The sequence below is a fragment of the Pseudoxanthomonas sp. SL93 genome (genome assembly GCF_026625825.1).
GTDB lineage: Bacteria > Pseudomonadota > Gammaproteobacteria > Xanthomonadales > Xanthomonadaceae > Pseudoxanthomonas_A.
Genome location: NZ_CP113065.1, coordinates 2,427,709 through 2,484,131 on the forward strand (window position 1 = coordinate 2,427,709; position 56,423 = coordinate 2,484,131).

The 56,423-nt window shown below is 64.3% G+C and carries 56 protein-coding genes, 1 tRNA gene and 1 riboswitch (1 of these 58 running past the window's edge); of the genes, 35 read left to right on the forward strand and 22 right to left on the reverse strand.

Translation table 11 applies throughout. The annotated features are described in order from the left end of the window. The 4 genes from OVA13_RS11535 to OVA13_RS11550 all read right to left on the reverse strand — a co-directional run. On the reverse strand, window positions 1–49 hold the 5' end (the start) of the coding sequence (locus OVA13_RS11535) for a DUF2141 domain-containing protein (RefSeq protein ID WP_267790624.1). 383 nt of this gene lie to the left of the window's left edge; the window shows 49 of its 432 coding nt (coding positions 1–49); it begins with the start codon at window positions 47–49; its stop codon lies off the left edge, out of view. Between the two features lie 123 nt (window positions 50–172). Next, the gene (locus tag OVA13_RS11540; RefSeq protein ID WP_267790625.1) at window positions 173–2,524 is read right to left on the reverse strand and encodes an EAL domain-containing protein; all 2,352 of its coding nucleotides are present in this window, start codon (window positions 2,522–2,524) and stop codon (window positions 173–175) included. Between the two features lie 121 nt (window positions 2,525–2,645). Then, the gene (locus tag OVA13_RS11545; RefSeq protein WP_267790626.1) at window positions 2,646–3,719 is read right to left on the reverse strand and encodes a 3-deoxy-7-phosphoheptulonate synthase; all 1,074 of its coding nucleotides are present in this window, start codon (window positions 3,717–3,719) and stop codon (window positions 2,646–2,648) included. Window positions 3,720–3,941: 222 nt separating this feature from the next. Then, a complete protein-coding gene (locus OVA13_RS11550; RefSeq protein WP_267790627.1) occupies window positions 3,942–4,550 on the reverse strand; it encodes a DUF6445 family protein in 609 nt (202 codons plus the stop codon). Window positions 4,551–4,674: 124 nt separating this feature from the next. Here OVA13_RS11550 and OVA13_RS11555 point away from each other — a divergent pair, with 124 nt between their 5' ends. Continuing rightward, window positions 4,675–5,988, forward strand: a complete 1,314-nt coding sequence (locus OVA13_RS11555; RefSeq protein ID WP_267790628.1) for an aminotransferase class V-fold PLP-dependent enzyme — start codon at window positions 4,675–4,677, stop codon at window positions 5,986–5,988. A 66-nt stretch (window positions 5,989–6,054) separates the two neighbouring features. On the opposite strand, the gene groL is transcribed toward OVA13_RS11555, so the two are convergent. Together groL and groES are read right to left on the reverse strand one after the other, a co-directional pair. Next, window positions 6,055–7,695, reverse strand: coding sequence for a chaperonin GroEL (groL, locus tag OVA13_RS11560; protein ID WP_267790629.1), 1,641 nt, complete (start codon window positions 7,693–7,695; stop codon window positions 6,055–6,057). Between the two features lie 61 nt (window positions 7,696–7,756). Then, window positions 7,757–8,047, reverse strand: coding sequence for a co-chaperone GroES (gene groES, locus OVA13_RS11565; protein WP_267790630.1), 291 nt, complete (start codon window positions 8,045–8,047; stop codon window positions 7,757–7,759). Between the two features lie 205 nt (window positions 8,048–8,252). Here groES and cutA point away from each other — a divergent pair, with 205 nt between their 5' ends. The 8 genes from cutA to OVA13_RS11605 all read left to right on the forward strand — a co-directional run bounded on the left by cutA (window position 8,253) and on the right by OVA13_RS11605 (window position 15,924). Next, window positions 8,253–8,573, forward strand: a complete 321-nt coding sequence (cutA, locus tag OVA13_RS11570) for a divalent-cation tolerance protein CutA (protein WP_267790631.1) — start codon at window positions 8,253–8,255, stop codon at window positions 8,571–8,573. An 18-nt stretch (window positions 8,574–8,591) separates the two neighbouring features. Continuing rightward, the gene (locus tag OVA13_RS11575) at window positions 8,592–10,898 is read left to right on the forward strand and encodes a protein-disulfide reductase DsbD family protein (RefSeq protein WP_267790632.1); all 2,307 of its coding nucleotides are present in this window, start codon (window positions 8,592–8,594) and stop codon (window positions 10,896–10,898) included. Further along, entirely contained in the window at window positions 10,895–11,488 is a 594-nt protein-coding gene (locus OVA13_RS11580; RefSeq protein ID WP_267790633.1) for a TlpA family protein disulfide reductase, read from the forward strand. Before OVA13_RS11575 ends, OVA13_RS11580 begins: the two co-directional genes overlap by 4 nt. Window positions 11,489–11,711: 223 nt before the next feature. Then, window positions 11,712–12,155: a type II 3-dehydroquinate dehydratase gene (aroQ, locus tag OVA13_RS11585; RefSeq protein ID WP_267790634.1), complete on the forward strand. Its 444-nt coding sequence runs from the start codon at window positions 11,712–11,714 to the stop codon at window positions 12,153–12,155. A gap of 112 nt (window positions 12,156–12,267) precedes the next feature. Beyond that, the gene (accB, locus tag OVA13_RS11590) at window positions 12,268–12,744 is read left to right on the forward strand and encodes an acetyl-CoA carboxylase biotin carboxyl carrier protein (protein WP_267790635.1); all 477 of its coding nucleotides are present in this window, start codon (window positions 12,268–12,270) and stop codon (window positions 12,742–12,744) included. A gap of 10 nt (window positions 12,745–12,754) precedes the next feature. Further along, window positions 12,755–13,174 carry a four helix bundle protein gene (locus OVA13_RS11595; protein WP_267790636.1) on the forward strand — a complete coding sequence of 140 codons (420 nt, stop codon included), beginning with the start codon at window positions 12,755–12,757 and terminating at the stop codon, window positions 13,172–13,174. Further along, window positions 13,164–14,531 (forward strand): acetyl-CoA carboxylase biotin carboxylase subunit, encoded by a 1,368-nt coding sequence (accC, locus tag OVA13_RS11600; protein ID WP_267790637.1) that lies wholly within the window; start codon window positions 13,164–13,166, stop codon window positions 14,529–14,531. The genes OVA13_RS11595 and accC overlap by 11 nt, the downstream gene beginning before the upstream one ends. 166 nt (window positions 14,532–14,697) lie before the next feature. Then, window positions 14,698–15,924, forward strand: coding sequence for a hypothetical protein (locus OVA13_RS11605; protein ID WP_267790638.1), 1,227 nt, complete (start codon window positions 14,698–14,700; stop codon window positions 15,922–15,924). An 86-nt stretch (window positions 15,925–16,010) separates the two neighbouring features. Here the strand turns inward: OVA13_RS11605 and OVA13_RS11610 are convergent, their stop codons facing one another. Further along, the gene (locus OVA13_RS11610) at window positions 16,011–16,367 is read right to left on the reverse strand and encodes a hypothetical protein (RefSeq protein WP_267790639.1); all 357 of its coding nucleotides are present in this window, start codon (window positions 16,365–16,367) and stop codon (window positions 16,011–16,013) included. Then, window positions 16,364–17,296 (reverse strand): hypothetical protein, encoded by a 933-nt coding sequence (locus OVA13_RS11615; RefSeq protein ID WP_267790640.1) that lies wholly within the window; start codon window positions 17,294–17,296, stop codon window positions 16,364–16,366. Before OVA13_RS11615 ends, OVA13_RS11610 begins: the two co-directional genes overlap by 4 nt. Window positions 17,297–17,444: 148 nt before the next feature. Between OVA13_RS11615 and prmA the strand changes: the two genes are divergently transcribed. The 11 genes from prmA (at window position 17,445) to OVA13_RS11670 (ending at window position 26,896) form a co-directional block, all read left to right on the forward strand. Then, window positions 17,445–18,362 (forward strand): 50S ribosomal protein L11 methyltransferase, encoded by a 918-nt coding sequence (gene prmA, locus OVA13_RS11620; protein ID WP_267790641.1) that lies wholly within the window; start codon window positions 17,445–17,447, stop codon window positions 18,360–18,362. A 60-nt stretch (window positions 18,363–18,422) separates the two neighbouring features. After that, window positions 18,423–19,373: a DUF3426 domain-containing protein gene (locus tag OVA13_RS11625; protein WP_267790642.1), complete on the forward strand. Its 951-nt coding sequence runs from the start codon at window positions 18,423–18,425 to the stop codon at window positions 19,371–19,373. A gap of 119 nt (window positions 19,374–19,492) precedes the next feature. Continuing rightward, window positions 19,493–19,768 carry a DNA-binding transcriptional regulator Fis gene (gene fis, locus OVA13_RS11630; protein WP_267790643.1) on the forward strand — a complete coding sequence of 92 codons (276 nt, stop codon included), beginning with the start codon at window positions 19,493–19,495 and terminating at the stop codon, window positions 19,766–19,768. A 115-nt stretch (window positions 19,769–19,883) separates the two neighbouring features. Continuing rightward, the gene (gene purH, locus OVA13_RS11635; protein ID WP_267790644.1) at window positions 19,884–21,470 is read left to right on the forward strand and encodes a bifunctional phosphoribosylaminoimidazolecarboxamide formyltransferase/IMP cyclohydrolase; all 1,587 of its coding nucleotides are present in this window, start codon (window positions 19,884–19,886) and stop codon (window positions 21,468–21,470) included. Between the two features lie 8 nt (window positions 21,471–21,478). After that, on the forward strand, window positions 21,479–21,991 hold the full coding sequence (locus OVA13_RS11640; RefSeq protein WP_267790645.1) for a GNAT family N-acetyltransferase: 513 nt from the start codon (window positions 21,479–21,481) through the stop codon (window positions 21,989–21,991). A gap of 79 nt (window positions 21,992–22,070) precedes the next feature. Continuing rightward, complete coding sequence (gene purD, locus OVA13_RS11645; RefSeq protein ID WP_267790646.1) at window positions 22,071–23,357, forward strand: phosphoribosylamine--glycine ligase; 1,287 nt, start codon at window positions 22,071–22,073, stop codon at window positions 23,355–23,357. A 54-nt stretch (window positions 23,358–23,411) separates the two neighbouring features. Continuing rightward, entirely contained in the window at window positions 23,412–25,307 is a 1,896-nt protein-coding gene (locus OVA13_RS11650) for an MFS transporter (protein ID WP_267790647.1), read from the forward strand. 111 nt (window positions 25,308–25,418) lie between these two features. Continuing rightward, window positions 25,419–25,718, forward strand: coding sequence for a CD225/dispanin family protein (locus tag OVA13_RS11655; protein ID WP_267790648.1), 300 nt, complete (start codon window positions 25,419–25,421; stop codon window positions 25,716–25,718). Window positions 25,719–25,801: 83 nt separating this feature from the next. Next, a complete protein-coding gene (locus OVA13_RS11660) occupies window positions 25,802–26,131 on the forward strand; it encodes a CD225/dispanin family protein (RefSeq protein ID WP_267790649.1) in 330 nt (109 codons plus the stop codon). A 44-nt stretch (window positions 26,132–26,175) separates the two neighbouring features. After that, complete coding sequence (locus tag OVA13_RS11665; protein WP_267793517.1) at window positions 26,176–26,541, forward strand: DUF2752 domain-containing protein; 366 nt, start codon at window positions 26,176–26,178, stop codon at window positions 26,539–26,541. An 85-nt stretch (window positions 26,542–26,626) separates the two neighbouring features. Continuing rightward, complete coding sequence (locus OVA13_RS11670; RefSeq protein WP_267790650.1) at window positions 26,627–26,896, forward strand: CD225/dispanin family protein; 270 nt, start codon at window positions 26,627–26,629, stop codon at window positions 26,894–26,896. 62 nt (window positions 26,897–26,958) lie between these two features. Here OVA13_RS11670 and OVA13_RS11675 read toward each other — a convergent pair whose 3' ends face one another. From OVA13_RS11675 to OVA13_RS11700, 6 genes are all read right to left on the reverse strand, one after another. After that, window positions 26,959–27,849 (reverse strand): hypothetical protein, encoded by an 891-nt coding sequence (locus OVA13_RS11675; protein ID WP_267790651.1) that lies wholly within the window; start codon window positions 27,847–27,849, stop codon window positions 26,959–26,961. Window positions 27,850–27,921: 72 nt separating this feature from the next. Then, entirely contained in the window at window positions 27,922–28,845 is a 924-nt protein-coding gene (gene nudC / locus OVA13_RS11680) for an NAD(+) diphosphatase (protein WP_267790652.1), read from the reverse strand. 20 nt (window positions 28,846–28,865) lie between these two features. Then, entirely contained in the window at window positions 28,866–29,252 is a 387-nt protein-coding gene (erpA, locus tag OVA13_RS11685) for an iron-sulfur cluster insertion protein ErpA (protein ID WP_267790653.1), read from the reverse strand. A 49-nt stretch (window positions 29,253–29,301) separates the two neighbouring features. Next, on the reverse strand, window positions 29,302–30,027 hold the full coding sequence (locus tag OVA13_RS11690) for a DUF6776 family protein (protein ID WP_267790654.1): 726 nt from the start codon (window positions 30,025–30,027) through the stop codon (window positions 29,302–29,304). Between the two features lie 60 nt (window positions 30,028–30,087). Then, entirely contained in the window at window positions 30,088–30,507 is a 420-nt protein-coding gene (locus OVA13_RS11695; RefSeq protein WP_267790655.1) for a bactofilin family protein, read from the reverse strand. Between the two features lies 1 nt (window position 30,508). Next, on the reverse strand, window positions 30,509–31,240 hold the full coding sequence (locus OVA13_RS11700) for a DUF6776 family protein (RefSeq protein ID WP_267790656.1): 732 nt from the start codon (window positions 31,238–31,240) through the stop codon (window positions 30,509–30,511). A gap of 99 nt (window positions 31,241–31,339) precedes the next feature. Here OVA13_RS11700 and OVA13_RS11705 point away from each other — a divergent pair, with 99 nt between their 5' ends. The 3 genes from OVA13_RS11705 (at window position 31,340) to OVA13_RS11715 (ending at window position 36,440) form a co-directional block, all read left to right on the forward strand. Further along, a complete protein-coding gene (locus OVA13_RS11705) occupies window positions 31,340–31,948 on the forward strand; it encodes a DUF4126 domain-containing protein (RefSeq protein WP_267790657.1) in 609 nt (202 codons plus the stop codon). An 83-nt stretch (window positions 31,949–32,031) separates the two neighbouring features. Further along, entirely contained in the window at window positions 32,032–33,936 is a 1,905-nt protein-coding gene (locus OVA13_RS11710; protein ID WP_267790658.1) for an EAL domain-containing protein, read from the forward strand. A gap of 29 nt (window positions 33,937–33,965) precedes the next feature. Further along, the gene (locus OVA13_RS11715; RefSeq protein WP_267790659.1) at window positions 33,966–36,440 is read left to right on the forward strand and encodes an ATP-binding protein; all 2,475 of its coding nucleotides are present in this window, start codon (window positions 33,966–33,968) and stop codon (window positions 36,438–36,440) included. On the opposite strand, the gene bfr is transcribed toward OVA13_RS11715, so the two are convergent. The 3 genes from bfr to OVA13_RS11730 all read right to left on the reverse strand — a co-directional run bounded on the left by bfr (window position 36,404) and on the right by OVA13_RS11730 (window position 37,874). Then, window positions 36,404–36,883, reverse strand: coding sequence for a bacterioferritin (bfr, locus tag OVA13_RS11720; protein ID WP_267790660.1), 480 nt, complete (start codon window positions 36,881–36,883; stop codon window positions 36,404–36,406). The genes OVA13_RS11715 and bfr overlap by 37 nt on opposite strands. A gap of 114 nt (window positions 36,884–36,997) precedes the next feature. Beyond that, window positions 36,998–37,207, reverse strand: coding sequence for a (2Fe-2S)-binding protein (locus OVA13_RS11725; RefSeq protein WP_267790661.1), 210 nt, complete (start codon window positions 37,205–37,207; stop codon window positions 36,998–37,000). Between the two features lie 67 nt (window positions 37,208–37,274). Further along, on the reverse strand, window positions 37,275–37,874 hold the full coding sequence (locus tag OVA13_RS11730) for an RNA pyrophosphohydrolase (RefSeq protein WP_324288206.1): 600 nt from the start codon (window positions 37,872–37,874) through the stop codon (window positions 37,275–37,277). Window positions 37,875–37,990: 116 nt separating this feature from the next. Here OVA13_RS11730 and OVA13_RS11735 point away from each other — a divergent pair. After that, window positions 37,991–38,067 (forward strand) — tRNA-Met (locus OVA13_RS11735). Window positions 38,068–38,258: 191 nt separating this feature from the next. Here the strand turns inward: OVA13_RS11735 and OVA13_RS11740 are convergent. After that, complete coding sequence (locus OVA13_RS11740) at window positions 38,259–39,350, reverse strand: hypothetical protein (RefSeq protein WP_267790662.1); 1,092 nt, start codon at window positions 39,348–39,350, stop codon at window positions 38,259–38,261. Between the two features lie 177 nt (window positions 39,351–39,527). Continuing rightward, window positions 39,528–40,403 carry a restriction endonuclease gene (locus OVA13_RS11745; RefSeq protein WP_267790663.1) on the reverse strand — a complete coding sequence of 292 codons (876 nt, stop codon included), beginning with the start codon at window positions 40,401–40,403 and terminating at the stop codon, window positions 39,528–39,530. 260 nt (window positions 40,404–40,663) lie between these two features. Then, a riboswitch (cobalamin riboswitch) is annotated at window positions 40,664–40,884 on the forward strand. A gap of 130 nt (window positions 40,885–41,014) precedes the next feature. Here OVA13_RS11745 and OVA13_RS11750 point away from each other — a divergent pair. Next, complete coding sequence (locus tag OVA13_RS11750; protein WP_267790664.1) at window positions 41,015–41,170, forward strand: hypothetical protein; 156 nt, start codon at window positions 41,015–41,017, stop codon at window positions 41,168–41,170. A 448-nt stretch (window positions 41,171–41,618) separates the two neighbouring features. After that, on the forward strand, window positions 41,619–42,377 hold the full coding sequence (locus OVA13_RS11755; RefSeq protein WP_267790665.1) for a ScaI family restriction endonuclease: 759 nt from the start codon (window positions 41,619–41,621) through the stop codon (window positions 42,375–42,377). Here OVA13_RS11755 and OVA13_RS11760 read toward each other — a convergent pair. Then, entirely contained in the window at window positions 42,366–43,109 is a 744-nt protein-coding gene (locus OVA13_RS11760) for a DNA-methyltransferase (protein WP_267790666.1), read from the reverse strand. The two genes, OVA13_RS11755 and OVA13_RS11760, sit on opposite strands and share 12 nt — an antisense overlap. A 383-nt stretch (window positions 43,110–43,492) precedes the next feature. Between OVA13_RS11760 and OVA13_RS11765 the strand changes: the two genes are divergently transcribed. After that, window positions 43,493–44,710, forward strand: a complete 1,218-nt coding sequence (locus OVA13_RS11765; RefSeq protein ID WP_267790667.1) for a site-specific integrase — start codon at window positions 43,493–43,495, stop codon at window positions 44,708–44,710. A 7-nt stretch (window positions 44,711–44,717) separates the two neighbouring features. On the opposite strand, the gene OVA13_RS11770 is transcribed toward OVA13_RS11765, so the two are convergent. Beyond that, on the reverse strand, window positions 44,718–46,298 hold the full coding sequence (locus OVA13_RS11770; protein ID WP_267790668.1) for a hypothetical protein: 1,581 nt from the start codon (window positions 46,296–46,298) through the stop codon (window positions 44,718–44,720). A 92-nt stretch (window positions 46,299–46,390) separates the two neighbouring features. Further along, the gene (locus OVA13_RS11775) at window positions 46,391–46,717 is read right to left on the reverse strand and encodes a helix-turn-helix domain-containing protein (RefSeq protein WP_267790669.1); all 327 of its coding nucleotides are present in this window, start codon (window positions 46,715–46,717) and stop codon (window positions 46,391–46,393) included. 164 nt (window positions 46,718–46,881) lie between these two features. On the opposite strand from OVA13_RS11775, the gene OVA13_RS11780 reads away from it, so the two are divergent. The 8 genes from OVA13_RS11780 to OVA13_RS11815 all read left to right on the forward strand — a co-directional run bounded on the left by OVA13_RS11780 (window position 46,882) and on the right by OVA13_RS11815 (window position 55,794). Further along, window positions 46,882–47,316 carry a hypothetical protein gene (locus tag OVA13_RS11780; RefSeq protein WP_267790670.1) on the forward strand — a complete coding sequence of 145 codons (435 nt, stop codon included), beginning with the start codon at window positions 46,882–46,884 and terminating at the stop codon, window positions 47,314–47,316. Window positions 47,317–47,327: 11 nt separating this feature from the next. After that, window positions 47,328–47,837 carry a hypothetical protein gene (locus OVA13_RS11785; protein ID WP_267790671.1) on the forward strand — a complete coding sequence of 170 codons (510 nt, stop codon included), beginning with the start codon at window positions 47,328–47,330 and terminating at the stop codon, window positions 47,835–47,837. 157 nt (window positions 47,838–47,994) lie between these two features. After that, window positions 47,995–48,210 (forward strand): hypothetical protein, encoded by a 216-nt coding sequence (locus OVA13_RS11790; protein WP_267790672.1) that lies wholly within the window; start codon window positions 47,995–47,997, stop codon window positions 48,208–48,210. A 164-nt stretch (window positions 48,211–48,374) separates the two neighbouring features. Next, window positions 48,375–49,577 carry a hypothetical protein gene (locus OVA13_RS11795; RefSeq protein ID WP_267790673.1) on the forward strand — a complete coding sequence of 401 codons (1,203 nt, stop codon included), beginning with the start codon at window positions 48,375–48,377 and terminating at the stop codon, window positions 49,575–49,577. 1,031 nt (window positions 49,578–50,608) lie between these two features. Then, window positions 50,609–50,842: a hypothetical protein gene (locus OVA13_RS11800; RefSeq protein WP_267790674.1), complete on the forward strand. Its 234-nt coding sequence runs from the start codon at window positions 50,609–50,611 to the stop codon at window positions 50,840–50,842. Between the two features lie 47 nt (window positions 50,843–50,889). After that, a complete protein-coding gene (locus OVA13_RS11805) occupies window positions 50,890–51,855 on the forward strand; it encodes an SOS response-associated peptidase family protein (RefSeq protein WP_267790675.1) in 966 nt (321 codons plus the stop codon). 546 nt (window positions 51,856–52,401) lie between these two features. Then, window positions 52,402–53,637 (forward strand): HNH endonuclease, encoded by a 1,236-nt coding sequence (locus OVA13_RS11810; protein WP_267790676.1) that lies wholly within the window; start codon window positions 52,402–52,404, stop codon window positions 53,635–53,637. Between the two features lie 1,218 nt (window positions 53,638–54,855). Continuing rightward, window positions 54,856–55,794 (forward strand): hypothetical protein, encoded by a 939-nt coding sequence (locus OVA13_RS11815; protein ID WP_267790677.1) that lies wholly within the window; start codon window positions 54,856–54,858, stop codon window positions 55,792–55,794. The last annotated feature ends 629 nt before the right edge of the window (window positions 55,795–56,423 follow it).

Genomic DNA, 56,423 nt, shown 5'->3' on the forward strand with positions numbered 1-56,423 from the left:
TGGCGATCAGGACAACCAGGGCGACGGTACGGCGGGCGGTGCGGTTCATGGCGGGATCTCGGGTGGTGGGCAGTGGAACCAGTCTGCGCACCCGCCCGCGCGGCGTCAGATGCCGGGCGTCATCATTTCGACCTGCCGGAAGTCACACGGGCCAGGGCCAACCCGGGGCGGCTCAGGCGGTTTCCAGCAGCCGGGCCGGCACGGGACCGCCCAGGATGAAGCCCTGCACGGATGGACAACCCAGGGCGCGCAGGATTTCCAGCTGCTCCCTGTCCTCGACGCCCTCGGCGGTAACCGTCATGTCCAGCGAGCGCGCCAGGCTGATCACCGAGGCGATGATCGAACGCGACATGCCGGCCGCGTCTTCCTTGCGCAAGCCGGCCGCGAAGGACTGGTCAAGCTTGATCCGGTCGAACGGCAGTTCACGCAGCTGCGCCATCGACGAATACCCCACGCCGAAGTCGTCGATGGCGATCTGGATGCCGTAATGGCGCAGGCGCCCCAGCATGGCGCGTGCACTGACGGGATCGCGTGCGATCGCCGATTCGGTGATCTCCAGCTCGAGCCGTTGGGGCGGAAACCCGACCCGGTGCAGCACGGCCACTACCGACTCCACGAAGTTCGACGTCGTCAACTGCAGGGGCGACACGTTGACGGACACGCTGATGTCCCAGCGCCAGGCCAGTGCATCGCGACAGGCCTGCTCCAGCACCCACAACCCGATCGGCACGATCAGGCCGCACTCCTCCGCCACCGGGATGAAGGTGGCCGGCGACAGGAATCCATACAGGGGATGGCGCCAGCGCAGCAGGGCTTCGTAGCCGTGCACGCGAAGCTCGTCCGACGTACGCAGCGCAAGATAGTGCAGCTCCAGCTGGCCGGCGCCGGCGGCCAGGGACAGGTCGCTCACCATCGCCAGCCGCTCCTCCAGCCGCTCGCTCATCGCCGGCACATGGAGGCGCGCCGTGTCGCGCCCTTCCTTCTTGGCCACATTGAGCGCGGTGTCGGCGCGCCGCAGCAGCTCTTCCAAGCGCTGGTCGGGCGCCTCGACGAGTGCGCAGCCGATGCTCGCACGTACGTCGACGCGGAAACTGTTGACTTCCTCGGGAACCCGCAGCGCTTCCAGCACGCGTTCAAGGCGGGCCAGCACGGCGGCACCCCGGTCCGGCGCGCGCCCTTCCGAGAGCAGCAGCGCGAATTCGTCACCTCCCAGCCGGGCAAGATAGTCTCCCGGCTGGCACATCGCCTGCAGGCGCGCCGCCACGACGCGCAGGATGTCGTCACCCACGGAGTGACCCAGGCTGTCGTTGACCATCTTGAAGTTGTCCAGGTCGACCAGTGCGATGGCCTGGTAGCCCGTGCCCCGGCCATCGCCTGGCAGCACGGAAAGGAAGGCCCGACGATTGGGCAGGCCCGTCAGGGCATCGTGGTTGGCCAGGTGATGCAGGCGCTGTTCGCGCAGGATGTCTTCCGCTTCGCGTGCGCGTGCATCGGTGACATCGCAGCCCACGCCACGCCATCCTGTCCACTCGCCGGCCTCGGACTTCAGCGGCTTGGCGCTCACCGCCCAACTGCGGACGGTATCCGCGTGCTTCACCTCCACCACGACCCGGCTGAAAGAAACGCCGCTGGCCAACCTTGCACGCAAGGCGTCGGGGCCGACGTCCTGGTCGCTGCGCAGCGAAAGCAGCCGCCGTTGCGAGAACAACCCCGCGATCTCGGCACCGACGATGGTGTCCTCGCTCTTTTCCAGCACCTGCGACAAGCGGACGCTGGCCCGCGTCAGGTGCCCCTGGCAATCGCTTTCCCACAGCCAGTCGTTCGCATTCTGTTCGAAGTCGCGCAACAACAGGCCGATGATCTGCTGCTGGCGCTCGGCCGCCATCTCGGCTTCGATCCGCCGCACCAGCGTGCGTGAAACGAACAACAACGTGATCGTCAGCATCGTCGCGTAACAGCAGAGTTGCGCGATGGTCATGCCCTGCGCCATGAAATCCAGCCGGCCGACGACCAGGCAGGCTGCGACCGTCAGGATGACCAGCCAGAGGAATGCCACCAGTGGCGCGGTGACGCCCACCAGCACGCCGGTCGCGATCAGCGCGGGCGTATATGCCGCCAGCAACAGACGACTGCCATCACTGGCGGCGAGCGGCGCGGCGAGATACAGGCCGACCCCACCGGTGCACGCGCACAGCACGCACCAGAACGCGGACTGTCTGAGATCACTGATCGTGAATGCGCCCTTGTCGCCGCGCTCCATCTGCCGGAGACGGCGCGTGGCCTGGGCGACCCATCCGAGATGCGTGGCCAGCAGGCACAGTGCCCACGCCTGCCAAGCATGACCGGCAAGGAAGGGCGCCATGACATACGCCACGCCGGCACCGGTCAACAACGTGGAGGCGACATGCCACGGCACCATCCGGAACAGGTGGCGCAGCTGTCGATCCAGCAGCACCGCCCGCGCTTCCTCATCCGCATCGGGCAGCGCCCAGCACCTGCGCAACGAACTCCAGAACGACCACATGCGCCATCTCCTGGGCGCCGCCGCCTTCAATGTGAGTAAGTCACATTGATCCCTGCATGCGCTACCGATATTACCCTCTCGTGGTCGGCCCAGGACAACCAACGCATCCTTCGCGGATTTCTCACGCGGCCCGCACCGCACGCGCGGTGCGGCGACGGCGCACCGCGTCGGCCAGCCGGTTCAGTGCCTGCACCGAACGTTCCCAGTCCAGGCAACCGTCGGTGATGCTCTGTCCATAGACCAGCGGCTGCCCCGGCACCAGGTCCTGTCGGCCCCCGACAATGTGACTCTCGACCATCACGCCGACCACCCGTCGTTCGCCTGCTTCCAACTGCGTTGCGATGTCATCGATCACTTGTGGCTGATTGTCGGGATTCTTGCCACTGTTGGCATGGCTCGCATCCACCATCAGGCGCGAGGGCAATCCGGCCTTGACCAGCACCTGGCTGGCGGCGTCGATGCTGGCGGCGTCGTAGTTGGGTGTCATGCCGCCGCGCAGGATCACATGGCAATCGGGATTGCCGGCCGTCGCGGCGATGGCCGATCGTCCGTCCTTGGTCACCGCCAGGAAATGGTGCGGATGCGAGGCCGCGCCCACCGCGTCCACCGCGATCCTGACGTTGCCGTCGGTGCCGTTCTTGAAACCCACCGGGCACGAAAGACCACTGGCCATCTCGCGATGGACCTGGCTTTCGGTGGTACGCGCGCCGATCGCCCCCCACGCCACCAGATCGCTGATGTACTGCGGCGAGATGGTGTCCAGGTACTCGCAACCCGCGGGCAGGCCCAGCGCATTGATGTCGCGCAGCAGGCGGCGCGCCAACCGCAGCCCCTGGTTGATGTTGAAGCTGCCGTCCAGCGCGGGATCATTGATCAGGCCCTTCCAGCCGACCGTCGTGCGCGGCTTTTCGAAGTAGACGCGCATGATGATCTCCAGTTCCGCGCCCAGTGCATCGCGCAGCGGGCGAAGGCGCGTTGCGTATTCGATCGCCGAGGAAGGGTCGTGGATGGAGCACGGGCCGATCACCACGATCAGGCGGTCATCCTGGCCATGCAGGATGCGGTGCACGGCGTCGCGCGCCTCGGACACGGTCTGCGATACGCGCTCGTCGCAGGAAATCTCGGCGATGACGTCGGCGGGGGTGACCAGCGTGTCCAGTGTGCGGATGCGCAGGTCGTCGGTATGGGGGGGCATGGGGTTCTCCGGATCAATAAAAAAGCCGCCAGGTTCGCTGGCGGCTTCAAGGGGATTCTTCTGGTGTGGTACCTAGAATGAATGCTGCCCTTACTCCGCCTGCGGCATCGGATAGCCGTGATACCAGAAATAAAAGCGGGCGAGGGTCAGGTTCATTCCGCGGGCAGTGATAACACGGCTTTCGGGCGATGGCGAATGTTTCATCCGCAACATTGAAGCGGGTCAGCCCGCGGCGAAGAACATCAGGTAGACCAGCCGTCCGTTCTCTGGCGAGGTGCCGAACGCAGGCCCCGCGGTATGCCACAGCCACGGCCGCAGCAGCACCAGCCGGTTGAAGCGCATCGGCACCTGCATGGTCGGCTCCCAAGCGGCATCGTCGTTGCTGTGCTTCTCGATGATTTCCTGGTGCATCTGCGCGTGCGTGGCGAAGCCCATCGCAGCCAGTTCGCCATCCGTGATCGGGGCGCGGTCGGAGTTGCTGGCACGGTGGCGGAAGAATTCGGTGCCGCCGCGGCAGTCTTCCGGCCGACTGAGATACAGGATGCCGGACCAGTAGGCCTGATCGATGTGCACCTTGGCATGGCCGACATCGTCGGCCAGCGTGATGCGGAATTTCGCATGCGACTGCAACGGCGAAATCGGCTTCAGTCGTTCGCCGGTCAACCTTGAAGCCGCGTCGGCCAGGCCGTCGATCTCGATGCGCTCCAGTGAATTTCGCCCGGGAAAAGGGCCCTTCACGTCCGGATACGTCAGGCGCAGGGCAGCGTCGCGCAGGGCGTGGGCGTCCTGGGTGCCCAGGAAATCATCGACAACGATCAGGGAGGTCGGCATGCGGGGAGGCTAGTCGCATGCGTGCCGCAGGACAAGCCACACGCAGCCCGATGGGTGGCCGCATGACGGGCGCCACTGCGTTGGCTTCATGTCTGCGCATCGCGGACGCCACCGAGGGTGTGCCATGTCCCTGAGTCGTCGCCAGCTGCTGGCTGCCCCCGTCGCGCTTGCGGCCACGTCACTGCTGCCGGGTCCGCTGCTGGCGGCCGTGGCTGCGCAAACGCCGCCCTTGCCCGACCTGTCGGACTGGGACGCGGTGCGCGCGCAGTTCGCGCTGGACCCCGCGTATCGCCATTTCGCCTCGTTCTTCATCGCCAGCCATCCCGTACCGGTGCGGGAGGCACTGGAGGGCTATCGGCGGGCGGTGGACGCCAATCCATTCCTGTTCGTCGAACGCGCGATGTTCGAGGATGACGCGCACAATCTTCCCCTGCAGGTCTGCGCGGAAGTCGCCGACTACCTGGGAGGGCGCGGCCAGGACGTCTGCCTGACGCGGAGCACCACCGAAGGCCTGGCACTGGTCTACCACGGGCTGCCACTGCAGCGCGGCGACGAAGTGCTGACCACCGTGCATGACCACTATTCGCACCACGAGTCGATCCGCCTGGCAACGCTGCGCAGCGGTGCGTCGGTGCGGAAGATCGCGCTGTTCAAGGCATCGCACGACGCCAGCACCGACGAGATCGTCGGCACCCTGAAAGCCGCCATCCGCCCGCAGACGAAGGTGGTGGGCGTGACGTGGGTGCATTCCAGCACCGGCATCCGCCTGCCGGTCCGCGAGATCAGCGCGATGCTGCGCGGCCTGCCGCAGCCCCCACTGCTGGTCGTCGATGGCGTGCATGGATTGGGCGCGGCGGACGAGACCATCGCGACGATGGGGGCGGACTACTTCTGCGCCGGCACGCACAAGTGGATGTTCGGTCCGCGTGGCACCGGCATCGTCTGGGCCGATGCGGCGAACTGGGCACGGCTGCGGCCGCTGATCCCCAACTTCTCGGAATTGGAGAGCTACACGGCGTGGACGCAGGACCGCCTGCCCGCCGGCGCCAGCAACGCCGCGCGCATGTCGCCCGGCGGCTTCCATGCGTTCGAGCACCAGTGGGCGCTGGCGGCCGCGTTCCGCATGCACAGGCAGATGGGGCGTGCCCGCGTGGCGACGCGGATCGCCGCGCTCAACGAACAGCTGAAGGCGGGCCTGGCCACGCTGCCGAAGGTAACGGTGCACACACCGCGCAGCGCGGCCCTGTCGGCAGGACTGGTGTCATTCGAAGTGGAGGGCGTCACGCCGCAGGAGGTGGTCAAGCAGTTGCTCGCACGTCGCGTCATCGCCAGCACCAGTCCGTATGCGGTCCCCCATGCACGGCTGGCGCCCAGCCTGGTCAACACGGCCGCGGAGGTGGATGAAGCGCTGGCCGCGGTACGCGCCATCGCGGCCTGACGCGCAAAGAAAAACCCCGCCTCGCGGCGGGGTTCTCCGTGGTGCGGATGGAACGGGAAGCCGGACTCAGAAGTCCATGCCACCCATGCCGCCCATGCCACCGCCGCCCGGCATGGCCGGCTCTTCCTTCTTCGGCGCTTCAGCCACCATCGCTTCGGTGGTGATCATCAGGCCGGCGATGGACGCCGCGTTCTGCAGGGCCGAACGGGTGACCTTGGTCGGGTCCAGGATGCCGAACTCGATCATGTCGCCGAACTCGCCGTTGGCCGCGTTGTAGCCGAAGTTGCCCGAACCGTCCTTGACCTTGTTGACGATCACGGAGGGCTCTTCGCCGGCGTTGGTGACGATTTCGCGCAGCGGGGCTTCCATCGCGCGCAGGGCGATCTGGATGCCGTGGTTCTGGTCTTCGTTGATGCCCTTCAGGCCGGTGATGGCCTGCAGTGCACGGATCAGGGCCACGCCGCCGCCCGGGACCACACCTTCTTCCACCGCCGCACGCGTGGCGTGCAGGGCGTCTTCGACGCGGGCCTTCTTTTCCTTCATTTCGATTTCGGTCGAGGCACCGACCTTGATCACGGCAACGCCGCCGGCCAGCTTGGCCACGCGTTCCTGCAGCTTCTCGCGGTCGTAGTCCGAAGAGGTTTCTTCGATCTGCGCCTTGATCTGGCCGATGCGCGACTGGATGCGCTCGGCATCGCCGGCGCCGTCGATGATGGTGGTGTTCTCCTTCGAGATCACGACCTTCTTCGCACGACCCAGGTCGTTGATGGTGGCCTTCTCCAGCTGCAGGCCGACTTCCTCGGAGATCACCGTGCCGTTGGTCAGCGTGGCGATGTCTTCCAGGATGGCCTTGCGGCGGTCACCGAAGCCCGGCGCCTTGACGGCGGCGACCTTCACGATGCCACGGATGGTGTTGACCACCAGGGTGGCCAGCGCTTCGCCTTCCACTTCCTCGGCCACGATCAGCAGCGGCTTGCCGGCCTTGGCGACGCCTTCCAGCACCGGCAGCAGTTCGCGGACGTTGGAGACCTTCTTGTCGTGGATCAGGATGAAGGGGTCGTCGAATTCGACCTGCTGCGACTGCTGGTTGTTGATGAAGTACGGCGACAGGTAGCCGCGGTCGAACTGCATGCCCTCGACCACGTCCAGCTCGTTCTCAAGGCCCGAACCTTCCTCAACCGTGATCACGCCTTCCTTGCCGACCTTCTTCATGGCTTCGGCGATGATGTCGCCGATGTTGCTGTCGGAGTTGGCGGAGATGGTGCCGACCTGGGCGATGGCCTTGTCGTCGGCGGTGGGCTTGCTGATCTTCTTCAGCTCGGCCACGGCGGCGACCACGGCCTTGTCGATGCCGCGCTTCAGATCCATCGGGTTCATGCCGGCGGCGACCGCCTTGGAACCTTCACGGATCAGCGCCTGCGCCAGCACGGTGGCGGTGGTGGTGCCGTCGCCGGCGTTGTCGGAGGTCTTGGAAGCGACTTCCTTCACCATCTGCGCGCCCATGTTCTCGAACTTGTCAGCCAGTTCGATTTCCTTGGCGACGGACACGCCGTCCTTGGTGATGGTGGGGGCGCCGAAGCTCTTCTCGAGCACGACGTTGCGGCCCTTCGGGCCCAGGGTGGCCTTGACGGCATTGGCGAGAATGTTCACGCCGCGCACCATGCGCGTACGAGCGTCTTCGCCGAAACGAATGTCCTTGGCAGCCATTGCGATTACCTCAGTTCTGAAAAAGGTTCAGTGATGAAAAGGGGTGCGGAATCCGCGGCGATCAGCCGAGGATCGCGAAGATGTCGTCTTCCTTGACCACCAGGAAGTCGGTGCCGTCCAGCTTCACTTCGGTGCCGCTGTACTTGCCGAACAGCACCTTGTCGCCGACCTTGACGAGCGGGGCACGCACGCTGCCGTTGTCCAGCACCTTGCCGGCGCCCACGGCGATGACTTCGCCCTTGATCGGCTTCTCGGTGGCCGAGTCGGGGATCACGATGCCACCGGCGGACACCTTCTCTTCTTCCATACGCTTGATGACCACGCGGTCGTACAGCGGCTTGATATTGCTCATTTCAATCCTCTTAAGTGATTGATTGCACTGGGAAAGGGGTGGCGATGTTAGCACTCTCCACGGGAGACTGCCAACGCCACGGGCACAAAAACCCGGCCAGGCCGGGATGCAGCAGATGTTGGGATGGGCCGGCGCGATTCAAGGGCCGCCTGCAAAGAAATCGCAGGGCCGGTCCGGCGGGCCGGTCTGCGATAATCGCCGGCCCATGCCTGTACTCCTCGTCCTGTCCACCTGCCCCGATGCCGAGACCGCCGACCGGATGGCGCGCGCCCTGGTGGACGAACGACTGGCCGCCTGCGTCAGCGCCCTGCCCGGCGTCGTGTCGACCTACCGCTGGGAAGGCAAGGTGGAGCAGGCCACCGAGGTCCAGTTGCTGATCAAGACCAGCCCGGACCGGCTGGAGGCACTGACCAGCCGACTTGTCGAGCTGCACCCCTATGAACTGCCGGAGGTGCTGGTGGTCGAAACCGCCAGCGGCCTGGCCGCCTACGCGGACTGGGTGGCCGACCAGACCCGTGCCGACTGACCCTGCCCGAGCGACCCGATGACCCTGATCCGCACCCTGCTCGCCTTCCTGCTGCTGCCGCTGGCCGCGCTGACCGCCCAACCGGCGGCGGCGATCACCCAGGACGACCTGCTGCCGGTGGACGAGGCCTTCGTGCTGACGGCCAGTGCGCCCAGCCGGGACCGCATCGAGATCCGCTGGAAGATCACCGAGGGCTACTACCTCTATCGCCACCGCACCAGCGTGGAAGCGGGGACCGGCTTTGCCGCGCAGCCGCTGCAGATGCCCAAGGGCAAGGCGTACCGCGATGAATTCTTCGGCGACGTGGAAACCTACCGCGGCGACCTGCTCGCCATCCTTCCCGGCCAGGCCGCGGCGGGCGCCGACAGCGTCAGCCTGAAGATCAGGTACCAGGGCTGCGCCGACGCCGGCATCTGCTATCCGCCGCAGACCCGCACGCTGACCGTGGCATTGCCCGTGGAAGGCGGCGGCAGGGACGCGGGCTTCACGCCCCTGACCGGGCCGGGGCTGCAGGCCGGCTCACTGCTGGGCAAGCCGGCGACCGGGGCGGTGGACGCGCTGCCATTGCCTGCCGAACAGGCGTTCGCGTTCGAGGCGATCGCGTTCGACGGCAACCAGCTGCTGCTGCGCTTCACGCCGGCCCGCGGCTACTACGTGTACCGCGACCGCACGTCGATGGCGCTGGAAGGCGACCCGGCCGTGTCCTTGCTGGCCCCGCGCTGGCCGGCCGGCGTCGCGCACCGCGACGAACACTTCGGCGAGGTGACGGTCTACTTCGACCAGGCGGAAGTACCCGTCCCGCTGCGGCGCACGCACGCCAAGGCGACGCAGGCGACGTTGCGGGTCACGTTCCAGGGGTGCCAGGCTGACGGCATCTGTTATCCACCGATGACCCGCCGGGTGAAGCTGTCGCTTCCGGCCGGCGAGGTGACGCCTGCGGACGCACCTGCCCCCGCCGTCGCTCCGTTGATCGAACCGCTGCCGGGCGCGGCGGTGGCCGGCGCGACCGATGCGACGCCTGCCGGTGCCGAGGCGGCATCGGCGGATGCACCGCCCGCCGATGTCGAACGCACGCGCCCGCCGGAGGATGTCCTGGCGCGCAGCCAGCGGGGACCCACCACGCTGTTCGCGGCACTCGCGCTGGCGCTGCTGGGCGGCCTGATCCTCAACCTGATGCCGTGCGTGTTGCCGGTGCTGTCGCTGAAGGCGCTGTCGCTGGCCGAGAGCGGGCGCAGCGGGGGATACGCACGGCGCAGCGCGCTCTGGTACACCGCCGGCGTGCTGGTGAGTTTCGTCGCGGTGGGCGCGCTGGCCATTTCGCTGCGCGCCGCCGGCCAGGCACTGGGCTGGGGTTTCCAGCTGCAGCAGCCCTGGGTGGTGGGATTGCTGGCGTACGTGATGTTCGCCGTGGGCCTGAGCCTGTCGGGCGTGTTCGCCGTCGGCTATCGGCTGGCGGGGGCCGGCCATGGACTGATGCAGCGCACGGGGCCGGCGGGCGATTTCTTCACCGGCGTGCTGGCCGTGGTGGTGGCCAGCCCGTGCACGGCACCGTTCATGGGGTTGGCGCTGGCCTATGCCTTCACGGCGCCGACTGTGCTGGCCCTGCTGGTGTTCGCGGTGCTGGGCCTGGGCCTGGCCCTGCCCTTCCTGTTGATCGGCTTCATTCCCGCGCTGGCCAACCGCCTGCCGCGCCCGGGCACATGGATGGAAACGCTGAAGCAGGTGCTGGCGTTCCCGATGTATCTCACCGCCGCGTGGTTGCTGTGGGTGCTGGGCAAGCAGCGCGGCATCGATGCGGTGGGGCTGGCCTTGGCCGGACTGGTCGTACTGGCACTGGGGCTGTGGTGGTTCCAGCGCCTTCGCCTGCGCAGCGCCCCGCTGCAGCGAACGCTGTCCGTGCTGGTGGTGGTGGCATCGCTGCTGCCGCTGGCGCTGGCGCACCGCCTGCCGCAGGCGACGCGCGCCGCGGTGACCGAGCCGGGCCAGGTGGCGTATTCCGCCGAACGCCTGGCGGCGCTGCGCGCCGAAGGCCGCATCGTTTTCGTCGACATGACCGCCGACTGGTGCGTCACCTGCAAGGCCAATGAAAAGGCCGTGCTGGACAAGCCGGCCTTCCGCGAGCTGTTGGCATCGCACGAGGCGGTGATGATGACCGGCGACTGGACCAACGTGGACCCGGCCATCACCACCTTCCTGGAAGAGCACAAGGCGGTCGGCGTGCCGCTCTACGTGGTGTATCCGCGCGACGGCGGCGAAGGCGAGGTGCTTCCCACCGTACTGACCCACGAGCTGGTCAGCGACGCCCTGGCACGGGCGGCGCGATGAAGGCGACCACCCCGCGCATCCTGCTGGTGGCGGTTCTGGCAGGCGGACTGGGCCTGCTGGCCAGCGCCTGGTTCAACGGCAATCCACTGTGGCGCACGGCCCCCGGCGAGCGCGCCCTGCACGCCGCCGTGAACGCGACGGCGCCCGCGCCTCCCGCCGGGTTCACGCCCGCGGGGATCGGCGACCCCATGCCGCGCATCGCACTGCCCGGACTGGACGGCAAGATCGTCGATCTGGCCGCGAACCACCCCGGCAGGCGCCTGCTGATCAATGTCTGGGCCAGCTGGTGCGGGCCCTGCATCGAAGAGATGCCCGAACTGGAACGGTTCGCGGCCTCGCAAGCGAACGACGGCGTGCAGGTGATCGGGCTGGCCCTGGACACGCCCGAGGGCGTCCGCGATTTCCTGTCACGGGTACCGGTCAGCTACCCCATCGTGCTGGATACCCCCGGCCCGGCCGATGCCAGCGTCTGGCTGGGCAATGCCAAGGGCGTGCTGCCGTATACCGTGCTGGTGGGTGCCGATGGCCGCATCGTCCGGCAGAAGGTGGGACCGTTCCAGCACGGCGAGATCAGTGGCTGGGTCGACTGACAGCGCCATCGCTCAAGATCGTCGAACAGGCAGGCTTCCTGCCTTCACGGGGCCCTCACTGACGCGTCGCCGACGGCATCGCGCCGCCGAAAGCCGCAGGCGCCACGGATCCCGCGTGATCGCCGCCGGAATTCAAACAATCGATTAAAACGAGGCAAACTTCGGCGAACTGGACAGCATCGCCGGGTTCAAGCAGACTGCCGCCCTTCCGCTGGAGACGCGAATGGCGAAGCTGCTGGTCCTGCATGGCCCCAACCTCAACCTGCTCGGCACGCGCGAGCCGGAGGTCTATGGCCACGCGACCCTGGCAGACATCGACCTGGCGCTGACGGCCCAGGCCAAGACCGCCGGCCACCAGCTGGAAAGCGTCCAGTCGAACGCCGAGCATGTCCTGGTCGAACGCGTGCAGGCCGCCCGCACCGACGGCACCGATTTCATCCTGATCAACCCCGCCGCCTTCACCCACACCTCCGTCGCCCTGCGCGACGCACTGGCCGCGGTGGCCCTGCCTTACATCGAAATCCACCTGTCCAACCCGCATACCCGCGAACCGTTCCGCCATACCAGCTACTTCAGCGACAAGGCGGTCGGCGTGGTCTGCGGTTTCGGCGCCGACAGCTACCGCTACGCCCTGGACGCCGCGCTGGCCCGGGTGGCAGCCGCATGACCCACGACGACAACACCCCGTTCCGACGCGCCGGCTGAAAGCCGCCCGTCCCGCCGGCGCGCCGCGCCGCCGCCTTCTTTCCACCGCTGCATCCACCGTATACGAGGCCCCTATGGATCTCCGCAAAATCAAGAAACTGATCGACCTGCTGGAAGAGTCGAACCTGGCAGAAATCGAGATCAAGGAAGGCGAGGAATCCGTGCGCCTGGCCCGCACGCCGAAGGGCGGCTACGCCGTGCCGGCCCCCGCGCCCGTGGCGTACGCCGAACCGCGCCCGGCCGCGCCGATGCCGATGAGCTCGCCGACCGAGGCCTCCACGGGCGGTTCGGCCAAGCCCGGCAACAACCTGCCCGACGGCCACGTGGTGCGCGCACCGATGGTCGGCACCTTCTACGCCTCGCCGTCGCCGGAGAAGCCCGCGTTCGTCAGCGTCGGCCAGGCCGTCAAGGCCGGCGACACGCTGGCCATCATCGAAGCCATGAAGATGTTCAACCCCATCGAGGCCGACGTATCCGGCACCGTGCTGGCGATCCTGACCGAAAGCGGCCAGCCGATCGAGTTCGACCAGCCGCTGTTCGTCATCGGGTGATTGGTGATTCGTGAGAAGTGATTCGCAAGAGCGACCACACCAGCGACTGGATGTCTGGCGTGACGCCATGGACCTTGTCACGATCATCTACGCATATTCAGCAGGCTTCCCTCAAGAAGAGAGATTTGGACTGACTTCGCAGATTAGGCGTGCAGCAGTAAGCGTTCCATCGAATATAGCGGAAGGTGCGGCACGCAAATCCACACCCGAACTGGTTCGCTTTCTATCCATCGCGCGCGGTTCGCTTTCCGAACTGGATACTCAGATTGAAATCGCCATCCGGCTTGGATTTGCCTCCCCGTCGCCCGAACTGCAATCCACGCTCGACCGTACATTCGCCAGGTTGAACGCACTGATGACCAGCGTCAGCAGAACGACCCCCGAATCACCCATCACCAATCACGAATCACGGCCCTCCCATGCTCGATAAAGTCGTCATCGCCAACCGGGGTGAGATCGCGCTGCGCATCCTGCGCGCCTGCCACACCCTGGGCATCCGCACGGTCGCGGTGCATTCCACCGTCGACCGCAACCTCAAGCACGTGGCCATGGCCGACGAGTCGGTCTGCATCGGCCCGGCCGCGTCGAAGGACAGCTACCTCAACATCCCGGCGATCATCGCCGCTGCCGAGGTGACCGACGCGCAGGCCATCCACCCGGGCTACGGCTTCCTGTCGGAGAACGCCGACTTCGCCGAGCGCGTGGAGCAGTCCGGCTTCATCTTCATCGGCCCCAAGGCCGACACCATCCGCATGATGGGCGACAAGGTCGAGGCGATCCGCGCGATGAAGGCCGCCGGTGTGCCGTGCGTGCCGGGCAGCGGTGGTCCGCTGGGCGACGACATCGTCGCCAACACCAAGATCGCGCGCGAGATCGGCTACCCGGTGATCATCAAGGCCGCCGGCGGCGGTGGTGGCCGCGGCATGCGCGTGGTGCATGTCGAAGGCGCACTGAAGGCCGCCATCGAGACCACCAAGTCCGAAGCCAAGGCCGCGTTCGGCAATGGCGAGGTCTACATGGAGAAGTTCCTGGAGAATCCGCGCCACGTGGAGATCCAGGTGCTGGCCGACGGCCAGGGCAACGCCATCCACCTGGGCGAGCGCGACTGCTCGATGCAGCGCCGCCACCAGAAGGTGGTGGAGGAAGCACCGGCCCCCGGCATCAGCGACGAACAGCGCGCGGAAATCGGCAAGGTCTGCGTGGAAGCCTGCCTGCGCATCGGTTACCGCGGTGCCGGCACGTTCGAATTCCTGTACGAGGACGGCCGCTTCTACTTCATCGAGATGAACACCCGCATCCAGGTGGAGCATCCCGTCACCGAGCGCATCACCGGCATCGACCTGGTGTGCGAGCAGTTGAAGATCGCCGCCGGGCAGAAGCTGGGCATCAAGCAGTCCGACATCGTGATGCGCGGCCATGCCATCGAGTGCCGCATCAATGCGGAAGATCCGGATACGTTCATGCCGCACCCGGGCCTGATCCAGCACTTCCATCCGCCGGGTGGCCCGGGCGTGCGCGTGGATACGCACATCTACGAAGGCTACCGCGTGCCGCCGAACTACGATTCGATGATCGGCAAGCTGATCGTGCACGGTCCCGACCGCGAAACCGCCATCGCGCGCATGCGCGTGGCGCTCAGCGAGATGGTGGTGGACGGCATCAAGACGAACATCCCGCTGCAGCAGCGCATCATGCGCGACCAGGGGTTCCAGGCTGGCGGCCAGAACATCCACTACCTGGAAAAGCGCCTGGCCGAGCGCAAGAACAAGACCATCGCACTGGTCTGAAGCGACTCGCATGGCAGGACGGCGACACCGCCGTCCTGCCGTTTCCGCAGGCCACGGCACACCCGCATCGCAGCGTCAATGTGGCATCAGCCATTGGCGTTGCATGTCCGGGGACGCAGCGCTCCGGCGTTGGAGGAAGGGACCCCTTTCTCCACGAGACATGCCGATGCGCCCCGTCCACCGCTCCCTGTTCGTCGCCTGTTGCATCACGCTTGCGGCAGCACCCGCTTCCAGCGCGCCGCCCGCGGGCCCACCCACGCAGGTGTGGATCGACGTGGCCACCCACAGCATGGCCGGCATGCCCGACATGGGCGCGATGGGTGGACTGGCGTCGCGGATGATGGGGGGAGGCGCCATGCAGGCGCACTACGGCCAGACGCGCATGCCCGCCATGCCCGGGCAATACCTCGACATCGCCCTGCACAACCGCCTCAATCCAGGCAAGGAAGCGCAGCAGCTGGTTCCCGCCGGCCTCAAGCTGGGCAAGACATTGCCGCTGGTGCCGCCGGTGCGCAAGGGCGAGCCTGTCGATCACGCCGGCGAGTACAAGCCACCCGAAGGCCAGGCGCGTCTGCTGATCTATTGGGGATGTGGCGACACCGTGCGCAAGGGACAGCCCAGGGTCATCACGCTCAGTGCCAGCGGCGGCAAGGTGGAAGTCAATGGCTCCATGCAGGGACGTTACGCACCCGACCGCACCATCGATCCCGATCCGGCCTATGCGCTGTGGCCCAACCCGAAATCGGGCAAGCGTGTGCCTGACGGCGCGTCACTGCAGGGCGCGCATCAGGTCACCGGCGCAGGCGTGCCGGAATCGCTGAAGTTCGAGCTGAAACAGGTGGCCGACTTCATGCCCAGGGTCGCGCTGCAGAGCAGCGGCACGCTGGCGGATGGCCAGACCTGGCGATGGTCGCCGGTGGAGCGCGCGCAGGCGTACTTCCTGCATGCCATCGGTGCCAAGGGCAAGGACGTCGTGCTGTGGAGCAGCGCGGAAGTCCCCGACGTCGGCATGGGCATAGTCGATTACCTGGGCGGTTCGCTGATCGAGCGCTGGTTGAAGGAGAAGGTCCTGCTTCCCGCCAGCGCGAACCAGTGCGCGATCCCCAAGGGCATCTTCGCCGACGCCGGCGAAGGCAGCGAGGGCGGTGGTGGCCTGCTCAGCATCATCGCCTACGGCCCGGAAAGCCACATCGCCTGGCCGCCGAAACCCGCCGATCCCAAGCAGCCCTGGAATCCGGAATGGAACGTGCGCGTGCGCACCAAGTCCACCGGCGGCGCGATGCTGGGCATGGATCTGTCGCAGCTGCAGGACATGGAAGCGCAAGACGAACAGAAGCCGCAGGAAGAGAAGAAGCCGTTGCGCAGGCTGTTGCAGGGCATCATCGGCGGTTGAGGGGCGCGCTGCGCGCCATCAGAAAAACGAAGGGCCGGGGACTGTTCCCGGCCCTTCTTCGCGCATGTTTCAGACAGCGGTGCGCATTACGGTGCGGGCACCTGCGTCCCCCTCACCGGCGTCGCACCCAGCGGCGACGAAGGATCGGTCACCCGCACGGTTTCGGACGAACCGTCAGGCCATACGACCTTGATCGTGCTGCCGGGCGCGAGCGTGGAGAACGGCGTGCCGCTGCGTGCGCGGTACAGGGCGGCCACCTGCGCTGCGCCCAGCCGGCGCGCATCGTCCGGCAGATGGATGGTCATGTGCGCCACCCGCGTCAGGTCCCGGTATTCGGGCTGTCGCGTCTCGATGACCAGGGTCGCGGCCGCGGCCGCATAGGCCACCACCACCAGGCTCCAGACCAGGAGGTTCACTCCGGGCCGCGTGCGCTTGTATTTCATCCGTCCACTCCCGGGTGGGACAACAGCGTGCCCACCATCTCGTCCACGTTGTCCACGCCCTGGCGCGGCACACCGGCATCGCGCGCAAAGGTGGTGAAGTCCTGCGATTCGTCCTGCGAGCAGATGCCGCCATTGACGCAGTAATTGGTCATCATCGCGCCGGCGGGGCTGCAATCCATGCCGAGCTGGCACGAGGCGATGCGCCACGCGATTTCCGACAGGTCGCTGCCCGACACGTCGCCCAGCGTTTCCCGGTGCGCCCCGCCCACCGTGCCCATCGCCGGCGCGATCGCGACGAAGGCGAAGGGATCGCGCGACTCGAGCACGCGCAGCACCAGGTCGCGACGGTAGGCTTCGTCGTCGCGCAGCGGCTGCTCCATCGCCAGCAACGACGCCTCGGCGGCCAGGCTGCCGGCCTGGGCGGCCTGCACGCGCTGGGTGATGATCTTCGGCAGCGAGAACCCGTCCTGCGGCACGAACCGCCCGCACCGCTGCTGCACGCGCTGGCGCGCCGACACCATCGCCGCGCCATTGGAAAGCCCCAGGCGCGCGATGACCTGGGTGTCATGCGCGTAGGTCGCCGGATCGGAGGCGTATCCCGCGCAGTAGTCCTGCACCAGGCTGAGCAGCCACATCGCATCGGCATCGCCGGCAACCGCACTGGCCATCAGCGTCTGCGTATAGGCGAACAGGTCGGGGCTTTCTTCGAACGCGCGCCGCAGCGGCGACATCGACAACGTCGCACGCATCGCCACCGGGGTGGGCCGCAGCGCCTGCACGGGGGCCGCATCCCGCGAGGCCTGCGCCGACGGGAGCGGTTCCGGTTCCGCCACGCGCGGCACGGCCTGCCCGGCATGACGCAGCGGAATCCACGCCAACACACCCAGCAGGCCCACCAGCGCAGACAGCAACAGCGGCTTCCGGGTCATGCACCGATTATCCGGGCCGCGCGACCCCCTTTCAACGCGGAAGGCCCTCGCCCGACCCGCTGCGACGGCCTTTCGTCGCCTGAACGCGGCGGGTCTGCCGAGGACCCCATGCGACAATCCCCTTTCCCTGTCGCCACGCCCCACCACCATGCCCTATCTGGAACTGACCCTGCGCTGCACCGAAGCCGAACAGCCGCGTTACGAGAACGCGCTGGAAGACGTCGGCGCACTGTCGGTGACGCTGCTGGACGCCGATGCCGACACCAGCAACGAGCACGCGATCCTGGAGCCCGGCGTCGGCGAGACCCCGCTGTGGAAGGCCCTGGTGCTGACCGCGCTGTTTGCCGAGGACACCGACCCGCTGCTGCTGCTGGCCGCACTGGAGGCCTTCGATCCGGCGCTGGACTGGACCCAGGCGGGCTTCCGCACGGTGCAGGACGAAGACTGGGAGCGCGCGTGGCTGGACCAGTTCAAGCCGATGCGCTTCGGCGCGCGCACCTTCATCGTGCCCTGGAACCACGAGGTGCCCGAAGACGCGCGCAGCGCGGATGCCGCCATCGTGCGGCTGGACCCCGGCCTGGCATTCGGCTCCGGCACCCATCCCACCACCGCGCTCTGCCTGCGCTGGCTGGACAGGCTCGCGGGGGAAGGCCTGCTGGCCAACGCACGGGTACTGGATTTCGGCTGCGGCTCCGGCATCCTCGCCCTGGCGGCGCTGAAGCTCGGCGCCCCCGCTGCGGTCGGCGTCGACAACGATCCGCAGGCACTGCTGGCCAGCGCGGACAATGCGCAACGCAATCAGGTGGACGCGCGCTTCGCGGTATACCTGCCCGACGACGAACCCGTGGCCACCTACCCGGTGGTCGTGGCCAACATCCTCGCCTCGGCGCTGGATGCGCTGGCCGACACGCTGGCATCGCGCGTCGCGCCGGGTGGACGCATCGCGCTGTCGGGCATCCTGAAAGGCCAGGAGGATGATCTGCTGCTGCGCTACCGTCCCTGGTTCGACGCTCTGGTGGCCACCCAGGACGGCGACTGGATGCGCATCGACGGCGTGCGCCGCTGAGCATGCGTCGCCGGCGCGGGGTCACAACACGCGTCGCATCGCGCATGGTTGAATAAGCCCATGTTCGCCACGTGCCCGCATTGCCAGTTCCTCGTCGCCCAGCATCCGCAGACCCGCGCGTTGCCGCCGGCCTGTCCGCGATGCGGCAAGGCACTGGGAAGTGAATCGCCCGCCACGACCACACCCAGTCTGGCCACCTACCTGCAACCTGCGGCCACGGGGATCGAAACCTCCGATGATGCGCCGGCCGCCGATGCCACTGACACCGCACAGGGAGACGCGAGACCGACTGTGGCGGACGAAACCGTGGCCATTGATTCCGCTACACCCATTTCGTCCGACGCGGCGCACGAATCCCTGGAGCCCGGGCAACGGGATGATGCGGACCTCGCAGCGTCCAGCGGGGAAGCCACATCCGCCGACGAAGCCGCAAGCACCATCGGCACGCGCAGCCTGCCGCCTGCATCGCCAGCCCCTGCCACCCGCGCGACACCTGCACCCATGCCGCGCTTCACGCGTGCCGCCCGCACCACGCCGGTGCACGCACGCGCGGCACGCTGGCAGTGGGGCGTGCTGGCTGCGCTGCTGTTGCTGCTCTGCATGCAGGTCGTGCTGGCGGACCGCGACCGCCTGGCGACGCAGGCGGCATGGCGCCCCGTGGTGATGGCGCTCTGCGGGATATTCCGCTGCGACGTCCCCATCTGGCGCGAACCCGCGGCCTTCGCGATGCTCAGCCGCGACGTGCGGCCGGTGCCGGGCGCTCCGGGACAACTGCAGGCGCAGGCGACCTTCCGCAACGATGCGCGCTGGACGCAGGCCTGGCCAGTGATCCTGCTGACCTTGAAGGACGCCGACGGCCGCACCCTGGGTGTCCGCGCCCTGCAGCCCGGGGATTACCTGACCGACGAGGCCACGCAGGACGGCATCGCACCGGGCCAGAGCGCCCAGGTGGCTGTCCGCGTACGCGAGCCCAGCGCGAATGTCGTGGCCTTTTCCTTCGACTTCCGTTAAGCGGCCCGGATTCATCAAAAAGCGGATGCACGCACCGCGATCAGGCGCTAGACTCGTCCCCCCGCCGAATTCCAACAAACAGAACGCGGGCGCCAGAATCCGCAACGCCAGGGGACCGTGTGAACGCTGCTTCCACCCGTCAGGACACTCCACGCGGCACTGCGCCACGTCCGCCACTGCGCGAGCACGTTGCCCAGTCCGTTCGCCGCTACCTGCGTGACCTGGATGGCTGTGAAGCCGATGACGTGTACGAGATCGTGCTGCGCGAGATGGAAATCCCGCTGTTCGTGGAAGTGCTGAACCACTGCGAAGGCAACCAGAGCCGCGCGGCCGCCATGCTGGGCATCCACCGCGCCACGCTGCGCAAGAAACTGAAGGATTACGGGCTGGCCTGAGCGGTCACCCGCGACACGCCGGCGGCGCACCTCGCGGCGCGAGCGCCTGTCGGACCCGGGCGCCTGAGCGCAGCGCGCTATAATTCGCGCCTTCGTTCCGCATCGTCTCCTCCCCATGACCGCCCATCACCAGCCCGTCCGTCGGGCGCTGTTGTCCGTTTCCGACAAGACCGGCCTGCTCGAACTGGCCCGTGCCCTGTCCGCCCGCGATGTCGAACTGTTGTCCACCGGCGGCACCGCCAGGACATTGCGTGACGCCGGCCTGTCCGTGCGCGATGTATCCGAGGCCACCGGGTTTCCTGAAATGATGGACGGCCGCGTCAAGACGCTGCACCCGATGGTCCACGGCGGCCTGCTGGGCCGTGCCGGCACCGACGACGCCGTCATGGCCGAGCACGGCATCGACGCCATCGACCTGCTGGTGCTCAATCTGTATCCGTTCGAGCAGGTCACCGCGAAGGCGGACTGCACACTGGCCGACGCGGTGGAGAACATCGACATCGGCGGTCCTGCGATGCTGCGCTCGGCGGCGAAGAACTTCGCGCGCGTGGCGGTGGCCACGGACCCGTCGCAGTACGACGGCATCGTGCGCGAACTCGACGCGAATGGCGGCGCCCTTTCCGCACAGACACGCTTCGCGCTGTCGGTGGCGGCGTTCAACCGGGTGGCGCAGTACGACGCCGCCATCAGCAGCTACCTGTCGGCCGTCACCGATACCTCCGGCGACGTGCCGGTGCGCACGGCATTCCCGGCGCAGGCCAACGGCAGTTTCGTGAAAGTGATGGACCTGCGCTACGGCGAGAACCCGCACCAGCAGGCCGCGTTCTACCGCGATCTGTATCCGGCGCCGGGTTCGCTGGCGACGTTCACGCAGCTGCAGGGCAAGGAACTCAGCTACAACAACATCGCCGACAGCGATGCGGCGTGGGAATGCGTGCGCCAGTTCGACGCGCCGGCCTGCGTGATCGTCAAGCACGCCAATCCCTGCGGCGTGGCCGTGGGCGTGGCTTGCGGCGACGCCTACGAACTCGCCTACGCCACCGACCCGACCAGCGCATTCGGCGGCATCATCGCCTTCAACCGCACGCTGGATGCCGCGACGGCAAAGGTGATCCTGGACCGCCAGTTCGTCGAGGTGCTGATCGCGCCGGACTACGAGCCGGCCGCACTCGACTACGCGACGAAGAAGGCCAATGTGCGCGTGCTGCGCATTCCGCTGGCGCCGGTTTCGCCCGGCTTCATCGACACCAAGCGCGTCGGCTCCGGCCTGCTGCTGCAGACCGCCGACGACCGGGTCGTGACGCGCGACGAACTGAAGGTGGTGACCAGGCTCGCGCCGACCGACGCGCAGTTCACCGACCTGCTGTTCGCGTGGAAGGTGGCCAAGTTCGTCAAGTCCAACGCCATCGTCTATGCGAAGGACCATCGCACCATCGGCGTCGGCGCCGGTCAGATGAGCCGCGTGTATTCGGCGCGCATCGCCGGCATCAAGGCCGCGGATGCGAACCTCGTGGTCGAAGGGTCGGTGATGGCGAGTGATGCGTTCTTCCCGTTCCGGGACGGCATCGACGCCGCGGCCGCTGCCGGCATCAAGGCCGTCATCCAGCCCGGCGGCTCGATGCGCGACAGCGAAGTGATCGCCGCCGCGGACGAACACGGCATCGCCATGGTGTTCACCGGCGTGCGCCACTTCCGGCACTGAGGACGCCAATGGCATCCATCATGCTGCGGGATGCGGTCGAAGCGGATTTCGACCGCATCGTCGAACTCAACCAGCGCGAAGTGGTGCAGACCAGCGCGATGGACGCCGGACGCCTGGCGCTGCTGCACGCGCTGGCGACGCACCACAAGGTGGCGGTGGCGGAGGGTGTGGTGGTGGCGTTCCTGCTGGCCATGCGCGACGGCGTCGACTACCGCAACGAAAACTACCAGTGGTTCGCCACCCGGTATCCGCGCTTCGTCTACATCGACCGCATCGTCGTGGACGCCGGCTTCTCCGGCATGGGCATCGCGCGCCGACTCTACGAGGATCTGTTTGCGGCTGCACGCGCGCAGGGCATTCCTGTCGCTGCGTGCGAATACAACCTGCAACCGCCCAACCCCGCCTCGCGGGCCTTCCACGACCGTCTCGGTTTCCATGAAGTGGGCGTCCAGCACGTGGCCGGCGGGGCCAAGCAGGTGACCCTGCAGGTGGCCGACCTGCTCGCTGCCGCTGCATCCTGAGATACCCGCAGCCATCGCGGCAGGGTGGCCACTCACGTAGAATTCCGGCTTTCACAGACGCAATCCAGCGGGAGCAGGCATGAAGGTCCTCGTCATCGGGTCCGGCGGACGCGAACACGCATTGGCGTGGAAGCTGGCCCAGTCGCCGCGCGTGGATGAAGTGATCGTCGCGCCCGGAAATGCCGGCACCGCGACCGAGCCCCGCTGCCGCAATGCCGCCATCAAGGTGACCGACATCGACGCCCTGGTCGCGCTGGTACGCGCGGAAGGCATCGCGCTGACGGTGGTCGGTCCGGAAGTGCCGCTGGTGGCCGGCGTGGTGGACCGCTTCCGCAACGAGGGCCTGCGCATCTTCGGCCCCACCGCGGCGGCGGCGCAGCTGGAAGGCAGTAAGGCGTTCGCGAAGGATTTCCTGGCACGCCACGGCATTCCCACCGCCTTCTATGCGGTATTCACCGAGGTGCAGCCGGCGCTGGATTACATCGCGGAGAAGGGCGCGCCCATCGTGGTCAAGGCCGACGGCCTGGCCGCCGGCAAGGGCGTGATCGTGGCGATGACCCGGGACGAGGCCAACGCCGCCGTGCGCGACATGCTGTCGGGCAATGCGTTTGGCGATGCCGGCGCGCGCGTGGTCATCGAGGAGTTCCTGGAAGGCGAGGAAGCCAGCTTCATCTCGATGGTCGACGGCACCACCGCACTGCCCATGGCGACCAGCCAGGACCACAAGCGCGTGGGCGATGGCGATACCGGCCCCAACACGGGCGGCATGGGCGCGTACTCGCCCGCGCCCGTGGTCACGCCGGAAGTGCATGCGCGGGTCATGCGCGAGGTGGTCAACCCCACCGTGCAGGGCATGATCGCCGACGGGATGCCGTTCACCGGATTCCTGTATGCGGGACTGATGATCGATGCCGACGGCGCGCCCAAGGTGATCGAGTTCAACGTGCGTTTCGGCGACCCGGAGACGCAGCCGGTCATGCTGCGCCTGCAATCCGATCTGGTGAATCTGGTGGAAGCCGCGATCGATGGCGGGCTCGATCGCATCGAAGCACGCTGGGACGCACGCCCGTCGCTGGGCGTGGTGATGGCGGCCGCGCCCTACCCCGAGACCCCGGTCACCGGTGACGTGATCAGCGGGCTGGCCGACGTGGCGAATGGCGCCAAGGTATTCCATGCCGGTACCGCGCTGGACGCGGAGGGCCGGGTGGTCAGCGCAGGGGGCCGCGTGCTCTGCGTGGCCGCCCTGGGCGACAGCGTGTCCGATGCGCAGCGCAACGCCTATGCCGGCGTGCAGAAGATCCACTGGGCGAACGAGTTCCACCGGACCGACATCGGCTGGCGCGCCATCGAACGCGAGAACGGCTGACGCCGCTGCCGGACACGCGGGTCTGCTAGGCTGCGCCCAACCCACGGAGGGCGCATGTCCAGCCACAGCCAGTTCTCGCTGCTGAAACAACGACGGTTCCTGCCCTACTTCGCCGTCCAGGCGCTGGGCGCCTTCAACGACAACGTCTACCGGCAGGCCATCATCGGCCTGCTGATCTTCCTGGGTGCAAGTACGGACGAGCTTTCGCTGTACGCCACGCTGGCGCCGGCGATCTTCATCCTGCCCTACTTCCTGTTCTCGTCCATCGCCGGCCAGTTCGCCGAGAAGCTGGAGAAGCAGCGCCTGATCGTGATCACCACGACGATGGAGATCGTGATCATGTCGCTGGCGGCCATCGGCTTCCTGATGCAGAACATGCCGCTGCTGCTGGTCGCGCTGTTCTGCACCGGCGTGCAGTCCACCCTGTTCGGGCCAGTGAAGTATTCCGTGCTGCCCGCCATCCTGAAGCCCGAGGAACTCACCGGCGGCAATGGCCTGGTCGAGATGGGCACGTCGATCTCGATCCTGTGCGGCATGATCGCCGGCGGCATGATCTTCCAGGTGGCCGGTGCGCATGGCCCGCAGGCGGCCGCCGTCGCCATCGTGCTGCTGGCAGTGCTGGGCAATGCCATGTCGCGCCTGATCCCACGCATGGACGCGGGCGCGCCGGACCTGGTGATCCGCTGGAACCCGATCCCGGAATCGCTCGCCATCCTGCGCATGGCCAAGCAGCAGCTGGCGGTGCGCAACGCCATCCTGGGCGTCTCCTGGTTCTGGTTCTTCGGCACCCTGCTGACCTCGCAGCTGCCGGCCTACGCCAAGCTGCACCTGGGCGCGGCGGACGGGTCGTCCACGCTGTACGTGTTCGCGCTGGCGCTGTTCTCCATCGGCACCGGCGTGGGTTCGCTGCTGTGCGAGAAGCTTTCAGGCCGCACGGTCGAAATCGGCCTGGTGCCCATCGGCGCGTTCGGCATGAGCGCGTTCCTGCTGGACCTGTACTTCGCACGCTCCGGTGCCGCACCGGCCACCGGCCTGGACATCGCCGGCTTCGTGAGCCAGGCCGGCAGCGTGCGGATCATGATCGACCTGGTCGGCATCGGCATGTTCGCGGGCATCTTCGTGGTGCCGCTGTTCGCGCTGATCCAGAGCCGCACGGACAACGCGCAGATGGCACGCGTGTTCGCCGCGCTGAACATCCAGAACTCGGGCTTCATCGTGCTGGCCGCGCTGGTCGGCCTGGGCCTTCACGCCCTGGGATTGACCGGTCCGCAGATCTTCCTCGCCCTGGCCGTCGCCAATGCGCTGGTCGCGGTCTGGATCTTCACCATCGTGCCCGAATTCCTGATGCGCTTCCTCAGCTGGGTGCTGGTGCGCGGGTTGTACCGGCTGCGCCTGCATGGCATCGAGAAGCATGTGCCCGACGAGGGCCCGGCGCTGCTGGTCTGTAACCATGTCAGCTACATGGACGCGCTGATCCTGGCGGCGACGATCCCGCGCCCGGTGCGCTTCGTCATGTATTACAGGATCTTCAACATCCCGGTGATGAGCTGGATCTTCCGCACGGCCAGGGCCATCCCGATCGCCGGCGCCAGGGAGAATCCGGAACTGATGCAGCGCGCCTTCGACGAGATCGACGCTGCGCTGGCGAACGGCGAGATCGTGGGCATCTTCCCGGAGGGCGCATTGACGAAGGACGGTGACATCGCAGCGTTCAAGTCGGGCGTGGAGAAGATCCTGGCGCGCCGACCCGTGCCCGTGGTGCCGATGGCGCTGAAGGGCATGTGGACCAGCATGTGGAGCCACCGCGACAGCCGCATGGGCCGCATGCGCGTGCCGCGGCGCTTCCGCGCACACGTGGAAGTGATGGCCGGCGAGCCGATGGACGGCACGCAGGCAACGGCGGAGCTGCTGGAAGCGAAGGTGCGGGCGCTGCGGGGTGACGCCGCCTGACGCTTCCGCCATCGCGCGGGCTCGGTTAGGCTATCGGCGGGGATCGCCTTAGCCATTGCTTCACCGCCAGCGGCGGACGTCCACGCCTGTTCCTGCCTTCTGGATAACGACATGAATGCCATGCCGCCGCTGCCTCCGCAGTCCGCACCCTACATCCCCAACCATCTGGTCTGGGCGATCCTGTCCACGCTGTTCTGCTGCCTGCCGTTCGGCATCGTCTCCATCGTGTTCGCCGCGCAGGTCGACGGCAAGCGCATGGCGGGCGACATCGCCGGCGCGCAGGAATCCTCCCGCAAGGCCAAGCTGTGGGCGATGATTTCCGCCGGCTGCGCGCTGATCCCGATCACGCTGTACCTGCTGTTCGTGTTCGTGCTCGGCGGCGTCAGCATGCTGGGCGGCTTGAACGGCTGAGATGCGTTCCCGGCCCGCGTCGGCGGGCCTCCGCTAGACTGATGCGACACCCCTGCCGCTGATCCCAACCCCTGGAGATTCCCATGAGCACTGTCCCGCCGCTGCCCGATACGCACGGTTCCATTCCCAACTACCTGGCGTGGTCGATCATCTCGACGGTGCTGGCGACCTGCCTGTGCTGCCCGTTGGGCCTGATCGGCATCGTGGCCATCGTGTTCTCCGCGCAGGTCAACAGCAAGCTCAACCAGGGTGACGTGGAAGGCGCGCGCCGCGCATCGGCCAACGCCAAGATCTGGTGCTGGGTTGCCACCGCGTTCGCCATCATCGGCCTGCTGCTGAACATCGCGATCTTCGCCACCGGCGGCATGGAGCAGTACGTGGAGATGATGCAGCAGATGCAACAGGTCCAGTGACCGCCCTGCGTCCCTTGCACTACCTGACCCTGGCGGCAGCCGCGATGGCGGCTTCCGTCGGTGTCTGGCTGTTGTGGAACTTCGACCCGAACGCCGCCGACAGCCGTTTCCCTGCCTGCATGTTCCGTGCGCTGACCGGTTTCCACTGCGTGGGCTGCGGGCTCACCCGCGCCTTGCATGCCCTGGTGCATGGCGACGTGATGCGTGCGTTCTCGATGAACCCGCTGGCCGTGCTGCTGTTGCCCGTCATGCCGATGATGGTCGCCCATTCGCAGGGCTGGCGGCCGCGCAGCCTGGAGCCGCTGATGCGGGTGCTGCTGGCACCGAAGTTCTGGCTGGTGCTGTTGCCTGCGTACTGGGTGGCACGCAATCTGCCGTGGCCGCCTTTCTCGTGGCTGGCGCCGGGCTGACCGCGCGCGCCGCCACATTCCTGCTCCCGTCTCACCGCGACACTTTCATTCGACCCACGTTTCACCACCCACGGAGCAAGAACGCATGAACACGTCTTCCAACTACGTACCCAATCATCTGGTCTGGGCCATCCTGTCCACCCTGTTCTGCTGCCTGCCGCTGGGCATCGTCTCCATCGTGTTCGCCGCGCAGGTCAACGGCAAGCTGGCCGCCGGCGACGTGGCCGGCGCCCAGGAATCGTCCGACAAGGCGAAGAAGTGGGCCATGTGGTCCGCCATCGCCGGCGTCTCGCTGGCCGTGCTGTACATCATCTTCATCTTCGCGATGGGCGGCATGGCCGCGCTCTCGCAGTAACGGGTGCCGGATGCAGAAAGGCCCGCGATCGCGGGCCTTTCCTTTTTGCGGCGACGCGGGCCTCAGCTGACCCAGCCACCGATCACGAACACCGCCAGCAAGGCCAACCACAGCAGCAGGATGCGCCAGACCAGGCTCATCGCATCGCGCAGTTCCGGCAGGTCGCGCATCGTCTGCACCATGCCCTCTTCGGCATACTCTTCAGCCTCTTCGGCCAGTTCGCACTTCACGCTCGCGCGGGCCGCGTGACCCAGGAAGTCCACGTCCGCCTGCAGGCGATCACCGCGTGCCTCGCGCCAGGCCGTGAAGACCGTATCGAAGTTGCCCACCAGCGCCATCGCCAGCGTCATCAGTTGCGCGACGGGCCAGTCGAGGATGGCATGCAGCGTGCGTGCGCCCAGTCGCGTGTCGTGGGGCAGTGCGATGGCGTAATCGCCTTCGCTGGACAGCGCCACCAGGCGGTAAAGCAATGCACCCACCGGGCCTAGCAGCAGGAACCAGAACAGCACGCCGAACCAGCGCCGCAGCGCGTTGCGGAACACCGCTTCGACCAGCGCGGGTCCATCGATCGCCGCATCGGGGCCCAGGCCCAGGCGTGCGATCGCGGTCCGGCGCGCCTGCGTGTCGGGCGCATCGATGATGGCCTCGACATCCACGTCCAGATCGCGCGGGCCCCAGGCATAGACCAGCACGGCAATGTCGAACAGCAATCCCACCAGGCCGAAGACAGGCCCATCCAGCAGCCATTGCAGGATCGCGACCGGCACGAGCACGGGCAACAACGCAAACACGATGCCATGGCGGCTGTGCCAGAAACTGCCCTCGCCCTGCCGCTCGCCCAGCCAGCCGAGCCATGCGCCATACCATGCGTACTGGCGCGCGGACGTGACAAGCACCGGTGCCACATGTCCCAGCACCAGCGCCACCACGACGGCCACCAACGTAATCGACATGCGGACTCCTCCGTGGCGGATTCTAGCGCGCGGACGCGTTAATGCAGGGTCGGGATGGCGGTCGCGCCATCGTCACGCGCGGCGCGCCCGCATGTCGGCATGCCAGTGCACGATCAGCGAACGTGCGATGGAAATCGAAGGTGACAGCAGCACGCCTTCGCCATCGTCATGCGCATCACGCGCGAGTGCGGCACTGATCTCCTCGAACGTGAACCAGCGCGCGTCCTCGAGCTCGCCATCCACCTGCGGCTCGTCAGGTTCGGCCTCGGCGGCGAAGCCCAGCATCAATGCCCCCGGGAAGGGCCACGGCTGCGCGGCAAGGTAGCGGCAATGACGCACGCGCACCTGCGTTTCCTCGCGGACTTCGCGGACGACGGTCTGCTCGAGGGTTTCGCCCGGCTCGACGAAACCGGCAACCACGGAATAACGACGCGCCGGCCATGACGCCTGGCGACCCAGCAGCAGGCGCTCGCCATCGGTGACCGCCACGATCACCGCGGGATCCACGCGTGGATAGTGGTCGCGGCCGCATTGCGTGCAGTGCGCGGTGTAGCCCGCGCGCCGGAAAGTGATGGCGCCGCCGCAGGCACTGCAGAAGCGCGTGGATGTCTGCCAATGGAGCAGCGCACGCGCCATCGCGAACAAGCCCGACTCGAAGGCCGGCCACACAGCGGCCGCACGGCGCAGGTCGACCTGCGAGGCCGCCTGCCACGCCACGTGTTCCGATTGCGCGGCGAACCAGGCCGTGCCGTCCTTCAGTCCCAGGAAAATGCTCGTGCCCGGGCCACCCCCGACCACGGCGCCGGTCGGTGCATCCAGGCGGCCTTGCGCATCGCTCAGCGCGCGTCCTTCGGCGTCCAGCACCATCACCCGCGCCTCCGGCCACAGGCGCGCGAGTGCTTCGGCATCATCGCGCAGCGCATCGGCGCGATCGAGCGTGTCGCCCGCAAAGGCGAATCCGGTCAATGCCGTCGAGGGCGGAGGAGAACCTGTCACGGAGCGCGGCAGGTACGGGCTTACATGCTGAAACTGCTGCCGCAGCCGCAGGTGGTCTTGGCGTTGGGATTGCGGATGACGAACTGCGCGCCCTGCAGGCTCTCGCTGTAATCCACTTCCGCACCCATCAGGTACTGCAGGCTCAAGGGATCGACCAGCAGCGACACGCCGTCGGTATCGACGGACAGGTCGTCCTCGGCACGGTTCTCGTCGAACTCGAAGCCGTACTGGAACCCCGAGCAGCCACCGCCCTGGATATACACGCGCAGCGCCAGTGCCGCGTTGCCTTCTTCCTGGATCAGCTCGCGCACCTTGGCGGCGGCCGAATGGGTGAAGTTCAACGGTCGGTCGATGGACTGGTAGTCCGGCACGGCCGGCGCGGTGGGCAGGGAAACGACGGTAGTCATGGCGAAAGGATGGGGGTTGCGGGCAGCCAGTTCAAGCCGGCGCGACCGGTCAAGGCCCCGCAGCGCCCTCGCCGGCACCGTCCTTGCCGGCCGCTTCCGCCCACGGGAACGACTGTTCCACGGCGGCTCCGTTCTGCGGCACGACGCGCGCGATGACGCGCACCGGCTTGAAACCTTCCGGCAGGAAAAGATCACCTTCCACCTGCTGGAAATACTTGAACGAGTACGCCACGCCGGGCGCGTTGGGCTGCTGGCGCAGGTCGGACCATCCCAGGCGCTGCAGCTTTCCATCGCGCGTGCCTTCCACCGACACCAGCAGGCGGCCGGCATTCACCGCGCCGCGATTGAGGTTCTGGGTGAGCGTGGCGGTGAAATGCCAGGCCTGGGCATCCTGGGGCTGCAGGGTCAGTTCGTGCACGGCCAGGCCGCGCCGCTGCGCGGTGGCGCCGACGAAGCGTTCGTAGAAGGCGACATCGGCACGCAGGCCGGCGATTTCCTCGTCCCGCTCGGAAAGGGTCGCCTGCAGGTCGCGGTTCGCATCGCGGCTGATCTGGTCCGAGCGGGCAAGGGTGGCGTTGCGCTGTTCGAGCTCATCGATGCGCTGCTGCTGCGCCCGCATGTCGGCCGCCGTGGGGCCGTCACCGGTGCCGCCCGCGAGCGCCCGCCACAGGCCCCAGCCGCCCAGCGCCAGCACGGCCACCACCAGGCCCGCCAACAGCAGGGGCCGCGCCAGCGCGGGGGCCGGCACGGTCGGTCGGGGCGGCAGGGTATCCATCGCCGCAGCATAGCGCGGCAGGTCTAAGGCGCCTCTGAACGGCAGGCGCCTTGCGGTTCGTCAGGCCTCGGCAGCGACCCAGGCTTCCGGCAGCGCGGCCTCGCCCGCCTGCAGGACGGCATCGGCATGGATCAATCGCCCGGTCAGCTGGGCGCCCGCGCTCATTTCCACCACCTTGTAGTGCAGGTTGCCGTGCACCCGGGCCTTGGCGGCCAGTTCGATGCGCTCGTCCGCATAGACATCGCCGGTCATGCGGCCGTTGATGACCACCACCGGCGCGCGGATCTCGCCCTCGATGCTGCCCTGCTCGGCCAGCGTCACCACGGCGCGCGCGCCGTCTTCCGCGATCACCTTGCCGTGGATGCGACCTTCCACATACAGGCCGCCACTGAAGACCAGGTCGCCATGCAGGGTGACCTGGGGCCCGATCAGGGTATCGATGGCGCCCACGTCGGGACGGATGGGCTTGGGCTTGAACATGTCACTTGCCTCCTGCGGCTGTGGCGGTCTTCCAGTCGAACGCCTGCTCCACGGCCACGTCCTCACCATTCAGCGACACCTTGACGCGCTGCGGGGTGAAACCGGCCGGCAGCATCACGTTGCCGTCCAACTGCTGGAAATAACGAAAGGAATAACCCTGCCCCGGTGCGGCACGCTGCTGGTGCAGCTCGTCCCAGGCCACCGTGGCCAGCTTGCCGCTGCGCACGCCTTCCACGCTGAAGCGCATCTGGCCCTGGCTGATGGCGGCGCGGTTGAGGTTCTGGGTCAGCGTGATCTTGTAACGCCAGGTACCGCCGGACTCGGGTTCGAACTCGGCCACGTGCACGTTCAGTCCCTTGCGCGGACTGGTGGCGCCGACCAGACGCTCGTAGAAGGCGACGTCGGCGCGCAGGCCGGCGATCTCCTCGTCGCGCTCGGCAAGCGTGGCCTGGACTTCACTGTTGGCGGCGCGGCTGATCTGGTCCGAACGGGCCAGGGTGGATTCGCGCTGCTGAAGCGATGCCAGCTGGCTGCGCGCCTGCTTCAGGGCGGCTTCGGTCTGCTGCAGCCGGGCATCGACCTGCACCAGGCGCGGCGCGGCCGTGCGGCTGGCCCAGAACCAGGCCGCCGCCACGGTCACCGCCCATGCCACCCCCAGCACGCACCACAGTCCGACCCGGCGGGACGACTGCCGCGGGACGATCTGGAAGCGGGACGGCGTGTAGGTGGGCATTGCGGACAGGTGACGCGCGGACTGCTCAGCCAGCAGCCAGAAAGCGCGCCTATACTCGCCGGGTCAACAGGGCCGTTGAGTCTAAAGGGAATCGCCGGCATGTCCGAAGCACATCTTTTCGTAATTGGGATCTTGTTGGCATGGATGGCCGGGATCCGTGTCTACCTCACGGTATTCGGACTGGGCTTGGCCGGCGCGCTCGGCTGGCTGGACCTGCCACCCGCACTGCAGGTCACCGAGTCCTGGTGGGTGCTGGGCACTTCCGGTGCGCTGGCGGCGACCGAGTTCTTCGCCGACAAGATTCCCGGCGTGGACTCCGGCTGGGACCTGCTGCAGACCCTGGCCCGCGTGCCCGCGGGGGCTTTCCTGGCCGCGGCGACGCTTTCGCCCGACGGACAGCTCGGCGGGGGTGCGCTGGCCGCCGGTGCCGGCGTGGCCCTGACCAGCCACCTGCTGAAGAGCGGCTCGCGCGCCCTGATGAACACCTCCCCGGAGCCCGTCAGCAACTGGACCGCATCCGTCGCCGAGGACGCCGTGGTGGTGGGCGGCCTGTCGCTGGCCTTCAGCTACCCCTGGATTGCGTTGTTCATCGTGGCGGTGGCACTGACCGTCTGGTGGGTGTGGCGCAAGGTCTCCCGTGGGTTGAAGCGCATGCTGCAGCCCGCGCCGGCCGAAACCCACCCCCTGCCCCCGACTTCCGGCCTGTGACACCCGGTCGTGCATCGGGGATCATGAAACTGCCCATACCCGTGAACTTCATCGCATAATGGGTCTCAGCTTGGGGAAGCCTGATGTCCGGCATTGATTCCACATCCCGTATGCAGGATGAGCCTTCGCGTCCGCGCCTGCGGGCCGAAACCCCGCCGGCGCATTACTGGCGTCGCTGGGTGGGCGATGCCTCCACCACGGATCCGGAAGAGCCCGCCCCCGGGAAGCCCATCGAAATGACCGCCACCCCACCCAGGCCCGAACAAGCCGCTCCCGCCGCTTCCACCCCTGCCGCGCCGGTGGCAAGCGTGGGCACGGGCAGCGCCCCGCCGCCCGAACCCCTGGCCGTCGACGCGCCGTACCGTGTACTGATCGTCGAAGACGACCGCGGCCAGGCCCTGTTCGCGCAGAGCGTGCTGCACGGCGCGGGCATGCAGGCCGAAGTGCAGATGCAGGCCGACGGCGTGCTGGACACGCTGCGCCGCTTCCGCCCCGACCTGGTCCTGATGGACCTGCACATGCCCGGGCAGGACGGCATGTCGCTGACCATGCTGCTGCGGCAGCAGCCGGAGTACCTGCACCTGCCCATCGTGTTCCTGACCGGCGACCCGGACCCGGAACGCCAGTTCGAAGTGCTGGAAAGCGGGGCCGACGATTTCCTCAACAAACCGATCCGTCCGCGCCACCTGATCGCGGCCGTGTCCAACCGCATCCAGCGTGCGCGCCAGCGACACCAGGCACAGGCACCGCGTGCGGCCGTCAACAGCGACACCGGCCTGCCGACGCGCACGTTCGTGCTGCAGCAGCTGACCGACACGCTGCAACGGCAGGCGCAAGGCGGCCTGTTCTTCATCGAGGTCAACAGCGCCCTGAGCCTGCGCGAACGCTACGGGTATGCGGTGTTCGAGCACCTCATGAACCAGGCAGGGCGCCAGTTGGCCGCCGCCGCGTCGCCGCATCCGGTGGCCCGGTTGAACGACAACAGCTTCCTGATGCTGGCCGACAGCGTGGACGAAGACACCCTGGTCGCGCTGGCACAGCAACTGCGTGACGGCCTGGCCGGCCATGACTTCCAGGCCCGCGCCGAGGAAGTCCTCAAGCTCCGCGGGTCGGTGGGCTACACCGCGCTGTCGCTTGGCTTCGCCGATGCCGGCAGCGCGCTGGAAGCCATCGAACGCGCCGTGCTGCAGGCGCGCCTGAAGGCCGACAGCCTGGCGGCCTACGTGCCCGCGCAGGCCGACGACGATGCGCCGCGCATCTCGCTGGAAGACGGCCAGTTCGAACTTGCCTACCAGCCCATCGTGGCCGTTGCCGGCAGCGACCAGGCGCAGTATCAGGTGCTGCTGCGCATGCGCCAGCCCGATGGTTCATTGCTGCCGGCCTCGCAGGTGATCCCGGCTGCCGAACTGGCCGGCGGCATTGCCCAGATCGACCACTGGGTGCTGGAACATGCCCTGTTCGTGCTGGCCGACCGGCAGGCCCAGGGGCCGTCGCTGCGCCTCTTCGTTTCCCAGTCCCCGCGCTCGCTGGCGCGCGAATCGCATGCCCAGTGGCTGCTCGATGCCCTGCGTGCGCGCGGCATCGAAGGCACGTCGCTGGTCATCGACCTGCGCTTGGCGGACGCGCTGATCCACACGGTCACGCTGCGCCAGTTCTGCCAGCAGCTGATGCCGGCCGGGGTGCAGTTCTGCCTCAGCCAGTTCGAACCCGGCGCGGAAGCCGATGCACTGCTGACCCAGTTGCCGCTGGGCTTCGTGCGGGTATCCAGCAAGTTCGCCGGCGCGCATGCGGATCCCACCTTGCGTGACCAGTTGCGTAGCGTCATCGACCACGCGCATCGCCAGGGCCTGCAGGTGATCGGCCAGCAGATCGAAGATCCGCAGGCGGCGGCGGCCATGTGGATGGGCGGCGTCGACTTCATCCAGGGCAATCTGGTGCAGGCGGTCGGCAGCGAGCTCGGCTTCGACTTCCACAACGCGGTGCTGTAACCATGCCCGCTGCCGGACGTGCGCCGGTGATGCCTTGGGTTGTCATGGCCCTGGCGGTGGCCGCGCTGGGCGCGGTCGCGTTGTCGTTGGCGGGCATCGTCGGCCCATGGCCGCTCGTGGCCGCGGTCGCGATGGCTGCCGGTGTGGTGGCTGCACTGGTCGCCGCCGTGCAGTCGCGCCAGCAAGCCCATCGCTTCGCCGGCGTGCAGGCCCGCGCGGCGATGGCCGAATCCGAACGCGACACCCTGCAGCGCGACCTGCAGCGCCACGATCGCCTGGAACAGGACCTGATGCGCGCCAAGCAGGCGGCCGAATCCGCCGCGATGGCCAAGGGTGAATTCCTGGCCACGATGAGCCACGAGATCCGCACCCCGCTCAACGGCATCGTGCCTATGCTGGAAATGCTGTCGCGCGCGCCGCTCGCGCCGGACCAGCGCGAGATGCTCAACACCGCCAGCGCCTCCTCGCACCAGCTGCTGCGCATCGTCGACGACATCCTCGATTACTCCAAGCTGGAAGCGAACAAGCTGGAGCTGGAAATCACCGGCTTCAACCTGCGCGAACTGCTCGATGGCGTGCTGCAGCTGATGTATCGCCCGGCCGAGAACAAGGGCCTGCGCCTCAGCCTGCAGCTGGACCCGGCCGTGCGCCTGCCGGTGCGCGGCGACCCGGTGCGCCTGCGCCAGGTGCTGACCAACCTGGTGGGCAACGCCATCAAGTTCACCGACCGCGGCTCGGTGACGGTTGTGGTACGCCGGCTGGGCGAAACCGCGGCACAGCACCTGTTGCGGCTGGAAGTCCGCGATACCGGCATCGGCATCGAGGAAGAAGCGCGCACCCGGCTGTTCCATTCCTTCAGCCAGGCTGACGCCTCCACCACCCGCCTGTACGGCGGCACCGGACTGGGCTTGGCGATCTGCCGGCGCATCGTGGACCTGATGGGCGGGCGCATCGACGTGGTCTCGGAAGTCGGCCGCGGCTCGACCTTCTGGTTCGAAGTGCCGCTGATGAAGGTGATCGGCGACCTGCGCCAGCGCGACAACGGCCTGCTCGACCACGGCCGCGTGCTGATCGTCTCGCCCGATGCCCGGCTCCGCCAGCGCCTGTCGCTGCTGGCCACCAACTGGGGCATGCAGCCAGTGGGCGTGGAAACCACGCAGGAAGCGCTGGATCGCCTGCGCCTGGTCGTCGAACAGGGCCAGCAGGATTTCATCGCCGTGCTGGCCGATGCCGCCGGCATCCGCAGCACCGCGCTCGCGCTGCATCGCGCGCTTGCGCGCCGACCGCTGCCGGACACGCTGCGCCTGATTTGGCTGTACGGCGACGAGGCCGTACCAACGGAACTGCACCCGCGCAGCACGCTGCTGTCGCGACAGGCACCCGATGCGGATCTGCGCGCGGCGCTGACCGGCGCCACGCCGGAAGCGGAAAGCAGCGAAGACCTGCCCACCCTGGAAGAGATCTTCCCCAATCCGCAGGCCGCGCTTCCGCCCGCACCGGCGGAGCAGCCCGCGCTCGCGCCACTCGCCATCGTTCCGCCTGCTGCCGCCCTGCCGCTCCAGGACGCCAGCGACACGGGCGCACCCCTCCCCGAATCACCGGTGGTCAGCGCCATGCGCACCGCACCCAAGTTGCTGCTGGTGGAAGACAACCCGGTCAACCTGCTGGTGGCGCAGAAGCTGCTGTCCGCCCTGGGTTTCAGCTGTGAGACCGCCGCCAACGGCGACATCGCCCTGAAGCGCATGCAGGCGGAGAATTTCGACCTGGTGCTGATGGATTGCCAGATGCCGGTGCTGGATGGCTACGCCGCCACGCGGCGCTGGCGCGAGCATGAACTGCAACGCGATCCGTCCCATCGCCTTCCCATCGTGGCGATGACCGCCAACGCGATGGCGGGCGACCGCCAGCGTTGCCTGGATGCAGGCATGGACGACTACCTGGCCAAGCCGGTATCGCGCGAACAACTGGAAAGCTGCCTGCACCGCTGGCTGCCGGACCGGATGAACTTCGTCCTGCGCAATGCGGCGCTGGCGCCGGCCGAAGAGCCCGTGGTCGTCGCTCCCCCGGTTGCCACGGCGCGTGCGCCGGCACCTAGCTTCCCGGTGCTTGACCAGACCATGCTGGAAGAACTGCGCGAGATCGCCGGCGACGAAACCGCGCGCATCATCGCCGTGTTCCTGGAAGATGCGCCGCGCCTGATCGGCACGCTGGAGAAAGCCGCTGCCGTGCCCGACCTGGATGCGATGCGCGATGCCGCGCACACGCTGAAATCCTCCAGCGCCAATGTCGGCGCGATGGCGCTGTCCGCCGCCGCCAAGCGCGTCGAACTGGGCGCGCGCGCGCGCAAGCTGGAGCGTCCTGCGGTGGCGGTCGCGCTGGTCATCGCCGAATACGCACGCGCGCGCATGGCGCTGCAGGGCTACGCCGCGCAGCAGCTGGGCCGCCCGTTGGCGACCCAGATCGCGGCTCAGTCGGCGTCGCCTTCCAGCTTCGTCAGCAGGTAGTTCGGCTCGCCGATGCGGTCGATGAGCGACAGCTGGGTCTCCAGCCAGTCGATGTGTTCTTCTTCCGAATCCAGGATGTCGGCGAACAGCTTCCGGCTGACGTAGTCGGCCACCGTTTCGCAATGCTTGATCGCTTCGCGCAGCAACGGCACGGCTTCCTGCTCGAGCGCCAGGTCGCATTCCAGGATCTCGCGGGGCGCCTCACCGATGCGCAGTTTGCCCAGCGCCTGGAAGTTCGGCAGGCCATCGAGGAACAGGATGCGCTCGGACAACTTGTCCGCGTGCTTCATCTCGTCGATGGATTCCTCGTACTCGTGCTTGGCGAGTTCGTTGAAGCCCCAGTTCTTCAGCATCTTGGCGTGCAGGAAGTACTGGTTGATGGCGGTCAGTTCGTTGTAGAGCGCCTTGTTGAGGTACTCGATGACCTTGGCGTCGCCTTTCATGGCCATGCTCCGTCGGGGGAAGAATGGGCGAAGGTTAGCGACTTCGCGCCGCCGGTGGCGGAACGCGAATCGTGTTCATCCATGGATTGTGGCCGACGAACGGCCGGTGCGGGATCAGGCTGCGTGCGACAGGCTGACGATGGGGAACAGTGGCTCGCGCTCGCCATGCACGCTGTCCAGCACGGCGATCGCCGTGTCCAGGCAGGTCCCGCAGGTCGCGCCACAGCCGGTACGCATGGTCAGTTCGGCCACGGTGCGGCATCCATTGGCGGCGGCTTCGCGGATCTGGCGTTCGGTCACGCCGTTGCAGATGCAGACGTACACGGTGGCGGAGGGTTGTCGGCAGGCACTTGGCGGCCCGTGCCCATTCAATCGTGAATGAGAATGATTGTCAATTCTTCGCAGGCTCGCTGCCTGAACCCCGCTTGCGGGCCGACCGGTGCCTCCCCCGGCGGCTACGCTGGGGCTCCTGGACCCGCAGGTCGGGAAGCGGCGCGGGCACCGCCTGGGGTCCTGCGACGGCGCGGGCAAACGAGGCGAGGTGCCGCAGGGCACTGGAATAGACGCCACGCTTGAACAGCACCACGTGTTCCAGGGGGTACCAGAAGTCGACCCAGCGCCAGTGGTCGAACTCGGGGGTCTCGGTCACGTCCAGCCGCAGGTGGGCTTCATCGCCGACCAGGCGCAGCAGGAACCAGACCTGCTTCTGTCCGATGCATACCTGGCGTTCGTTGCGGCGGATGGCCCGGGGCGGCAGCCGATAGCGCAGCCACCCGGGCGTGACACCCAGAACTTCGACATGTTCGGGCATCAGGCCGGTTTCTTCGCGCAACTCGCGGTACATGGCCTCGACCGGTGTCTCGTCCGTGTTCATGCCGCCCTGCGGGAACTGCCAGCCATCCCGGCGCACGCGGCGCGCCCAGAAGACCCGGCCATCCGGGCGCATCAACACGATACCGACATTGGGTCGGTAGCCGTCCGGATCGATCACGATGCGGACTCCATAAATCTACTGTCACCGACTCTGCCATGGCCCGCCCCGGGCCACAAGCGCGGCCGCCCCGGTTGACAGGCAGGGGTCGGAAATGAAGAATACGCGGTTCACGCGGCTATGTAGCTCAGCCGGTTAGAGCACAGCACTCATAATGCTGGGGTCGGTGGTTCGAGTCCACCCATAGCCACCACACCGCGGAAACGAAACCCCATGATTTTCATGGGGTTTTTGGTTTTTTAGAGTGTCTAGCTGGCACGTCTTGAAGGACGTGGAGCAGCCTTCAGCTCCCCTTTCAAGACTGGCGAACAAAGCACATCCGGCTTCAGGGCGGCTTATCAGGCGCGATGTCCCCGCGCTTCACCTCCGACGAGTGCCCGCCTTTCAATCTCCTCGCGGCTGGATGAGTAGGTAGCCGGCGACCCAATCGGCCCCTCCCCCCAATTCCCCTTTCTTGGGAATGTGACCGCTAATTCGATAGTAGTCCTCTCCAGGATCAAATCCCGATACGCGAGCGGTCACCGTGTAGACGAACTCTTCCGAAATTCGATGCACCACTTCGGAATCCTGTCGCGCTTTTGAGTAGACCGGCGCATCCAGATAAACGGGGGGAGGATCGAACTGCACCTCCTTGCGCGGGAAGCGCCTTGCAGTGTGATGTTGCTGCTTTCTAAGTAGGACCGATATCGCACGATCAAGACAGTATCGCGCGTTACTAGCTGTAGCTTCATTGGGTGGGAAATCGAGCTCATAAGAAAGTTGCCATGGCGAATCCGCATCTGGCCGAAACACTTGCGGTGTTAGCCGAAAAAGATTCTGCAACTCAGCCGTATTGACACCCCACTCCATCGCGTCAAGGCGGAGCTTCTCATGATCAACTTGTATGTAGTCGAATGGGGTTCGGACGTTCTCCTCAATCCAGACCCGATTCCTCTTCCATGAATGTGCTTTGTGCCCAGATCTTGTGAACATCCAGAATGCAAGATCGAGTTCGTCACTAGCATCAATCCATTTGTGAATGCTGTAATCGATCTCTATCTCGACGAAGACCGATTTTCTTACCGCGACCAAGGCATCAAACCAGCGCTCTTCGTCAAGCATGCGTGAGGCGTCAATGAGCAGACTCTTTGCTTCACCATCGTGCAACAGATCGACGAGAAAGACCTCCTGGTACCCCTTGCCAAGAACACTTCGCACCACTTCCTCAACAGCGACAGATGCAGCTTCGGCATACGTTTTAACAGTTATTGGCTCGGCCAGCTGGCCATAGTGCTTGCAGATGACGCGCTGCTTATTCATTGCCTTCAAAGTTCCAGACTTTATAACCCTATGACCTGTCTTCCCAAGCTCGCCAATTAGCTCATCGAAGCTCTTCGAATCCAAAACCTTCTGCTCATCAACATCGAGCTCGATAAGTAAGGCCAGAAAAATAATCTCGAGCGCATCCTGCAGAATTATCAGCCCTGCGGTGGACATATGCCGATCGCCTGCCGAGATCAGCCGCGATGACTCGTCGTATAGAGCTCTGGCCGTAACGAGCGAATGCAGTGTCGATGACTTCACTTTAGCTCCCCTCGACCAACGAAAGATGAAGAGGCTTCGCAATCTCTTTCACAGGACGTAAGAAAGCGAATAGCACGACAATAACATGCGTCACGACTTGATCCCGAAGAGATCTGCAACCGAGCAAAAGACCTCGCCGCGCTCCGCTGCATGCCGCACTTTCCGATCCAAAACCTCCGGCAGAGGCAACCGATTGTTGAGCATAGTCCAAACATCATAGCCATCCATGCAGATGATGCTCTTGGCACGCCCAAACGCATGCAGTCCTTCGTCGCTAAATCCACTGTTGCTGATAAACAGCCCACGAGCCCAGGAGGCTTTCTCTTGTACTTTTCCGTGGAAGTTGCGCAAGTCAGCAGCCGGCGTTCGCGGCCCCTGCCACTTGGCCTCTAGTAGATAGAACTCGCCATCGAACTTGAAACTTCCATCTATCTGCTCACCTACCAGCCTGAAGGGGCTGTTCGGCTGGAGCCCGTATGCCTGGAAGAAGTCTGTAGTGAACTTCTCAAAGGCATAGCCACGAGGCTGTGGCGCTAGGTCATGCAATGCAATAAGTGCCGACTTAAGCGCCTCTATGGGCACCGGCACTGATGCGGGAGATGGCACCCGGCCTCCATCATCGCCAGCCATTTTTCCCTCGAGCCTCGCAACTACCTCCAACAGCATTCCATCTGCATTCGGAAGATCGTCTGCCTGACCGGAAAGTTGGTACATGCTGACGCGATACTTGAGAAGTTGTCGAAGAGTGCGTGCGGCCGTTCCCTTATCTACGGTCTGCAGGAAAGTGCGCAGTCGCTTCGCCTTGGATGTTCCGTTTGTAGCGAAGCGTTCATCGTTGAAATCTATGTTCAGCTCATCCAAGAAGAATTCAGCGATAGTCCTGTCGGAGAAGTTCAGGACATAGCCCGACTCCATACCCAGAACACGATCAATGACGCGCATCTCAGATGCCTTGATGATCGACATGCAACCCCCTGTCCTTGACATGACCATGATGTCGGCTTGCGGCGAGTCGTACCAGCCGCCTTATGAGGGGATGCCGTGCGCTTATGAAACCAAGTAGTCCACTCATCGGGAAATAGCCAGATCAGCGCGGGACGCCCCTCGACGGCTGAATTTCAGCTCGACTCTTTATGCCTCGGATTATCTCCCCGCCCGTGAAACCCGCAGCAAATCTATACCTAGTGTTCCACACAACATTTAGTGTTGACCTTTCCAAAAACCCCCACTATCTTCGACTTGTCGGTTCCGGGGGTGGCTAACCTCCGGATGAAAAGGGAAGCCGGTGCGGCCTTCGGGCCTATTCCGTCACTGCCCCGCAGCGGTAATTGGGAACGACCCCGCCACACAGCACTGAGGCCAGGCCTCGGGAAGCGGCGGGTTAGGAGGAAGGCCACGCCTTCCGCGCCCATGAGTCCGAAGACCTGCCGACGGCCCCATTCAAAGCACATGGTGGGGTGGTCGGCTGGCTATGTGCCGGTCGCGGGGCTTTCTGTTGGTTTTCATTTCCCGCGACAGCACCCAGTCTGTATCCCACTTTCTAGGGCGAGTGGGCGTGCGTTCGCAGGAACGGACCCATGAAAACTGACAATACTCGAAGCAAGTTGCACGTCTACGGCGCGATGAGCGCCCGCGGCGCAGATCGGGCAGGTAAAACGCTGGCAAATGCCGTGCTAGTCCTCGCGTCGATGATTGGAATCTCTGCCGTTGTCTGGGTTGCGCGATGGTGGTGACTGACCACCTTCGGACCAAGCGACCCAACGCGCTTCGTTTGCCGTCAGGCAACGGCAGGTGCTACATGCCCCGTTACAGTGCTGGCTCCGCGGGACGTTGAGAGTTCCGGAAACGCTACGTTTCGAGTCCACGAGGTCGATATGGTTCGAGTCCACCCGTAGCCGCCAGATTCCCGTGCGGAATCAACACGAAATGAAAATGCCCACCGCGAGGTGAGTTTTTTGTTGGGCGTGACCTGAGGCGGATGGGATGGTGCAGCCGTAGGGCGGCTTGGGGTCGGGAGAGGCCGGCTTGCTGAACGAGCCGCAGCAGGGGCGCCTGAGCCCCCCCCCCCCCCCCTTCCCCCACACTTGGCCCCAATGAGATCGGGGGAGCCTGACTGTCAATGGATGGACGTCCGCTTCCCTCCACCCCACAATCCTCGTCGTCCAAGACGAGGGGCAGGAAGTGGCATCTCCATATCAAGGCATCGATGCTAGCAAGTGGCAGGAAACTACTAGACACCTCATAGCGGCCCATCCGCTTTCGCCGACGGAGATACTGGAAATCGTCCAGATCGCATGGGCACGCGTCTGGCAGACTCGCGTTGGCGATGTGGCTGGAGGGTTCGCGTTGGCAGAAATCGAGCCGCCCGCAACCGTAGTCGGTGCGTTCTTCGAACGGCTGTTCGCGAAAGAGTTAGCCACGCGCTACCCCGACAAATGGACCCTGGGGAAAGGCTCGCAAAAGGATCTACACCACCTGCCAGACGACTCGTTTTCTATCGAGCTCAAGACTTCCGGTCAGCCGGGCTTCTCAATATACGGAAATCGAAGCTATGGGCAGGAGCTTGAGAACGAAGCGGCTAAGAAGAAAGATAAGTCGGGCTACTACATCACCATCAACTTCTTTGGCCAGACTCTTACGCTTGTCCGTTTTGGCTGGATCGACGCATCCGACTGGGTTTCCCAGCGCGCCTCAACCGGGCAAATGGCAGGACTCGGGGCTGACGTATACAAGCACAAGCTCGTAGCTATCCCAGGCCCCTATCAGCTCGCCGCACCTGCGAGACTACTAAAGGGGGTAGGCGAAAAACTCATGAAGGAGCTGCAGGAACTCAAGATCCAGACGGTTCTCGATCTACTGAGGCACCAGGGCGAACTGCGCGGGCGCTTGCAAGCACTGCAAAAGGATGCGAGGGATTATTACAAAGACTTATATCAGTAGTGAGGAAACTTGCAGTTCTGCAGCATGAAGTCGCTCAGCCGCAACATCGCAATAGTCCCCTCTAATTTCGAAGCCAATTGCGAACCTGCTGTTCCTCACGGCTGCGTCTGCAGACGAACCAGAGCCCAAGAAAGGATCTAGAACCAGCGCATCGACATTCGAGAATCCCCTCAATACGCGCTGACAAAGATCGGTCGGAAACTGTGCAGGATGCGGCGTCCGCTCCTTTGAAGCACGACCCCTTCCTGAGGTCACCTTAGCTATTTGCCAAACGTCCGATGGATTCTTTCCGAGCGTATTGCAGCGCAATTTTCCATTCTTCTTTTGATTTGGGTACGCCACGTTGGGGTCGCGAATATCGTCCAGGTTGAAGCAATACTTCCCTTCATCCTTGACGTACCACAACAACTTCTCATTCCTCGGCGAAAGCACTTTCTTGGCAGCCACGCCTGCGCCGTAGTTCCAGACGATCTCCTGCTGGAGGAAGAATGGGATTCGATCCCACAGCAAGTATGGAATAGGGATGGATCGCGCGCGCCCAGCCACAGAGACGTACCCCACGTTCAAGACAAACGCGCCCTCGGGACCACTCAACCGATGCAGCTCAGAGATCCACTTCTCACACCAGTCCAAATAGTCCGCTAGAGGAAGAACTGACTCGTACTCCTTTCCTATGTTGTAAGGAGGGCTGGTGAAAGAGAGGTCGATACATCCCGAAGGCAATCGACTCATCAAGTCTAGACAATCGCCTTTGAATATCGCGAAACGGTTACCTCGCGCTCTTGGTTTACCCAGCAAGTTGACAATATCTTCGAACTTCTGGCGAGGCGCCTCCTTCAATTCAAGACGTTGGGGAGACTCGAGCCTATTTCGAAGATGCTTCATCTGTTGTGGAGTGACGATGAGTAGAGGTTAGTAGGGCGTGAGAATTGTAGCGAGTTCGACCGGGCGCCGCCCGGGGAGTAGACCGCCCCCCGCTCAGTCGATTGAAGCGACACTGCCCAGGTTGCGACATGCCAGTCTCTTTGGGCGAGATTTTGAGGACGATCCGCATCCAATCATGAACCTCCGGCCCTTCCTATCGTTGGCTTACGCCAACCAAGGAAGCCGCCCGGATGTCAGTCACCACCCTCACCAAGCGTCTCGTCGCGACAGCCCAGCCCAAGGATCGCGCGTACGAGCTCAGGGACACGCAGGTACGCGGTCTACTGCTTCGGGTGCAGCCCAGTGGGCATAAAGCCTGGGTCGTCACCTGGGAGCACGGGAAGCGTCGTACGCTGGGGTCTGCTGGGCACCTGACCCTCGACGATGCCCGCGAGATTGCCCGGAAGATCATTGCGGAGTACATCCAGACCGGGCTGCCCAGCATCGCCAAGCCCGCCGCCCCGAAGATCAGCCTCGCTGAGTTCCTGCGCGATCATTACGGCCCGTGGGCGCGCAGCGAACTAAAAGGGGCCGAAAAGTACATCAATCGCCTGAAGCGGGTCTTCCCGGCCGCACTCGACATGCCCATGTCCGATATCAGTTCGGCCTGGGTCGAGCGCTGGTGGATGGAGCGCCTCCAGACCAAGGCCCGTCCCGACCGGGAGGGTCTCATTACCAAGGCGACCGCTTGGCGGGACCTTGCCAGCTTCCGGGCCGTGATCGCCAAGGCCGTGAAGTGGGGGATGTTGGAGCAAAACCCTATCCAGCAGCTGCGCATGAAGGCGGCCAAGCCTCGGAGTGTGGTGCGGTTCCTCAGCCCAGCCGAGGAGCAGCGCCTGCGCGAAACCCTTACAGCGCGCGACCTGGAACACGCTGCAGCGCGCAGGTCGGCCAATGAGTGGCGAGCAGCCCGGAAGCGGCCGCTGTTTCCCGTGGTGCCAGAGGGTGCCTATGCCGATCATCTGACCCCGGTCGTGCTGCTGGCGATGAACACGGGGCTTCGTAAGGGCGAACTGCTGTCGCTGGACTGGTCGGACATCAACATGCAGGCCCGGATGCTGACCGTCCGACCCGAGCACGCCAAGTCGGGCAAGCAGCGTCATGTCCCCCTGAACGCTGAAGCCATGATGGTGCTGGGTCGATGGGCTTCACAGTCAGCGGGTACCGGTAGCGTGTTTGGCATCACCGGCATGAAATCGTCGTGGGAAAAGCTGCTGGTGGAAGCGAAGATCACGGGATTCCGTTTCCACGACTTGCGCCATCACTTTGCAAGCAAGCTGGTCATGGCTGGCGTGGACTTGAACACGGTCAGGGAACTGCTGGGTCATGCAGACCTGACGATGACCCTTCGATATGCCCACTTGGCACCGGAGCACTTGGCATCGGCAGTGGAAAAGTTAGCTGCCTGACCCTCGTCTAGCCAAGCTCCATTGACGGCCCATTCCTCATAGCGTCGATCAGCCGAAGTGCTTGCCGTGCGGCCGTGTGAGCACCGGAAAGAGCCGCATCAAGGACGATGTTTGTTAGGAATGTTACATCGTTTGGATCGGCTGTTGCCTCCGCTAGCATTCGCGCCCAGTATGTTCTGAGGCCCGCAGTGTTACCTGATTGCGACGCAGCATCTTGTTCGATTGCAGCCCATGCCTCGGAAGCACTGCCAAAGCCGATGGCAAAGTCAGTCACAGCCTCTCGAGCAAATGCCGAAATTTCACGCGAGGTGCCCAGCCCCCGCTCAACAGCCTCTTGAAGACGACTGGCTTTCGCAATTGCCGCTTCATTGCGCTCACGACACTCAGCAACTAACGGGTCATTAGGTGCCAGCTGTCTTTGTCGTTCGATTGCATCGATGCCCGCAACCACTTCACTAGTCAACTTTTGCGACAGGGCAGGCCTCGAACCAGCATCTGCAGCACGAAGCAGCTGGGCACGCAGCTGACCAAGATCGCGCACGCGGCGCACCAAGAACCAGTAAGGACGGGAAGTGCCAGTGGTGGAGACCGCCGCAGCTATGAAAGGCCAAGCCATGTGCGCCGTCAAATCCTCAACTCCGAAAACCTCAGTCAGTTTCCGCTCGGACATGGCGAACAGGCCAGCCATTACTCTATCTGGTGGAAGGTCTAGCAGCCCATCGCTCAGACGACCGTTTGCTATAGCGATATCGGCGCCGATCTGATCCTCGATGTTTCGGAACTCGGCGCGTAGCGCCTGAAGTTCGATAGGCAGGGCGGCCTGCTCTCGAGTAATCCTTACGGAAATCGCCCTACCCCCACCACTTAGCCTGGCGAGCCTAGCCGGCTGAGCTTGTTGCAGGGTTGTGACAAGCAGTCTGATGTCACCATCCACGGGAACCACGACCACCCTTTCAAATGCCGCTAGCCAGTCCGGCGCGTTGCTAGGAATATTGGGAAGAACCAAGAACAGTTGGCGAAGAATCGCCCCCTTCTGCTGAGGCGTTCCAGCTTTCTGGAACTTAGCCACAAGGTCATCCAGAATGACAAAGGGCTCCGAATACGCAGAAGACACATCCGGTAAGGAAGCTAAATACGGCTTTATTCTTTGCGACTGAGCAAGGAGGGCCAGAAATCTGTGAACCTTGTGAATAGTGTGATCTGCAACCTCCTTAGTGACACCGTAACCTCCGTGCAAAGCTGCCGCACGCTGCTTGACCAATAGCGAGAACGAGGATATTGAACCCAGTAGTTCACGCCTGTGAACGGCGTGATCAGAAACGCCCGCAGTAAGGAACGTCGCCCGTGCAACGGGAGCCGCTGACAGCAGCCGAGTAACATCCTCTAAGACATGGCTGGCAGTTTTAAACTTTCCGTCCGGCGTCAGGACTGCTTCGTCACCGTCCACCTGTACGAGGATGGAGGAGATCGCCTGCTCGGCAGCCGTGGCTGCCATACCTATGATCGCCGCATGGCTGGCATCTTGCGACCTTGAAACGTGGCGTGCAGGTGTCGCTGCCGCTTGAATTGCGCATGCCAAGCTGTCCATGCTCGCTTCCAACAGCCGCACTGAACTTCTAGTCAAAAATTGAGGCAAGGCATGCTCCTCCTGACGATGCGGCTATCGAATATGGGGGCGCTCTAAGTCGACCCCTTGAGCGACCTCAAGAATTTCATGCGGTCCGTCGGAGTCAATTTGCTGAATACCAGAATTACTTCGGCCAGTTGATCGTCATCGGCGAACAGATACGCGACGGGCACATCAAGGGCCTTCGCCAGCTCGGCTGCCGATTCCATGTCAGCACGGTTGACCTGCTGTTCGTACCGATTGACCCGAACCGCGCCCTTGTCCTTGGACTGATCCTTATCCACGAGCGCCCCCAGCGCGCGCTGGGAAAGACCCCGCATTGCACGGGCTTCCTTTAAGCGCTTGGCGAATGTCGCCGTAATTGAGTCTGGGTGGGACAAGCGGAGGTAACGGTCTGTGAACCTTTGAAAGCATGACCCATGTACTCCGCTGGTAACATACATTACCGTATCGGTATATAGCATTCCATGGGGTGCAACCGGTCGCAAGGGGACGCATAGACGACCGGCTAAACCCTTGATCCGTCGACCAAGGGGGTCTACCTATGAAGCGTTTCGCCGTGTTCTGCTTGATACCTGTACTGGCCGCAGCCTGTGCCACCAGCCCTGTTGCCCTGACCGACGCCAAGCCGGTCCCAGCTGATCGAGTGTTCGCCTACAACCAGCCCATCGACGGTCCCAGCGGGCAGCTGGTCGTAGTCAGGGATCAGGGCGCACTCGGTGCAGCCTGCCCCATCGCCCTGTATGTAGATGGGGTGGTCGCCGCCCACCTCCGGGCGTCTGAAACGCTGACCCTACACCTTGCGCCAGGTCAGCATGTCATCGGGGCTGGGCCGTCAGGGGGTGGCGTGTGCTCGTGGACGAACGAAGCGGCCCATCGAAGGGAAATCGCCCACACGATGGAAGCAGGCAGCCAAGCCAAAATGCGCCTGTCCATCACGCAGCAGGGCTTGTACCAGATCACACCGACCGGCTTCTAAGGGGAACCACCGTGCGCACCATGATTGCCTGCACACTCGCCCTACTCGTCGCGCCCAGCGTCGCGACCGCACAGAACTTTAAGCGTGAGTACGACCGCTTCAAGGACACGACCCACTACAAGACGACCATCCGTTTGTCGGAACTGGATCGCATGAGCCCGCTAATCGATCTGGAGCTAACAACCAATGTGCAGGGCGATGCCCCGGCCAGCAGCAAGAGCGAATTCAACGTGGACATGCTGGTCACGTACAACATGAGCACCAATAGGGCGTGCATGGGGACGGGCGTTGATCTTCTTTCCGACGGCAAGCCCATGACGCTCGAAAGCGCCATGCCAACGTTCTTCAGTGGCAACCACGCCATCACCTCGTTCACCAGAAAGCTAACGTTCGCCGAGGTCAGCAAATTCGCCGGCAGCAATGCCATCGAAGTCCGGGTCTGCGGCACCGAGTACACCCTGACGGCAGACCAGCGCGGCAAGCTGGTCTCCTTTCTCGACGCGAGCCAGCGCACACCGTAACCACCTAAAACCGAAGGTGCGGATTGCGGGGCAGGGCCACCTCCGCGTCACGATTTGCGTGGCTAAGTTGACGTTAATCTCCCGTTCATTTTCACGAAAGCTCCCACGCAATCGCTGCGTATAACTAGTGCTCATTCAACTAACGAAGGAGCGCAAGATGACGCAAATAAAAGCCCCAAAACGCCGGCCGATCCTACTAATGCCACGGCTTGAGCGTGAAGAAATTACGGCTTTGAGAAAACTGGCCCGGGCGAGGCTCAAGCGAATGATGGAGCACATAAAGGCAGGACGCTTTCAAGCCGCCAGACGCGACGGCCAGGCGATCGAAACGATGGCAACCCTGCACTCGGAAGAGATGTTGCAGTCCGTGTAAACGCCAGAGCAGTACGTCGGAGCACCTGGTTCTCCGGCCGTGACTAGACCTTGTGGTGGACCCGATAGGCGCCTGTCGGGACACCTCGTCCCCAACAACAGACCCATCGACCTGATGTGTAACCACATCGGCAGGTCGACTGCACCCCAAGTTTAGGAGTACCCATGATAGAAGATCATCAGGCGCCACCCGCCCAACAGCCAGCGCCACCCGGAAAGTCCCCCCGCAAGAAGCGAGGCCCTCAATCCACCTACAAGGAGCGCCAACAGCGCAATGCAAAGGCTGGATATCCGCTCACTGCAGCATTGCGTCGCACGGGCGCCAAGCGAAAGCCGAAACGGAATACTCGTCACTGGCGACAGGCTCTGGCGATTGGGAAAGCCTACAAGTCCGGCGACGAACGCGAGATCACCAAGGAGGAACTCGTACTGGCGAGGACGGTTGTCCCGGCACATCATTTTGATGCTGAACCCGACCTCATGGAGACCGCGTTCGTTCCGTATCGCCTGCTGTCGCCCTACCAGCGCACGCAGGAGTTCGGACGCATCTTCGATGAACTGTACCGCGAGTACCGGAAGCGCTACTGGGCGAAAGACACGTGGTTGCATCCACGCGTGTTCCTGCACTCGTGGCCGGATGGGGAGATCGTCGCCCTTTGGCAGGCCCGACAACACGCGGACCTGCTCGGGCTGCCGTATCGGTACTACTTGCGTCAGGCGTTCGGCCATTGCTTTGCTGCGGGATACCAGCGATGCCCTGCGCCGAATCAGATCTGGCGAGATCCCGTAGTCGAAGCCGTGGAGTGTGCGGCCAAGAAAGGAGTAGAACTTGCCGCATTCAAGGAGTATCGCCCAGGCGTCCTGCATCCTGTGTTTCTGGCGGAAAATTATCGGGGACACCCCGTACAAGTCGCTGCGCACGATGATCTCGTCGCCAAGATCAAGCAATACCCGACGACCTTCAAGCTGGGCTCAATTCTTGCCAACGACAAGACGATGCCGGAGTCCATCGCTCGCGAGCGCTTCGGTGACGCGCAGGTGGACAAGGCGCTGGCCGAACATCGTCCATTCAACCCGAGGGCGCTTGGCGAACCAATGCCGTGCGACGTGGTGCCGAAGCCCGGATGCTTCGGTAACCAGCGGGCGGCATCGATCGTTTGCCAAAAGTGCCATGTGATTGAGGCCTGCCAGACGCTACAGGCCGATATCGGGGCAGCGCTCACCGCACGGTATGGGAGTGAAGAGCCGAGGGCATCCAAGCAGACCAGTGATGCGACGGAACGGAAGCGCCGACAACGGGAACGGGAACGACTGGACCGCGAAGCGGGACGGCAAGCTGGTCCCGAGGATGGGCTGAAACGGGGCTAGTTCAAGCCTGCAAGCCATCCCGGAACGTGTCACGAATCCTATATTTTTATAACTTATTACTTGAAACGTAATAACTATAAAAAAGCAAAATTCGTGACATCGTCCGGGATGCTTTCCATCCTTCCCGTTTCCACTCACCCTGTCGGTGTCACCGTGGCCTTCGGCCCCGATGACCCCTCGGGGTGGATCGCGTGCCTGTGTCCTGCAGGCCAACTATCGCACCTGCACGAACCACTCCGGCCCCACGGTTTGAATCCCCCTGGAACGCATCCAGCGCGCCTAGGAGCAGCTCGGACAATTCCAGCGCGCGAGCATGCAGCGTGATGTGCGTAAGCCTCACGGGCCACGCCGTTTCGTTCTAGGTATAAAGCTGTTCCGCAAGGTGGTGCGCATTGCCTGACGGCTCCCACCCCATGCCAACTCCAATGAAAGCCCATGCGTGGCAGCGCGCTTTGGACGATGTGCCGGGACAGCAGGTCAAGCGAACCGTCGCCTATAGCCTGTGCCGGTCAGGCTGCCTGCGCCATCAGCCTGCCTGTATGAAGTGCTAGGCCATGTCTCGCCTTACACCTACGGCGTTGTCTGTCACGTCCTAAATTCTACCGGCGTCGCTTGCGTCGCTTTGGCTTGCTGGGCTCCTTGGGTGACTCGGGTGGCTCAGCAACCCGCACCCTAGGTTCACCCACTGACAGCGTGGGCAGCCCAGCCCTTCGAGGCAAGGCTGCGATCTCGGCCCGCAAGCGCACCAAGTTCACCCGGGCCCATCGTTCGGCCATCTTTTTGCCGTGGGGCACCGTGGGGGAAACACCGCAACAGCGCATCCCCGGCTCCCATTCCCTGTGCCGGTTGACGTGCACCAGCCAGTCACCGGGGACACGCTTGGAAATCAGGGCAACTTCCCGACCATCGATCTTCAGCCAATGCTGGTCGTAGCGTTCCAAGTGGGTCCACTGCATGGGTTCATCTTCCATGCGGACCAGTTTGGATCGCGCCATCTCACCCACTGAGATCGGCACCCGGAAGATGGGCGCATGACCTACCTAACCTTGTCCGAGATCGAAGCGCTGGTGACTGCTATCAGGGCCGGCTTGCCATCCATGTACGAAACGGTCCAGCCGGCCGACCGGCAAGAAGCCTTTGCAGCTGAAGCCAACGGCATCCTTGACCTGACCGCACCCGAGGACCACTTGCACGTGTTCGCTAAGCTGGAGTCCCTGGTCATCCTGACAGACGGTTTTACACTGCCATTGCCGGCCAACGGCTAACGTTCGGCCCGGTATAGTCAGCAGGCCAGCCCAAGGGATACCCCCCCATGTGCTATTCAGCGATGATCCAAGCCGACTACGACAAGTACGTCCGGCACTTCGGGGCGACGATGAGCCTTGAAGAATTCGCCATCAATGTGTGGTCTGCCCCGGATCGGGCCAAGAAGAAGCGTCGCCCCAAAGCCATGGAAGATTGGCTCCGGGATCGACCCGAACCCGAAGCCCAGCGTATCTGGCAGGAATTGCTTACCCAGCGCGCGGCACGTGAAACCGAACTGCAGCAGGAATTGTTCAAGCAGAAGAAGCGCTTGGGCGACGCCGAACGGTCATTGCTGACTAAGACCACCAAGAAGGCTCAGGAAGACGTCCGGATTGCCACCGACAAGATCAGCAAGATCAAGCTGGACCTTGATGACCTGCAGCGTACCGAGCCCAAGGCCCGGGATGCCCGGTTCTTCCCCGGGAACTACGCCCCGGTGATCGTCATGGAAGGTGGCCGGAAGGTCATCAAGCCTATGCGCTACCAGTGCCGGCTGCCGGGCTGGAACGAAGCGGTGGAACGGAAGTATCCGGGGACCTATAACGCCCGACGCGACAACATCCCGAAGACGTGGTCGGACCTGTTCGGGCATAAGCACGGCATCATCGTGGTGACGGCCTTCTATGAAAACGTCGAGCGCCACCTGATGGAGCACCGGGCGCTGGCCGAAGGGGAATCATCCGAGAACGTGGTGCTGGAATTCCGGCCCAAGCCAGAACAGGACATGGTCATCGCCTGCCTGTGGAACGAGTCCCCGGACGGTGATGGGCACTTGCTGTCCTTTGCCGCTATCACCGACGACCCCACCCCCGAAGTTGCGGCAGCTGGACACGACCGCACCATCATCCAGATCAAGACCGAGCACATCGACGCATGGTTGACCCCGGAGGGACGGTCCCCGGCAGAGCTACAGGCGATCCTTGATGATCGGCCAACTGCGTACTACGAGCATCAAGTGGAAAAGGCGGCTTGAACACCCCTGCGAACAGCCGCTAGAACGCAACCAGTGCTTACCTGGGGCGCTCCTTTCAGTCGGGACGACCGGAAGCCAGTGCCGACACAGGAAGCCGGCAGGCGGCGATTGGTGCGCTTGGGGCGCACTACCCCACCGGCTTACTAGCGCCTTAAGGCGACTCCCCCCGAGCTGTCGGTGGTCGGAAGTGCTTGATCCGTAATGTTTTCACGACGACTCGCAACCATGACTCCTGACATTCGTACTGCCAGGGTCGGATGTTCAAAGCAGTCGCGCATAATCCTCGTTAATGCACTGGAAGTCCTAGAAACGGAACAAGAACTCGTACCCGAACGGTCCGAATTGCACGTCGACCAGAACCAACTCCATACAGGCTACACCTCGCTGTACTGAGCTGTAGGGTGCACGCAGGCGGCTGTGGCGCGCTTAGGATCGGTCGTACTCTTCTCACATAAACGGGCTATCGGTGTGCATCGGCGTAACTTATGCACTTCGCGACTCCCTCCGAAGAATGCTGCCGCCCGCCACGCCAAAGGAAGGACAACCTTGAAGTCATCCCAGCATCTAGTCGTCGGCGAGGTGTACACGCGTGCCGAACTTAAAGCCAAGTTCGACATCACCGATGCCAGCATCAACAACGGCATCTTCAAACCCAAGGGTTACAGTTCGATCTGGCTGTTCGTGACCAAGGAGAAGACGTCCGATCGCACGCAGTATCACGACCTTCTGGATGGCGACACGCTGACCATGGAGGGGCAGACCAGCGGCCGAACGGACCACTGGCTGACAGACCACGCCAGCACGAGATACGAGCTGCTCCTGTTTTACCGGGAGAGCAAGGTGCAGTATCCAGGAGCCGGTTTCGTCTACGAGGGTGTATTTGAGTACCAAGGGCACGCCGGCTCCATGCCCGCCACATTCACATTGAAGAGGCAGGCAACCCAGGTCCCACCCCGTACCACCCCAAGCAGAACCTGGGAGTTGGCGCTACAGGCCGTCCAAGACCTAGGCGGCAGGGCCACTCCGCAACAGGTCCGCGACCTCATTCTTTCCCGGAAGCCTGACTACAAGGTCGCCAACGTTCAAGCTGACCTGGCCTTCCTTTCCGTGAATTCTCCCTCCCGCACCTCCTATCACCACAACCACGTTCCTCGCCGCACCGACGCAGGGAGCTCTTACGACAGGTTGTTCAAGGTCGGCAGTGGTCCCGGGGTGCTCTTTGAGCTCTACGACCCACACGAGCACGGCGTATGGGAGATATACCCCGACGCGTCGGCGACAAACTCCAACGGTATGATGGTGCGACGGATCAGTGATCCGGTAGCAGAAGCCGTCAAGGCCATTTCGGCCGCGGAAGAGAATGCAGGCGTGTTTGACGCACACAGCGTCGATGACGCCCGCAGTCGAGTCTTGGCGGCAATCGTGCGGCGTCGGGGCCAGAGGAATTTCCGCGAGGCACTGCTAAAGGCCTACTCAGGTGCCTGCGCCATCACCGGCTGCACCATTCCGGCGATCCTCGAGGCCGCCCACGTTCACCCTTACAAGGGCGACCACACCAACGTGGTTAACAACGGCCTGCTCCTGCGTGCGGACATCCATACGCTGTTTGACCTCGGCCTGATCGCGGTCGAGTCAGCAACAATGACGGTCAGAGTATGTCCAGGGCTGACTGAGACCGAGTATGCGATGCTCGATGGACGGCAGCTGGGCGAACCGATCCTGGATAGCCAAAGAGTCAGCGCCAGCGCTCTGGACTGGCATCGGAGTCGATGCGGATGGTGACTGGGGCCACCTATTCAACCTGGACCGGCGCGTTCGCTGATCGAGCTGGTGAGCTCTTGGCAAGCGGATCCAGGGCAAGCCTACTTTACGCTGCCCTGGAGATCCGAATGGGTGCTGAGGCGCGCCTCCAGTCCTATGTCCAGGCAAGCGATGAGGTCACAGCTGCCCTCAAGAGAGGGTGGCAGGTTCACAAGCTGTTCAAGGGACTGGAACGGACGTTCTCCAACTCGAACCAGGTTGTGAGATTCACTGTCCGGACGCAAGACCGGGAGGTGGAGATGCACTTCATACCAGTTCGCCAGCGGCTTCTCGATCACGTGAACCGCTTCGGCAACGCCCTACACTACAGCTCCGGTGGGCACGCGGATGACGCGTGGTGGGGCGATCTAGAACTATCGGCTCGGGATGCGCTGCAGGAGCTGCGGGTGCGAAGGAGCTGCGGGTATGCGCAAAGGCCACACTATTGGGCGTACCTCTTATGCGAACCGATAGCACCGAAGTTCTGACGAAGTTCGAGTTTCCGGCAGGAGACGCGCGTGCGGCTTACCTGATGGATCTCGCGCATTCTGGCTCGGAACACCAGTTCCTGGTCGATTACATACCGACAGAGTTTTTCTACATGACTGAGCGGGGCGACGCAGCTCCCGCCGACGTTGCGCAGCAGCAACAGCCTTAGGCGGACTACCGTGCTTCCGGTCGCACTTAGTCGTGCGCCGAGCGTTCGGCCGTCGGCGTCGCCCAGGCAGCGTCCCAGCCAGCCTAGCGCATCTCATCCGTCCGGCTTACCGGCCACTTACCTCACGGCAGGGCAGCGACGCCCCGCGCGGAAATCCTTGTTCGGCCAGGTGTTCCGATCACCCCAGCGTTTGCGACCCAGGCATCAGAACTGCAAGGGTCGGCGATTCAGCGCAGATGAGGCTGATCCTCGTCCTCCCCGCTCGGCTACCACAGTCGTGCGAACGTCAGCCCAGACCTGCAAGAACGCGGCACATAGGTCTGGAGACTCAAGACCCACCCGATACGTAGTCCGCAAAGCAGCCTGTGGGACGGCGTTCGCGCATGGGAATTACTAACAGTTCTAGAAACATTCTGCAGTATGATTAGCGCCATAGCTTTAGTGCTCTGTCATTAAAAAGCAAAGTACCAAACCTCATCCAGCGAGCTTCCCGCAACTCTCATCCGGCCAACACTCTAGACGCAATCATAATGCGCATCTTATTGCCCGAGATCGAACGAAGCGAAAGAGCCGAGCTCGCAACTCGATGCAAGAGATACTTCAGAAACCTGATTCTTAACTTCGATTGGGAAGACCGATCTCTTATAATAAAAGGACCATCTTTCAGCCACCTCGATATTGACCACGAACTACTGGACTTCGCTGAAACATTCGGATGCGAAAGAAGCATAAGTGGCGTCTCGCAGTTCCACATGGAACTAGGTGGCTATGATCTATCCTTTGAGGACAGCTGGTCAGGCTTCTACATAGCCAAGCGCGCCCGGATCGAGAGCGGAAATCGTCTCACAATCCTGCATTTTGACGCTCACGTCGACATCATGCCTGCCCCCCTATGGCGCGATTCAGGCAGCCTACGCAGCCTAATCGATGGACAGAGATTCTCAGTCTTACGCACCGATTGCTGGCAGCGAGCTATCGAAAACGGGACTGTAGGCATAGGCAATTTCTTCACGCCATTCTTTCATGATCTGTCCAGCTTCACAGTTATGCACGTCACCTCAGTTCCCACCGAGGGGGTAAAAACCTACCGCGCGACGCCGTCGACGTCCGAGTCAAGCGACCTCCGCGGCATCCAGCAAATAAGCGTGGAGATGCAGAAAGCCCGGAGTGGTGACGACCCCTATACATATGCCCGGTCTAATGATTTGCAGTGGCTGCTCGATGTATCCCCCTCCCAGGAACTGATAGGCCATATTGATCTTGACTACTTCGTAAATTACTTTGATGGAAGAAGCAAAGATCAGCTTGATAAGAACTTCAGCCTAGATTCTGCCTTTCGATCAATCGACCGGATCGCAGATACACTATCAAGGTCAGGAGTTTATGTAAGCCGATGGATCCTGGCGACATCGCCGGGATTCTGCCCAGCTAGAGCGTGGAACCAACTCATCAACAGATTTGCCAGCGCCATGGAAGCTTAAGTTTGCAATGATGAAGCCGCCGCTGATCATATACGGAACCGCCGGCTATGGGCCAAGGACTATGGCACTCACTAGTGCCGCACTGAACGCGGGCATTTCCGGCTTAGACACCGCAAATCAGCTTCCGTACTACGAAGAGCGAGAAGTCGGTAGGGCTCTGGCGACATATGCTGGCGCAAAGCCATACCTACAGACAAAGTTCACAACCACGAAGGGGCATCATATTCGAGTGCCATATGATCCACTCGCATCTCCTGGAGTGCAGATAGGTCAGTCAATCGGTGTATCAGTTCGCAATCTTTTACGCCCATATATTGATGCGTACCTCCTTCACTCCATCGAAGGCGAGCGAATCGGCCGTGTCGATTCTATGCGCCTAGAGGCGATGCACACCCTAAAAGAAGTAGGCATTGTGGGCGCCGTGGGCGTGTGTAACGTCAGCGCCAAGGAGATTTCGGCCATCACCAGAACGATCGGCCGGATCTCGATTGTGCAGAATCGTTGCGATCTAGCAAACGCTTGGGATAAGGCAGCACGCGCGCTTTGCCTCCAGGAATCCATCACATATCAGGGGTATGGACTTTTTCATCAGTGGGAGGCAGTGCAACTCTGCTCACCCATACTGAATG

Coding starts and splice junctions, on each gene's coding strand:
- OVA13_RS11540 (WP_267790625.1), bottom strand. CDS start 2,524: ATGTGGTCGTTCTGGAGTTCGTTGCGCAGGTGCTGGGCGCTGCCCGAT.
- OVA13_RS11545 (WP_267790626.1), bottom strand. CDS start 3,719: ATGCCCCCCCATACCGACGACCTGCGCATCCGCACACTGGACACGCTG.
- OVA13_RS11550 (WP_267790627.1), bottom strand. CDS start 4,550: ATGCCGACCTCCCTGATCGTTGTCGATGATTTCCTGGGCACCCAGGAC.
- OVA13_RS11555 (WP_267790628.1), top strand. CDS start 4,675: ATGTCCCTGAGTCGTCGCCAGCTGCTGGCTGCCCCCGTCGCGCTTGCG.
- groL (WP_267790629.1), bottom strand. CDS start 7,695: ATGGCTGCCAAGGACATTCGTTTCGGCGAAGACGCTCGTACGCGCATG.
- groES (WP_267790630.1), bottom strand. CDS start 8,047: ATGAGCAATATCAAGCCGCTGTACGACCGCGTGGTCATCAAGCGTATG.
- cutA (WP_267790631.1), top strand. CDS start 8,253: ATGCCTGTACTCCTCGTCCTGTCCACCTGCCCCGATGCCGAGACCGCC.
- OVA13_RS11575 (WP_267790632.1), top strand. CDS start 8,592: ATGACCCTGATCCGCACCCTGCTCGCCTTCCTGCTGCTGCCGCTGGCC.
- OVA13_RS11580 (WP_267790633.1), top strand. CDS start 10,895: ATGAAGGCGACCACCCCGCGCATCCTGCTGGTGGCGGTTCTGGCAGGC.
- aroQ (WP_267790634.1), top strand. CDS start 11,712: ATGGCGAAGCTGCTGGTCCTGCATGGCCCCAACCTCAACCTGCTCGGC.
- accB (WP_267790635.1), top strand. CDS start 12,268: ATGGATCTCCGCAAAATCAAGAAACTGATCGACCTGCTGGAAGAGTCG.
- accC (WP_267790637.1), top strand. CDS start 13,164: ATGCTCGATAAAGTCGTCATCGCCAACCGGGGTGAGATCGCGCTGCGC.
- OVA13_RS11605 (WP_267790638.1), top strand. CDS start 14,698: ATGCGCCCCGTCCACCGCTCCCTGTTCGTCGCCTGTTGCATCACGCTT.
- OVA13_RS11610 (WP_267790639.1), bottom strand. CDS start 16,367: ATGAAATACAAGCGCACGCGGCCCGGAGTGAACCTCCTGGTCTGGAGC.
- OVA13_RS11615 (WP_267790640.1), bottom strand. CDS start 17,296: ATGACCCGGAAGCCGCTGTTGCTGTCTGCGCTGGTGGGCCTGCTGGGT.
- prmA (WP_267790641.1), top strand. CDS start 17,445: ATGCCCTATCTGGAACTGACCCTGCGCTGCACCGAAGCCGAACAGCCG.
- OVA13_RS11625 (WP_267790642.1), top strand. CDS start 18,423: ATGTTCGCCACGTGCCCGCATTGCCAGTTCCTCGTCGCCCAGCATCCG.
- purH (WP_267790644.1), top strand. CDS start 19,884: ATGACCGCCCATCACCAGCCCGTCCGTCGGGCGCTGTTGTCCGTTTCC.
- OVA13_RS11640 (WP_267790645.1), top strand. CDS start 21,479: ATGGCATCCATCATGCTGCGGGATGCGGTCGAAGCGGATTTCGACCGC.
- purD (WP_267790646.1), top strand. CDS start 22,071: ATGAAGGTCCTCGTCATCGGGTCCGGCGGACGCGAACACGCATTGGCG.
- OVA13_RS11650 (WP_267790647.1), top strand. CDS start 23,412: ATGTCCAGCCACAGCCAGTTCTCGCTGCTGAAACAACGACGGTTCCTG.
- OVA13_RS11655 (WP_267790648.1), top strand. CDS start 25,419: ATGAATGCCATGCCGCCGCTGCCTCCGCAGTCCGCACCCTACATCCCC.
- OVA13_RS11660 (WP_267790649.1), top strand. CDS start 25,802: ATGAGCACTGTCCCGCCGCTGCCCGATACGCACGGTTCCATTCCCAAC.
- OVA13_RS11665 (WP_267793517.1), top strand. CDS start 26,176: ATGGCGGCTTCCGTCGGTGTCTGGCTGTTGTGGAACTTCGACCCGAAC.
- OVA13_RS11670 (WP_267790650.1), top strand. CDS start 26,627: ATGAACACGTCTTCCAACTACGTACCCAATCATCTGGTCTGGGCCATC.
- OVA13_RS11675 (WP_267790651.1), bottom strand. CDS start 27,849: ATGTCGATTACGTTGGTGGCCGTCGTGGTGGCGCTGGTGCTGGGACAT.
- erpA (WP_267790653.1), bottom strand. CDS start 29,252: ATGACTACCGTCGTTTCCCTGCCCACCGCGCCGGCCGTGCCGGACTAC.
- OVA13_RS11690 (WP_267790654.1), bottom strand. CDS start 30,027: ATGGATACCCTGCCGCCCCGACCGACCGTGCCGGCCCCCGCGCTGGCG.
- OVA13_RS11695 (WP_267790655.1), bottom strand. CDS start 30,507: ATGTTCAAGCCCAAGCCCATCCGTCCCGACGTGGGCGCCATCGATACC.
- OVA13_RS11700 (WP_267790656.1), bottom strand. CDS start 31,240: ATGCCCACCTACACGCCGTCCCGCTTCCAGATCGTCCCGCGGCAGTCG.
- OVA13_RS11705 (WP_267790657.1), top strand. CDS start 31,340: ATGTCCGAAGCACATCTTTTCGTAATTGGGATCTTGTTGGCATGGATG.
- OVA13_RS11710 (WP_267790658.1), top strand. CDS start 32,032: ATGTCCGGCATTGATTCCACATCCCGTATGCAGGATGAGCCTTCGCGT.
- OVA13_RS11715 (WP_267790659.1), top strand. CDS start 33,966: ATGCCTTGGGTTGTCATGGCCCTGGCGGTGGCCGCGCTGGGCGCGGTC.
- bfr (WP_267790660.1), bottom strand. CDS start 36,883: ATGAAAGGCGACGCCAAGGTCATCGAGTACCTCAACAAGGCGCTCTAC.
- OVA13_RS11740 (WP_267790662.1), bottom strand. CDS start 39,350: ATGTCCACCGCAGGGCTGATAATTCTGCAGGATGCGCTCGAGATTATT.
- OVA13_RS11745 (WP_267790663.1), bottom strand. CDS start 40,403: ATGTCGATCATCAAGGCATCTGAGATGCGCGTCATTGATCGTGTTCTG.
- OVA13_RS11750 (WP_267790664.1), top strand. CDS start 41,015: ATGAAAACTGACAATACTCGAAGCAAGTTGCACGTCTACGGCGCGATG.
- OVA13_RS11760 (WP_267790666.1), bottom strand. CDS start 43,109: ATGAGTCGATTGCCTTCGGGATGTATCGACCTCTCTTTCACCAGCCCT.
- OVA13_RS11765 (WP_267790667.1), top strand. CDS start 43,493: ATGTCAGTCACCACCCTCACCAAGCGTCTCGTCGCGACAGCCCAGCCC.
- OVA13_RS11770 (WP_267790668.1), bottom strand. CDS start 46,298: ATGGACAGCTTGGCATGCGCAATTCAAGCGGCAGCGACACCTGCACGC.
- OVA13_RS11780 (WP_267790670.1), top strand. CDS start 46,882: ATGAAGCGTTTCGCCGTGTTCTGCTTGATACCTGTACTGGCCGCAGCC.
- OVA13_RS11790 (WP_267790672.1), top strand. CDS start 47,995: ATGACGCAAATAAAAGCCCCAAAACGCCGGCCGATCCTACTAATGCCA.
- OVA13_RS11795 (WP_267790673.1), top strand. CDS start 48,375: ATGATAGAAGATCATCAGGCGCCACCCGCCCAACAGCCAGCGCCACCC.
- OVA13_RS11800 (WP_267790674.1), top strand. CDS start 50,609: ATGACCTACCTAACCTTGTCCGAGATCGAAGCGCTGGTGACTGCTATC.
- OVA13_RS11805 (WP_267790675.1), top strand. CDS start 50,890: ATGTGCTATTCAGCGATGATCCAAGCCGACTACGACAAGTACGTCCGG.